The sequence below is a fragment of the Kitasatospora sp. NPDC093550 genome, from assembly GCF_044764985.1.
Classification (GTDB): Bacteria; Actinomycetota; Actinomycetes; order Streptomycetales; family Streptomycetaceae; genus Kitasatospora.
In genome coordinates this window covers 1-57671 of record NZ_JBIWJF010000002.1, presented here as the reverse complement: position 1 = coordinate 57671, position 57671 = coordinate 1, and the positions used below count along the sequence as shown (strand labels likewise).

Below are 57671 nucleotides of genomic sequence, written 5' to 3'. Positions count from 1 at the left end.
CATGTCCAGTTCGGCGAAGGAACCGACGGCCGGGAGTGCCGGAGTGGTGCTCACCGGCATCGCGAACTCGCCCCGCGGGGAGGCGCCCGGTCGCGCGCCCCGGCCGGCGGAGCGCCGGTTTCCGGCGGGCCGGTCACCGTGGAAGGACCCGCCGCCCGAGCGGGCGGCGGAGGCGGAGCGGGAATCGGCGCTCTGGTACGGGGAGCGACTGGAGCGGGGCATGCGGAGAACCTTCCTCGGGGCGGCGCGTCACGAGGAAGGCCCCGTGGCGCGGGGCGCCGACGGGGACCGCAAGGGAACGGGCCGGCGTCTCACGTGGGGATGGCCGCCGGCGGGTGAGCCGGGGCCCGAACGACCGGGGATACGCCGTGCGTCATGCCGAAGGGCCCGCACCGGGCGTCGTGCGCGGTGCGGGCCCCTCACTGCCAGGCGAGTGCCGGGCAGAGGAACTACAGCGGGCGAATGTTCTCGGCCTGCGGGCCCTTCTGGCCCTGCGTGACGTCGAACTCGACCTTCTGGCCCTCGAGCAGCTCACGGAAGCCGTTGGCCTGGATGTTCGAGAAGTGGGCGAAGACGTCGGGGCCGCCACCCTCCTGCTCGATGAAACCGAAGCCCTTCTCCGAGTTGAACCACTTCACAGTGCCATTAGCCATTAAAAAATCTCCTTCAAGGGACTGTTCGAAACACGCACGGCGCGGGCTTCGAGTCACCGCATGGAGCGCCCACCGGCGATTGGCCGGGGAACAAAAAATGCGCCTGCAATACATCAGCAGGCGCACACAAAGTTCATGGGAACCACTACTGCAACTACGTCGACTGTAGCAGGCGACGGCCCGCCGTGGCGGGATGTTTCCCTCCCGGTTTCGCGGGGCCGCCCCGCTGAGCAGCCGCATCCGAGCCGGGATGGTCGCGAACGGCCTTGAGCAGCAGGCGGGTTGGACCTGCGGCCACACCTCCGCGACAGCATCGATTCCCCGCGGAATTTCCGCGGCGCGCGGCGCGGAGCGCGCGCCGTCGGCGGAATTTCGCGCCGTCCGGCCGGAAATTCTCCGCACCGAGAATTCCCGCAGCCCGGCTCCGGGCTCCGCCGACCCGAGGTGCCGCCCGCCGGGAGCCCGGAGAGAGTGGATGTGGGGCCCTAGCCAGCCTGGAGGACACGTGCGCGCCGACAGACCGGACGGGATGCCGCCGCTGCGCCTGCCGCGGCGCACCCGGCTGCTGCTGGTCTGCGCCTTCCTGCTGCTGGTCGCCGCCGTGGTGGCCGATCTGGTGACCGGGCCCGGCACGACGCTGTCGCCCGTCCTGGCGGTGGCGCCGGTGCTGGCCGGGGCGACCACCCGCAGCGCCCGGGTGCCGCTGGCGGCCGGCGGTCTGGCCGTGGTGGCCGTCGGCCTGCTGGAGACCACCAACACCGAGCTGTCGACCTCGGTGCACCTCACCGCGCTGATCACCGTGCTCGCCGCGACCCTGGCCAGCGCCGCCAACGTGGTGCTGGTGGCGGCCCGGGAGCGGGAGCTCTTCGAGGTCCGCACGGTGGCCGAGGCGGCGCAGCGCGCCCTGCTACGGCCGCCGCCGGAGCGGCTCGGTCCGCTGCGGATCGCCGTGCGCTACGTCGCCGCGGCCGCCGAGGCGCGGATCGGCGGGGACCTCTACGCCGTGGAGCAGACCGGGTACGGCGTGCGGATCCTGCTGGGAGACGTGCAGGGGCACGGCCTGCCGGCCGTCGAGACGGCGGCGGACGTGCTGGGGGTGTTCCGTGCGGCGGCCCGTACGGAGGCCGACCTCGGTCGGCTGGCCGAACGGCTGGACGACGCCCTGGCCGCCCGCCCGGGCGAGGGGCGCTTCGCCACGGCGCTACTGCTGTCCGTACCGCCCGGGCGGGAGCCGGTCACGCTGGTGAACTGCGGCCACCCGCCCCCACTGCTGCGCCGGGCCGACCGGGTCACCGCACTGACGCCGCCGGCGCCCGCCCCTCCGCTCGGGCTGCTGGGGCTGACCGGTGGCGGCTACCCGACGGGCCGGTTCGATCCCCGCCCCGGGGACCTGCTGCTCCTGCACACCGACGGGGTGACCGAGGCCCGCGGCACCGGGGGCGTCTTCTACCCCCTGGAGGAGCGGCTGCCGGGACTGCCGGCGGGGAGCCCCGCCGACCTGCTGGACGCCCTGCTGGCGGACGTGGGGGCGTGGGTCGGCGCCGCCGGCCTGACGGACGACGCGGCGCTGCTCGCGATCCGCTGGGAGTGGTGACCGGTGCGCTGACGACCCACCTGGAGTGCGGGGACGCCCCGGCACCGGGCGCGCGCAGGACGAGGGACCCCGGCCGCCGCCGCGGCCGGGGTCCCTCGAGGCGTCGGGCGTCGACTCTCGGACGCGACCGGGGCGGGTCAGCGCTGCAGGGTGAGCACGCCCGGCCGGTACGGCAGTTGGATGTAGGACGTGCCGTCCGAGTTGGGGTTCCTGCCCTGGTAGAGGAGCTGCAGGTTGCAGGGGTCGACGGTCATGGTCTGGTCGGGGTTGTTGCGGACCAGGTCGCCGTGGCTGATGTCGTTGGTCCAGGTGGCACCGCTGTTGGCCTTGCCCGCGAAGGGGTTGCTCGCGGTGGCGGCCTGCGGGGTCCAGGAGCCGTTCAGGCTGCCGGCGGTGAACGAGCGGAAGTAGCGGTGCTCGTTCGCGTCCCGGGCCTCGACGATCATCAGGTACTGGTTCTGGCCCTGGACCTTGTAGACCTGGGGCGCCTCGAACAGGTTCTGCACCGTGTCGCTCATGACCGTGGTGTACGAGGAGCCGAAGCTGCTGGGGAAGTTCCCGATCGGCATGCTCGCCCGGTAGATGCTGCCGTTGTCACCGGCGAAGAACAGGTACATGTTCTGGTCGTCGGCGATCAGGGTCGGGTCGATCGGGCCGCCGGTGGGGAGGCTGCCGGTGAACAGCGCCTGCGGCGCGGACCAGCCGTTGGGGTTGGTGGGGTCGCTGGACGTGCGGTAGGTGAAGGGCCAGGCGGTCCCCCACCCCAGGGAGGCCAGCACCCAGGTGTTCTTGGGCGCGAAGTAGAACAGCTGGGGCGCCACCGCCGACGACGACATGACGGTCTGGGTGGCCGAGGCCATGTCCGACCAGTTCGTGAAGGGGGCGAATCCCATCGACTTCCACGACGCTCCGTCGGAGTACGTCGCGTAGACCAGGTGCTTGCCGTTGTAGACCACGTCGGTGAAGTCCTTCAGCGCGGCTCCGCCGTTCACCGGCTCCGCCAGCGGACCGGTCGAGGTCCACCGGTACGTCGACGGAAGAGCACACGTGGTGCCCGTCCCGGTCAGGCCGGACCACTTCTGGTTACCGGCACCGCTGCAGTTCCAGAGCTGCACCGCCGTCCCGTTGGCCGTACCGCCGCCGCTGACGTCCAGGCACAGGCCGGACTCCACCCCGACGACCGAGCCGTCGGTGTTCACCCGCCACTGCTGGTTCGCCCCTCCGGTGCAGGTCCAGATCTCCACCCGGGTGCCGGCCGTGGTGGCGTGGCCCGGAACGTCCAGACACTTGTTGCCGTACACGGTCAGCTGGTTGCTGTCCGTCAGCGTCCACTGCTGGTTGGACCCGCCCGTGCAGTCCCAGATCTGCAGGAACGTGCCGTCGTTCTGGCCGGCGTTCGGCACATCGAGGCACCGGCCGGAACCCACACCCCGCAAGGCGCCGCTGCTCGCCGCCTGAGCCGGGGCCGCGACGAGCGCCGACGCCAACGCCACCACCGCCGCGAGCACGGCGGCGAGCACGACGGGCAAGGGCCTGCGGTGGGAACCTTGTCTGTGCATGGGGATCTCCTGTCTGAGGCGTGCAGCTGTCACACGGCTCGTTGTCGTTGACCTGTGGGGTCGTTTACATGGGGGCAACCTGACGGCGCGCGCCAGGAGTTACGATCGGCTGACGACGAGGCCCCGCCTTTGCCGTCGGACTTCAGCGGCCCCGCACCGGCGCTTCTCCCGGCAGGGGCGAGGGTGACGACGGAGGGGTGCACCCCCGACTCGGCCGTAGGCCAAGGGCGTTGCCGTCGACCGGGTCAGTGAAGGTCGAGTACGGCCGGGCAAAAATGTTAACGCTAACAATTCAGGTCGACGTGCGCCCTCCTGTCGGGAGGCAGGGGAAGATCGTGGATGTGAGCGGAGTCAATACCCGCCGCCCCGAGCACGTCAAGATGGCTGCAACGACTTTCGTGATGACGGCGGCGCACTCGTGCGCCCCGCTCGCTTCCACCACCCCGACCGATCGTGATCGAACCCGATCAGTCCACGTTCACGGGCTTCCACAGCCGGCTGCCGGCGTCCGTGTCCACCCGCCACCCGACTGCGGGGCTCCCGCCCGTCGGCCGCCGCCGGGCGCCGACGCGAGGCCAGGCATGGGACCGCTTCCCCCCACCATGACCGGTACTCCGTAGCACTTCTGACGGCCGGTCGGTAGATTCCTCCGGGTGCGTCCGGGGGGCCATGCCGTGGTCCCGGGCCCACGACCGCGACGTGAACCACCTCGCCGAAGGAGTGCACGTGACCCACCCGAACGCAGCGCCGCAGCCCTACGACGACGGCATGCTCGACGTCGGCGACGGCCACCGGGTGTACTGGCAGGTCCGCGGCACTCCCGGGGGGAAGCCCGCAGTCGTCGTCCACGGCGGCCCGGGCGGCGGCTTCGCCCGGGGCGGGTACCGGCGGTTCGACCCGGCGGGCTACCGGCTGGTGCTCTTCGACCAGCGCGGCTGCGGCAACAGCACCCCGCACGCCGGGGACCCGACCACCGACCTGCGGCACAACACCACCCACCACCTGATCGCCGACATGGAGCGGCTGCGCGAGCACCTGGGCATCGAGCGCTGGCTGCTCTACGGCTACTCCTGGGGCTCGGTGCTCAGCCTGGCCTACGCCCAGCAGCACCCGGAGCGGGTGTCCGAGATCATCCTGGCGGCCGTCTTCGGCGGCCGCCGCCGCGACATCGACTGGCTGTACCGCCAGGCCGGGCGCTTCTACCCGGAGGAGTGGGAGCGGTTCGTCGCCGGGGTGCCGGGCGCCTCCCGCGACGGCGACATCCTGGATCTCCTCGGCGGCTACGCCCGGTTGATGGAGCACCCGGACCCGGAGGTCCGGGACAGGGCCTCGCTGGACTGGTCGGCCTGGGAGGACGCCCTGCTGTCCCACGAGACGCAGGGCAGGTCCGGGGTGTTCACCGGCCTCCCCGCACGCGAGCGGATGGGCCTCACCCGCCTCTGCGCGCACTACTTCTCCCACGGGCTGTTCCTCGAGGACGGCGCGCTCCTCCGCGGGGCCGGCCGGCTGGCCGGGATCCCCGGGATGCTGGTGCACGGCCGCATGGACCTGAACGCGCCGCTCGAAGCCGTCCGGGAGCTGGCCAGGGCCTGGCCGGAGGCCGAGGTGAAAGTCGCCGAGGACGCCGGGCACCTCGACAGCGAGACCAAGGTCCAGCACATCCATGACGCGATCGCCCGCTTCGCGCCCCCCTCACCGGCCCCCGACCGCGCGCCCTCCCACGCCGGCTGAGGGCGACACCGCCGACCGACACCGCCGACGCGGACGAGCCCGGCCGCGGCCCGCGGTACTCCCTCCAGGGCCGTCCCCGACGCCGCCTCCACCTCGGCCTCCCGAAGCCCGACGGCTGGCGCGGGAACCCGGATGCCCATGGACGCGCGCCGGGCGGGACGGCACGGGGTTGGCCGTGCCCATCCGGGTAGACGCGCCGAGGCGCCCAGCGGGCCGGCCGGCGCGGCCGGTGCCGAGCGGGCGCGGAAGGAGCGTCGGAATCATGCACGAGGAGACCGGTCACGTCACCGGCACCAAGGACAAGGACTACAACCTGCTCTGGTACGTCGAGGCGTGCCTGGGAAACGCGCTGCGGCTGGAGACCTACGTGGAGGACGCCGAACGGGAGGGCGACGGCGAGGTGGCGGAGCTGTTCCGCAAGGCGCAGGCCGACAGCCGCAAGGGCGCCGAGATGGGCAAGCGGCTGCTCGCCTCTCGCCTGTCCGCCAACGGCACGGGCACCGGCGGCGACGCAGGTGCGGGCACTCCCGTCCGCGCCGCCGGGGACGCCCTGACGGGCACCGGCGAGGGCGCCGCCACCGTCCCCGGCGCGGGGGCCGCCGCCGGCGGTCCGTCGTGGGCCGATGACCGGGGCGCGCTGCGGCAGGATCCGATGGCCCCGTAGGAGGCGTCACCTGGCCGTCCCGGCCGCCGAGAACCTCGACGGCTAGGCGACGGGGGGATCGAGTGCCGACGCGGAGCTCTCCGAGGAGGGCTCGGACCGCAGGGCCGCGGCCGCGGAGGCGGGCGCGGCCGGCATGATGTCGGCGCGGCCGTGAAGCCGGGTGATGAGGACGGCCGGTTCGCCGCAGCGCCGACCGTCCGGGTCGGTGGCCACCAGCCTCGGCGCCCGACCGTCCAGCCCCTCGAGCACCGAAAGGACGCGCGCTTCGTACGCCGCGGCGCCGTCACCACGGGGGAAGCGCCGCAACACGAGTTCCCGGGACGGCTCCTCGGTCCGCACCAGGTGCGTAGCGGCATGGGCGCCACCGGCAAGCCGCCGTACGACCTGCGCGGATGCGGCGGAGCCGACGGCCTCGCCCACCCAGGCGCGAGCGTGCGGCGAAGGGGAGCTGTCGATCACCGCCGCAGGCTGCCCGGCCACCGCTCGCGCGGCCACCGAATTTCCCGGGAGTTCCTTCCAGGGGTGCGGTCACATCCGCAGTTCGCAGTCCGCCGGACCGGTCAGTGGCCGAGCGCGTTGGCGAGCTCCTTCTTGTTCATCTTCGAACGGCCGTGGATGTTGCGCTGCTTGGCCTCGTTGTACAGCTGCTCCTTGGTCGGACCTTCGGAGCCGGAGCGGGAGCGTTGGCCGCCACGGCGGGAGGAGGACATGTCCTGGATGGAGGAGCGGCTGGCGGTCTTCGACTCGCCGTGCCGGGCCCGTTCCTTGTTCACGGTGCGCGCGGCGATCTCCTTGGCCCGCTTCTCGCTCTCCCCGCGGTCCAGGGCACTGTCCTTGATGTGCTCGTTCTGGCGTTCACGCTTCTTGCTCGAACCGGCAGGCATGGCATTTCCTCCTCGGTGGGCGGGGACGCTTCGGCGCCTACCCGGAACGTCGGCGGTCACTCGCCCGGGTAAGGGCGAGCGCGAAGTCGGAACGGTACGACGCCGGCACGGCCTGCGGTCGCGCCTGCCGCCGTCCCACCGCGCCGGCGACGATGATGCGGGGAGCTGCGCGTCATCGACGACACCGCCCTCACCACCTCCTGACACCCCGGCACCCACCAGGAGCCGCGGCGCCCCCGCGCCGCGGCTCCTCCCGCGCCCACGGCTTCGGCAGCCGTCGCTCGGCAGCCGTGGCCGGGTTGCGGGGCGTGCGCCCGGGCAGCATCCGGGGCGGTGGCGCCGGACATTGCTGAAGGAACGCTGAAGACCTGAAGGCACCTTCAGCTGCCCGGCCCGGCGGCCTGCGACCCTGGGGGTATGCGAGAACCGGCGGACAACGAACAGAGGCCGGCCCTGACGCCGGCGAGCGCACGGGGCCGGGCACTGCGCCGTCGCATCCGTGCCGCACTGACCCGCCTCGCCCGGCACCCGCGCATCGCCCCCCTGCTCAAGCGCCTCGCGCCGCGTTCCGTCCGCGCCCGCACCACCCTCGCCGCCAGTGCCAGCGTCGCCGTCGTCCTGCTCGTCGCGTCCGCCGCGGTCGTCCTGCTGCTACGGGCGAACCTGGAACGCACCGTCGAGACGGGCGCCCGTGAGCAGGCCCAGGCCATCGCCCGGCTCGCCACCGACGGCCGTCTCACGACGCCCGTGCCACTCGACCACGGCACCGACTTCATCCAGGTCACCGACGCGACCGGCAGGGTCGTCGCCGCCAGCCAGAACCTCACCGGACACCCGGCCCTCGCCCCCGCGGGGAGCAAGCACGGCCACACCAGCTACGACCTCCGTGCGCTCGGCGACGAGCACCACCAACGCGTCACCACCCTGACCGCCGAGACCCCCAACGGCCCCGTGACCATCCACGTCGGCGCCTCCCTCCGCACGGCCGACACCGCCGAGGACCTCACCACCGCCGCACTGGCCGCCCTCAGCGCCGTGTTGTTGGTCACCGTCGCCACCCTCACCTGGCGCGCGACGGGCCGCGCCCTGCGCCCGGTGGAGGCGATCCGCGCCGAGGTCGCCGCCATCGGGGACCGCGACCTCGACCGGCGCGTGCCGGAGCCCCGCAGCGACGACGAGATCGCCCGCCTGGCGGGCACGATGAACGCCATGCTCGACCGTCTGGAGACCGCCGGCGCCCGCCAACGCCGCTTCATCGCCGACGCCTCCCACGAACTGCGCAGCCCCCTCACCGGCCTGCGGGCCCAGCTCGAGATCGCCCTCACCCATCCGGACCCGCAGGTGCGCACCGGCCTCGTCGCCGGTGCCCTGGAGGACACCGAACGCCTCCAGTCCCTCGCCACCGACCTGCTGCTCCTCGCCCGCCTCGACGCCGCCGGCAGCGACCGCCCGCACGAGAGGGTCGACCTCGCCGAACTCGTCCGGGCCACCGTGGACGGCCGCGGTCCGCAGCCGCACCCCGTCGTCGTGCACACGGCCGACGAGGTCACCGTCACCGGCAACCCCCTGTGGCTCGGACGGCTGCTGACCAACCTCCTCGACAACGCCCAACGCCACGCGCGCCACCGCGTCACCGTCCGGCTCTCCAGGGATGCCGCCACCGGCCACGCGGTCCTCGACGTGGCCAACGACGGCACCCCGGTCGATCCCGCCGACCGGGAGCGGATCTTCGAACGGTTCACCCGCCTCGACGAGGCCCGCAGCCGCGACGACGGCGGCACGGGCCTGGGCCTGCCCATCGCCCGCGACATCGCCACCGTCCACGGCGGCACCCTCACCGTCCGGGACACCCCGGACGGCACCACGTTCCGCACCCGCCTGCCCGACACCCGCGGGTGAGCTCCGCCCCTTCGGAGCGCCCGGCCGAACGGCGTCGTGCGCTCCGCGTCCGTCGCGGCGGCGTGAGCCCGCTCGCCCGCGACCCGTGGCCCGCCCGGACCGGACGGCCCCGGACCGGCGGAGCCGGATCAGGCCGTACGGCGTCGGATCCAGCGGAAGCAGCAGCCCGAGGGCCGGTCCGGCTCAGCCGCCGTCGGCGGCCAGCCGGTAACCGGCGCCGCGCACGGTCTGCACCGCCGCCCGGCCGTACGGGGTGTCGATCTTGCGGCGGAGCGCGCTGACGTGGACCTCGACGGTGTTGGGGTCGCTGTCGAGGGCGCTGTCCCAGACCGCGTCGAGGATCTCCCGTTTGGAGACGGCCTCGCCGGCCCGGCGGGCGAGGTGGTCGAGGATGGCGAACTCGCGGGGCGTGAGCGCGATGGGGGTGCCGGCTCTGCTGCAGGTGCGGGCGGCGGAGTCGACGACGAGGTCGCCCAGCACGGTGCGTCGGGGGGCGCGGCTGCCGATGCGGCGGGCGAGCGCCTTGAGGCGGGCGACGAGGACGACGAAGGAGAACGGCTTGGACAGGTAGTCGTCGGCTCCGGTGTCCAGCGCCTCGGCCTCGTCCCATTCGCCGTCCTTGGCGGTGAGCATCAGGATGCCGACGTCGCTGCCGGCCGCTCGCAGACGGGAGCACACCCGGTAGCCGTTGAGGCCGGGCAGCATGATGTCGAGGACGATCACGTCGTAGTCGTGGTCCATGGCCTTGGCCAGGCCGGTCAGCCCGTCGTGGGCCAGATCGACGGAGAAGCCTTCCGCGGCCAGCCCGAGCTGGACCGTCCGGGCCAGCCGTCGTTCGTCCTCCACGACCAGTACGCGCATGCCCACCAGGATGGCAGGTCCCGCGGACGGGAACCTGAAGGCGTCTTCAGCTCTTCAGCCGATCTTCAGCAACGCCCGGACATGCTGGCGGTATCGCCCGGGAACGGTCCCGGGCCCGTCGAGGACAGGGGTGGGTACCGTGAGCGAGCCCAGGGAAGCCGCGGGGCAGGCGGAGCCGCAGAAGGCCTCGGGGAGAACGCGTACGGGTCTGGGGCGTGCCGGGCGGTGGGTGCGCGGGCGGACCGGACGCTGGGTCGCGGTCGGTGCGGCGGTGGTCGTGCTCGGCGGTGGCGCGGCGGCGGTCGCGCTCCACCACGAGGGCGAGGGGCACGGCGACCGCAAGCTCGCGGGCGAGCAGGAGCGGCCCGACGGCCGGGACGGTCGGGATGGCCAGGATGGCCAGGATGGCCGGGACGGCCACGAGCACGGTGGACACCACCGGGGCGGCCACGCGGAGCAGCGCCCGGACGCGCACGGGGCACCGGCGCCGCTGCCGTCGACCGACGCGGCCGAGGCGGTGGCCAAGGCCTCGTCCGCCGTGCCCGGCGGGAAGGTGGAGTCGCTGGCCCCGGCCACCGAACGGAGCGGCGACCGCGCCTGGCAGGCGGTGGTCGTGGGCCCGGACGGCGTGCGGCACCTGGTGACGGTGGACGGCGCCAGCGCCGCGGTCACCGGCAACACGGTCCTGAACGGCTGACCGACCCACTCGTCTCGTCGGCGCGGCCGCGGCCGCGCATCACGGAAGGGAGCGCCGTCCTCGTGGGCGCCACAACCATCCCCCGGTCCACCCGCCGGAGCCAGGACCCGTCCACGGCGCCCGCCTGGAGCAAGGTCCCGCAGGTCACCGCGGTGTTCTGGGTGGTCAAGATCCTCACCACCGGGATGGGCGAGACCACGTCCGACTACCTGGCCCGGGTGCTGGGGCCGGTACCGGCGGTCGGCTCGGCGGCCCTGCTGCTGGCGGCCGCGCTGTTCGCCCAGGCCCGTACCCGCCGCTACGTCCCGGTCGTGTACTGGGCGGCGGTGGTCATGGTGAGCGTGTTCGGCACCATGGCGGCCGACGTCGCGCACGTCGCCCTGGGCGTGCCGTACGCCGCTTCCGCGGTGGCGTTCGCCGTCGCCCTCGCCCTGGTGTTCGTCCTGTGGCGGCGCACCGAGGGGACCCTCGCGGTGGAGACGGTCTCGGGCGGGCGCCGTGAGGTCTTCTACTGGTGCGCGGTGATGGCCACCTTCGCCCTCGGCACCGCCGTCGGTGACCTGGCCGCGGCGACCCTGGGCTGGGGCTACCTGCCCTCCGGGCTGCTGTTCGCCGCGCTGATCGCGCTGCCGGCGCTCGTCCACCGGCTGTCCGGCGTGTCACCGGTCCTCACGTTCTGGTGGGCGTACGTCCTCACCCGCCCGCTGGGCGCCTGCTTCGCCGACTGGGCCGGGGTCAGCCGCGAACGCGGCGGACTGGACCTCGGCACCGGGGCGGTCGCCCTCGCCCTCGCCGTCGTCATCGTCGTGGCCGTGGCGTGGCTGGGGACCACCGAGCGGCGCAGCCCCGGACACTGACCTGACCTGACCTGACCTGACGCGGCCGCGACCGCGACCGCGACCGCAACCGCAACCGCAACCGCAACCGCAACCGCAACCAGCCGACCGAACTCGTCCCCCGAGGAAGGGCGCAGACCATGTCGAACCTGTCGTCGAGCCTTCTGGCCGTCAACCCGCTGGACGCGGGATCACTCCTCGGTGCGTTCGGTGCCCTCGGGATCGCCGTGGTGCTGTTCGCCGAGACCGGCCTGCTGGTCGGCTTCTTCCTGCCGGGCGACTCCCTGCTGTTCACGGCGGGCCTGCTGTGCACCACCGGCGCCCACAGCGGCCCGCACCTGGACCTCGCCCAGGTCCTCGCCGCCTCGGCGGTCGGCGCCCTCGCCGGTGCCCAGGTCGGCTACCTGCTCGGCCGCCGAGGCGGCCGGGCCCTGCTCACCCGCTCCCGCAACAAGCGCCTCCACGAGGGGGCGGCGCGGGCCGAGGAGATCCTGCACCGCTACGGGCACGCCAAGGCCGTCGTCCTCGCGCGCTTCGTGCCCGTGGTGCGCACGGTCCTCAACCCGCTGGCGGGCGCGCTCGGCGTCAGCGCCCGCACCTTCACCCTCTGGCAGGTCATCGGCGGCCTGGTCTGGACGTTCGGGCTGGTCCTCGCCGGGTACGCGCTCGGCTCCTCCGTACCGAACGTCGACCACTACCTGCTGCCCATCGTCGCCGTCGTGGTCGTGGTGTCCCTGCTGCCGCTCGTCCTGGAGCTGCTGCGGTCGCGCCGGCAGGTGGGCACCCGGTGACGGCCGGCTCCCGGGTGCCCGCGTCCGACGGCCCCCGGCTGCTCGCCTTCGACGGCCGCCGGGTCGACGGGGGCCTCTACCTGAGCGTCGACCACTGGGCCCAGCACCTTCCCGCACCGGTGCGCGGGGCGGTCGCGGCCTTCTCGGCCTACGGTCTGGGCCTGCTGGCCGTCCTGATGCTCGCGGGCTGGTGGCGGGCCCGGCGCGGGGACAGCGCCGCCATGGCACGGGCGCTGGCCGCACCGCTGTGCGTGGTCGTGGCGTTCGCGGCCGACACCCTGCTCAAGGGGGTGCTGCGGGAACCGCGCCCCTGCCAGGTCCTGCCCGCCGCGCCGACGCTGGAGGCCTGCCCCGGCGCCGGGGACTGGGCGCTGCCGAGCAACCACACCGTCATCGTCTTCGCGGGCGCCGCCGTGCTGTGGCTGGTGGACCGGCGCATCGGCGCCATGGCCGCCGTCCTGGCCGTCGCCATGGGCGCCTCCCGGGTGGTGGTCGGGGTGCACTACCCGCACGACGTGCTGCTCGGCGCCGTGGTCGGCTCCGCGGTGGGCCTGGCCCTCGGCCTGCTCGCCGCGCGCGCCGGCACCGTGGTGGAGCGCCTCGGCCGGGGGCCGCTGCGGTGGTGGACCGCCGCATGAGCCCGCGCCGCCCGCACACCACGGCCGCGGTGACGGCCGGCCTGTTCGCCGTGCTCGCCGTGGTGCTGGCGATCCGTGGGTGGGCGCCGTTCGGGTTCGAGACGTGGACGATCGCCCGCAGTGCCGCCCATCGCCCGTCCTGGGCCCGGGAGACGGCCGTCGTGGTGTCCTGGTTCGGCACCGGCCCCGCCCCGTACGTCCTGGTGCTCGCGGCCGGTGCGGTGCTCGTCGGCGCGGTGCCCCGGCCGAGGGAGTGGCGGCGAGCCGCCGTGGTGGCGCTGGCGCCGCTCGTGTGGCTGGGCCTCGGGCAGCTTCTGCGCCAGGGCCTGATGCACGGCTTCGGCCGTCCTCGCCCGCCGGGTGTCCACCGGGCGGTCTCCGCGTCCGGCTTCTCCTTCCCTTCCGGGCACACGTTCACCTCCGCGGTGTGCGCCGGGCTCCTCGCGCTGGCGGTGGCCCGGGCGCGCCCGGGCCGGGCGCGGTGGGCGGTGGCGTGCGCGGCCGTGTTCGCGGCCGCGATCGGCGTCAGCCGCGTCTACCTGGGCGTCCACTGGCCCCTCGACGTGCTCGGCGGCTGGCTCCTCGCGGCGGCCTGGCTGGCCGGCGGCGCCCTCCTTCTCCACCGCACCCTGCGGTGGGCCGCCGTTCCGCGTCCCACGTCCGACGAGGGTCAGGCGCCCGGCAGTTCGGGAGCACCGGACCGTAAGGTCGGATGAACGCACACCTGAGCCGCCGGCCACGGACGGCGACCGGGGTGTGCCGCCGGGGTGAATCGGACAGGGAGAACGATGGTGAGGGACGGTCGGGACGCCAGGCGTCCGCACGGCGAGCTGGTCGCGGACGTGCTGGCGGTGCTGTGGGCGGCCGGGGAGCCGCTGACCGCCCAGCAGGTCAAGAAGGCGCTGGACCAGGGGCTGGCCCGCACCACCGTGACGACGATCCTCACCCGCCTGCACGAGAAGGGGACGCTGGTCCGCAGCCGCCCCGGGCGCTCCTTCGCCTACGCACCGGTGGAGGACGCCGCCGGGCTGGCGGCCGGACGCATGCGCCGGGAGCTGGAGAAGGAGCCCCGGCGCGACCTGGTCCTGAAGAGGTTCGTCTCCTCCCTCTCCGAGGACGACGAGGACGTCCTGCGTCGCCTGCTCCTCGACGCCCGGACCGCGACCGCCGCGGCCTCCACCGCGGCCTCGAACGCGGCGGACCCCGGCGGCGCCGAGCCCGAGGACGACGCATGAGCCCGATGCTCGTGCTCGTCGCCCTGGCCGCGCTGCTTCCCTGGGCCGCGGTGCCGGCCGCCCGCCGCCTGGCGCTGCTGCTGCCTCCGCGAGAGGCCTCGCTCACGCTGGCGGGCGCGGCCGTTCTCCTGGCGATCGGCACGATGGCGGCGGTCGCGAGCCTGTTCCACGTCCCGTTCCTGGCCGGCCTGGAGCACCTGCCGCTGTCCACCGTCGTCGCACACTGGCCGGCCGTCGTGCCGGTGTCCGGGGCCGCGGGGGTACTGCTGGCCGTCCAGACCGCGCGGCTGGCATCGCGGTGGCGAAGGCAGCGCGCCCTGCTGGCCCGCGCCTGGGAGCTGGCCGGCGCGGCGACGAACGACGGTGACCTGCTGGTGGTCGCGGGCCAGGAGCCGGAAGCCTTCGCCCTGCCCGGCCACCGCGGGCGCCCCGGCCGGGTCGTCGTCTCCGCCGGGATGCTCCGCGCGCTGAGCCCGGCGGAGCGTGAGGTCCTCCTCGCCCACGAGCGCGCCCACCTGAGCGGGCGCCACCACCTGCTGTCCGCCGCCCCCGACCTCGCCGCCGCCGTGCATCCCGCCCTGGCCCGGCTGGGCGCCGACCTCGACTTCCATCTGGAGCGGTGGGCCGACGAGCAGGCCGCCTCGGCCGTCGCCGACCGGCGCACCGCCGCGACCGCCATCGCCCGGGCGGCGCTGGCCGGATCACCGCGCGCACCCCGGGACGCCGGCCCACTGCGTTCCGTGGGCTCCGGCCCGGTGCCCCAGCGGGTCCGGGCGTTGCTGGCCGCCGAGCCCGCCCGTCCGACCGGCCGCAGGGCGGGCACCGCCGCCGCCCTGTTCGCCGCGGTCGCGGTCGCGGCCCTGCTCGGCACGGCCTCGGCCTACGGACTGCACGAGTACGTCGAATTCGCCGCCCGGACCCTCCGGGCCCACGACGCCGTCTGACGACATCGATGTAGACCAACTGTGCCGGCCCGGATATCGTGAGGCTCGGCTTACCCGTGCGGGCCGTACCGCAGCCGCCCGCCGGCGATCGTCGACCGTCTTCATCCCGGCCTCGGGCTCGGCCTGCCCGCAGGGGTGACGCCTCCGTGGCCCTGGCCGGGGACCACGGTGACCACTGCGGACGATGGGACCTGGCGTGTACGACGGGAGGACGGGGTCGACGAGCCCCTTCGAGCAGACCGTCTACCTCCTGGCCGAGGCCGGCAGGACGGTCGAGCGCTCCCTGGCAGCGCGCCTGGCACACCGGGGGCTGACCTCGACCCACCACGCGCTGTTGTCGACGCTGGCCCGGCACGGACCGCACGGCCGCCACGACCTCGTCGCCCGTGTGACGGCCCCCGCACCCGAGGTGGATCGGGCACTCGACGATCTCCTGTCGGCACGTCTGCTGCAGTCGATGGTCGTCCATGTCGGCGGCCGGCAGGAGGTCCTGACGATCACCCCCTCGGGCCAGGCCGCTCTGGACGTCCTGCACACCGACGCGTCGTCCGTGCAGGAGGACCTGCTGGCGCCCCTGACGAAGGGGCAGCGCGTCGAGCTCAACTCCCTGCTACGGCGGGTGTGCGCGGCAGCCGCCCGCGGCGCGGAACAGCACGCGCGGCCGGGCCCCGGATGGGTGCTCACCGACGGACAGCGGCGGAGATGGGTCCTGCGGGAGAGCGCACCCGAGGCGACCGCCCGCCCGGGGAAGGCCGCGGACGCCGGCGGACGCGGTACGGCGAGGGCCCGCTCCCACCCGTCCACCCCGTGCTGACCGGCCGACGCGAACCACGCCGTGCGACGCCACACGGCAACACCCCCGGAGGTAGCGGCTCGTGACCCACTACAGCGTCGATCCCGACCGTCACGCGCTGATCGCCTCCTGGGGAACCGGCGACGGCCACCTCGCCACCCACATCGGCCTCCTCCCCGCCGATGCACCCGCGTCCACGCTCAAGGGGCTCTCCCGAGCCCTCACCCAGCTCTCGGAGGCGGCCTGGCGCGCCTACACCCACCCCGCCGGCGCCGCCGACTCCCCGGCGCCCGGCCCAGCGGGCCGACCGCGCGGACAGGACCGCGATCACTTCGGCGGGGTGGCCGAGGCCATCGCCAGGCCCGGCCCGGCCGGCGGCCGCGTGGCACTCGTCTCCCGCAGCCACTTGCTCGAATCGGCTCACCGCGTCGGCCGCACTCTGGGCGACCTCGCCGATCCCGTCCTCACCGAGGCCGTCCTGGCCGAAGCCGCCACCGAGCTCGGCGCGGTGGAGAGCGCCGAACTCGGCGACCTGAGCGGTCGCGCCCAGCAAGCCGTCCTGCTCAGCCGGGAGGACGCCTCCCCCGTCCAGGTCGCCGCCGCCGACCGCCTGCTGGAGCAGGACCCCTTCGGCCCGGCCGAACTGTTCTCCACCGTGGACCCGACCGCGGCCGCCGTCGCCGCGGCCCACTGGCTCGCCGCCGCGGCCGAGGTCACCGCCCAGGCGTCCGGCCACGACCCCGTGCAGGTGGTGCAGGAGGCCGACCGCATCGAGCCCCTCCCCCACGAGACCCCGACGATCGTCCTCCGTCTGATCCAGGCCGGGGTCCTCCCGCACGACGCCGTCACCGACCTCGTGCGACACGCCATGCGGATCGCCGAGGGTCTGCTCCCCATCCCGATCACCCTGCGCGACCAGGCCGACGCGGACGCGCCGGAGGAACCGGACGAGACCGTCGCCGAGTACGAGGTCGAGGACGCCCCCGGCCTCGGCGAACTCGCCCTACGACTCACTCCGCTGGACCCCCGGCGTCCCGCGCGGGACCTCCTCGAAGTCCTCGTCGCCGGCATCCGCGCGTGCTGGCTGCTCCACAGCGAGTACGGCGGCCTCGGCATCGACGCGGAGGACCGGGACGACGAGCAGGACGCACCGCGGCGGCGAAGCCGCGAACGCTTCGCCCGGCTCGTCCGCGCAACCGCCGCCCACCACCGCAACCGGCTGGTCTAGGCCCTCTCTTTCGTCCGGGACCGACCGCCGGCCCGCGGGGGCGACGCACCCGGGCCCGCGGGCACGGCGCCGCGACCGGTCGGGAGAACTCTCCGACGCGCGGCAACCTTTCACGGCCGGGCGGCCACCAACGGACGGAGCGCGGCGCCGCGTGCCGGGTGGCCCTGCCCTGGTCGGGCCACGGGCAGCGGTGCGGTGCCCACGCGCACCTTCCCCACCTCCCCGAACCTGGGGCATCCGTCGACCGAAGAGGAAGCATCGCCGCATGAGCAAGCATCGTCACAGCCGCCGCCGGTTCCTGGTCCGGGCCGGAGCGGCGAGCATCGCCCTGGGCGGGGCGGCGGCCGGCGCCGGTCCGTCCGGCGCGCAGGCCGCCACCACGGCGAACGGCACGTTCGGCTACACCGACGACGGTCGCGAGTACACCGTGCACACCGGCGCCGACCTGGTCTTCCGGGTCAGCAGGAGCACCGGGGACCTGACCTCCCTGGTCTACCGGGGCGTCGAGTACCAGGGCTACAACGGGCAGAACTCCCAGGTCGAATCCGGACTCGGCCCGTCCACGGTGAGCATCGCCCGGCACGACCGGACCATCCTGATCAGCGTCGTCCACGGCACCCTGCGCCACTACTACGCCGCACGCCAGGGCGAGAACAACGTCTACCTGTGGACCGACAAGGCGGACGACTCGGTCACCGTCACCCGCTACATCGTGCGCGTCCGCCCCGGCCTGTTCCCCAATGACGACCCCGACTCCTGGGACGCCACCCAGGACGTCCTCATCGAGGCCCAGGACGTGCGCCGCCGACCCGACGGCACCACCCGGTCCAAGCACTACTCCAACCAACGGGTCGTCGACTACCGGTACGTGGGCTGGAGCAAGCCCGGCGTCGGCCTGTGGATGGTGCGCAGCAACCACGAGAAGGCGTCCGGCGGACCGTTCTACCGCTCCCTGATGCGCCACTCCTACGACAACGGGGCGGGCCTGTACGAGATCCTCTACTACGGCGAGAACCAGACCGAGTCGATGCGCTTCGGCCTCCAGGGCCCCTACGTGCTCGCCTTCACCGACGGCGGCGCCCCCTCATCGCAGCTGTGGCCCGAACGCCTCGACACCTCCTGGGTGGACGGGCTCGGCCTGGACGGCTGGGTCGGCGACGGCGACCGCGGAGCCGTGGCCGGGGTGGGCATCTCGGGCCGCGACCCGGCCCTCGCCTACACCGTCGGGTTCGCCAACGGCGACGCGCAGTACTGGGCGACCGCCGACCCGGGCACGGGTGCGTACGCCGCCCGCCGGATGCTGCCCGGCGACTACACCTGGACGGTGTACCAGGGCGAACTCGCCGTCCGCAGCGGAACCGTGACCGTCCGGCCCGGCGCGACGACCGCCCTGCACACCATCGTCCTCACCCCCGCCGACGACCCGGGCCGGGCGCCGGCGATCTGGCGCATCGGCCGCTGGGACGGCACCCCGGCCGGCTTCCGCAATGCCGACCTGGTCACCCACGCCCACCCCTCGGACGTGCGCGCCCGGCCGTGGACCGGTGACTTCACCGTGGGCCGGTCCACGGACGCCGACTTCCCCGCCTACCAGTGGCGGGACGTCAACGACGGCCGGAAGATCACCTTCGACCTGACGGCGGAGCAGGCCGCCCACCCGCGAACCCTCAACATCGGCATCACCACCGCCTTCCTCAACGGCCGCCCCCGGATCCGGCTCAACGACTGGACCTCACCCGTCCCCCAGCCCAACCCCGAACCCAGCACCCGCTCACTCACGGTCGGCTCCTACCGCGGCAACAACCACACCTATGCCTTCGCCGTCCCCGCCTCCGCCCTCCGCCCCGGCACCAACACGCTCACCATCACCGTCGCCTCCGGCAGCAGCGGCTCGCAGTTCCTCAGCCCCGGCTTCGCCTACGACTGCGTCGAACTGCTCGCCTGAGCCCCGACACCCGGGGGACCCGCCCCACCCAGGGGCGGCTCCCCCGGCCGCCTCCGCACGCGCCCTCGGAAAGCGCCCCGACCGCCCGGCCCGATCGGTGCGGCCGGCCGCCCCGGGGAGTCCTCCTGCGGCCACTGAGGCCGAGCGGTGGAGCGGCCGTTGTGCGTCAGACGGCGGTCGAGAGTGCCACCTGGCGCCACTGGTCGAGTTCGCGTCGGACCAGGTCCAGCTTCGCCTCGACGCGCTCGACGGCGTCCGCGCCCAACTGCAGGCGCAGCGGCGGTTCGGGGATCTCGGTGACGTCCACGATGGCCCTGGCGGCCTTCACCGGGTCGCCCGGCTGGCGGCCGTCGTAGCGGGCCAGCGCCTCGCGCACCGGCCGGACACCCTCGGCGTAGTCGTCGATGGTGGCCGGCTCGGTGCGGAGGCTGGAGCCGTTCAGGAAGTCCGTGCGGTGGCCGCCCGGCTCGACGATCGTCACGCGGACCCCGAGCGGGGCCAGTTCGCCGTGGAGGGCTTCGGAGACGCCTTCGAGGGCGAACTTCGACGCGCCGTACAGGCCCACCCCCGGTGCGGTGGCGAAGCCGGCGACGGAGCTGATGTTCAGCACGTGTCCGGACCGCTGGGCGCGCAGGGTCGGCAGGGTCGCCCGCAGCGTGTGGAGCACGCCGAACACGTTGACGTCGAACAGCGCGCGGACCGCCTCGTCCGAGGTCTCCTCGATGGTGCCGAGCAGGCCGTACCCGGCGTTGTTGGCCACGACGTCGATCCGGCCGAACCGGTCCAGGCCGGCCGCCACGGCGGCCTCGAGCCGGCCGGGGTCGGTGACGTCGGCGGCCACGGCCAGCAGGCCGTCCGGCTGCTGCGGGTACGCCTTGAGCACGGCCTGCGCGTCCCGCGCGGTGGCGATCACGCGGTGCCCCCGCTGCAGCGCCTCGCGGGTGATCTCCGCGCCGAGCCCGCGCGATGCCCCGGTGATGAACCAAACGCCCATGTTTCGCTCCTGCTTCAATGGTTCCGACGGGCGGACGACTCGACGCTAGGTCCTAGAGTCCTGTCTAGATCAACAGCGGGGTGAGGGGGATCGCCGGTGGACCTGAGCATCGGTGAAGTGGCGCAGCGCAGCGGGCTGAGCGTGCACGCGCTGCGTTTCTACGAGCGGGAGGGCCTGTTCGCCAACCCGGTGCGACGCCTGGCCAACGGCCGCCGGGTCTACCACGAGGAGGACCTGGAGTGGCTGGCGATCTGCACGAAGCTGCGCTCCTCGGGCATGCCCGTGGCGACGATCCGGCAGTACATCGAGCTGGCCCGGGCGGGGACGGGCAACGAGCACGAGCGGCTTGAGCTGCTGCGGCGGCACGAGGCCCAGGTCGAGGCGCGGATCCGGGAGTTGCAAGGAGCCCTGGACGTGATGCGGGAAAAGGTGCGGATCTACGAGGACCATCTCGCGCGGGGCGAGGCCGGCCGGCTCTGGAACCCGTCCCACCGGGATGCCGAGCGGGCTCCCGATCAGGCGCCAGGAACTGACGCGGTGGCGGCGTCGTAGTCCGCGCGGGGCGGCGGTGAGGTCGGCCGGGGGCGCCGCGCAGCCCCCGGACGTGGCACTCCGCCGAGCCGGTTCACGAGGCGACGCGCTGCCGCCGTCCGCTCGCAGCCTTCGCGACCGCCTTCTGGAGCTCGTCGCGGTTCATGGTCGAGCGGTGCGGGATGTCCAACTGCGTGGCCTTCTCGTAGAGCTGGGCCTTGGTGAGGTCGTTCAGGTCCTCACCGCCGGCGGTGACCCGCTTCTTCGCAGCCGGTTTCCCGCTCCCGGCGCGGGCACGCGAGGTGCTCTTCTTCCCGCCCGTGGCCTTCGGGGTGCTCGCGGTCTTCGGGGCCGCGCCGCCTTTCCGTGCTTTTCGGGCCCGGGGGCGCTCGCCGCCGCGCGCGCTCTCCAAGCTCTGCTTCAGCACCTCCATGAGGTCGATCACGTTGGTGGTCTCCGGCGGCGCGCCCTTGGAGACGGCGACCTCCCGGCCCTCGGCCTTGGCCTCGACCAGCTCGCGGACCTGTTCCTCGAAGGTGTCGTGGTAGTCCTCGGGCTTCCAGTCCACGGTCAGCGCGTCGATCAGCTGCTCGGCCGTCCGCAGTTCGGCTCCGCTGAACTTCGCTTCGCGCGCCGGGAGTTCCGTGATCTCCGCATGCGGGTCGCGGACCTCGTCGGCCCAGTGCATGGTGTGCAGTTCGAGGAGGCCGTCGACGGCGCTCACCGCGGTCAGGTATTCCTTGCCCCGCATGCTGAACAGGGCCAGCCCGGCGCGGTTGGACGTGGCGAGCGCCTGGGTCAGCAGCTGGTAGACCTTGGCGTGCTCGGGTGCCGAAGGTGCGAGGTAGTAGGTCTTGTCGAAGTAGACCGGCTCCACGTCGGCCAGGTCGACGAAGGCGCTGATCTCGATCGTGCGGCTCCGTCCGGGGGAGATCTCCTCCAGCTCCTTCGGCTCGACCACCACGTACTGGCCCTCCGACACCTCGTACCCCTTGACGATCTCGTCGAACGGCACCTCCCTGCCCGTCCGCTCGTTGACCCGCTTGTTGCGCACCCGGTCCCCGGTGCCGCGTTCGAGCTGGTGGAAGCGGACGGTGTGGGAGTCGGTCGCCGAGAACAGCGAGACCGGCAGACTCACCAACCCGAACGTGATCACGCCCTTCCACAGCGGTCTGGCCATCATCGGCCTCCCTTCTCCTCGACGCCCGTCAGTCGAGCCCGCTCCCGGTCCAGCCGCCCGCGGGCGTGCTCGACCCGGCCGGCCGCCTCCGCGGCCCGGTCGGCGGCCGTCACCCGCTCGGCCTCCCGTTCGGCCAGCGCGGCGCGCGCGGACCGGTGTTCCTCCTCGGCGCGCCGAAGCGCCGCTCGGGCCCGCTCGACCCGGCCCGCCGACTCGTCGCGGGCGGCGGCCAGGTGTGCGACCTCGTGCTCCAGGCGCTCGACGTCCTGGAGGGCCGCCCGGTGCTCCCGCTCCGCCGTCCGAAGACCGGTCTCGGCCTCCGTGACGCGCCGACGGACCTCTCGCCGAGCGGCTGCCCGCTCCGCCCGGTCCTCACGCACGACGGACAGCACCGGTCTGACCGTCCGCGCCGACGACCGGGGTTCCTCCGGGCCCGCCGGTTCCCCGACCTCGGCTGCCGAGAACGCGGCCGGCAGGGCGCTCGGCTCCGCCAGGGCCGTGGACAACCGCCCGGCAGCGAACTCGGCCGCCGCGTCCGCGTCGGCCAGTGCCGCCCGAAGACTCCGCTCCACCTCCCGCAGCTGCGCCTCGCCGACCGCCGCACCCGCGGCGGAGGCAGCATCGCGAGCCTGCCCGGTGAGGGCGGTCACGAGGTGGTGGCGCTGCCCGGAAAGCTCACGCAGCGCGGCCCCGGAGAGTTCGCCCTGGGCCCGTCGCAACGCCTCACCGAGCTCCAGCAGGGCTTCGACCTGCTCCGGGTGGTCGCGGACGAGCCGGTTGATCGCGAACGCCGCCGCCGTCGGCCGGCGCAGGGCCTTGATCCGGGCGGCGAGCTGCCGATCCCCCTCGTTCCTCGCCTCGGCGACGGCCCGGTCACGAGCGGCGGTGAACCCGGCGGGCGGGACCGCGTACAGACCCGCGGCCACCTCGTCCAAGCCGTCCACGTCACCTCCCGACCCGGCCACGGCGGTCACCGACCGCGCAGGGCCCGATCGCACGCGGGGCCGCGCCGATCGGTCGGCGGAGGCGGGCACCACGGCTCCCCCGGCGGTAGTGCGCGTACTCCATCGGAGTGCTCCCCGGCCCGCAGGGCGTGTACGGCTGATGGTCCTCCGGCACAGCGGGAGGGTTCCTCCGCCGGCTCCGGCTCGAAGCGCACGACGATCGAAACCATGCGTCGAGACTGGGCCACCGTCGACGCTGCCACATCCGGGGTGGGCCGTCCGAGGCCGCCGGGCTCTCGCAGGACGGCCGTCGGGTCCTGCTCGCCGCGGCATTCGTCGGGATGGCATCCCCCGCCTGCACGCAGGCTCGGTAGGCCGTAGCGTCCGTGCCATGAACGGCGACAACGCTGCCGTCCGGGCCGTGGGGATCCGATCCCTCCAGGAGGTCTTCGACGCGCTGACGCAGACGGACTGCCTCCCCGCCCCCTCCAGCCACCACCGGCCCGGCGTGACGAACGCCTACCGATGGACGCTCGGCACCCGGATCGCCGGCCCCGTCACCCGCGCGGCCGTCGTGGGCAACGCCGTCGCCTGCCGGACCCGACGGCTGGCCGAGTGCCAGGCCTCCGCCGTCGAGATCCGACACGGAGCGCCGGCGCAGACCCGTCCCGACGACGCGCTCGGCGCCCACCAAGCCACGGCCTGGATGAGCGGCCACCACGACGAACACCCGTAGGAACCGGACCCATGCCTCCGACGATCAGCCACTCCCCCCTCGACATCCAGGGCCCGCCGGCGAATCCGCCTTCGGCGAACGCCGGCGGCAGGTACCTGCTCTGGTTGCGCGACGACACGGGACGCAACCGCACGGTCCCCGTGGCCGTGACCGGCCGCGTCGGCCCCGCCGGCCACCCCGTGTACGCCGACCAGGAAGGCACGGTGCACGTCGAGATCACCGACGACGGCCGCCACCGCGCCCTCACCTGCGGCCCCGCCCCGATCATCGCCGCCCTGCCCCTGGGCTGATGGCCGGTGACCCGGGTGGTGACCGTTCCGTGGGGGGGTGGTGAGGGCGGCCGTGTCGCCGTCGGCGAGGCCGTTCCGGTCGCCGTCGGCGCGTGCGCACCGGGCCCGCGGCTTCGTCACCGGCCTCGGCACGTCCTGACGCCACCGAACCGCGGAAGGTGACGTCGAAGAACCGGGGCCGGCCCGTTCGCGGCCGGTCCGGCACCGGCGCCCGAGCGCACCCACGTGACACGGGTCATGCCGAAGCCGACGGGTGGGCGCCTACACTGGGCGGCCACGAGCGGGGCAGCGCGGCCCCGTACCCGAGGCTCGCACCACCGCACCACCGGACACTGGCGAGCACCACCTGCCGAGGGACCCATCGCCGTGCCCGACCTGACACCGGTCATAGCCGCCTGCACCCGCTGGCTCCTGAACGCCTACCCGCCACCGGGCGGCGCGTTCAGTCGCACCCTGGCCGAGACACAGGCCCGGCAGGCCACCGCCCTCGCCGCCGCCCTGCGCTACCCCACCGCGATGGACGTCCAGCTCCTGGACCTGCTCGGCCCCGGCGGAGCCGACCGCCTCGACCGGCTCACCGGCAGCGGCCCGGCCCCGGACGGCTCGGCCTGGCGCAGCTGGGTCGACGAGACCGTCGTCAGCTGGGCCGCCTGCCTGCTCGCCGATCCCGTCCTGGCCGCCCACGCCCACCGGGCGCTGGCCACGACCGAGCACCACAGCGGGACCGGCGCCCTGCGCCGTCTCACCCACCCCGGTCCCCACGACACCCAGGCCGCCGTCCTGCTGCGCCACCCCGACCTCCTCGAACCCGTCGCCGCCCTGCACCGGATCCGGCTCCTGGAGCGGTTGAACGCGGAGGGCGTCCAGGCCGCGTGACGGAGAAGGTGGCGCACTTCGGCGAGCAGTCCCCCCTCGGCCGCCCCGCCCAGCCCGCCGAGATGGCCCCCGCCTACGTCCTCCTCGCCTCATCCCAGGCGTCGTGCATCACCGGCGAGATCCTCAACGCCACCGGCGGCACCCCGCTGCCGTAGCGGACCTCCGACACGGCGAGCCGCCGATCCGCCGGTACTTCGGGGCTGGCCCCGGCCCGGGGTGCGACGTCCTCCGGCCCCGCCGACCCGGCTCCGCGCGCACGACGTCCGCCACCGGACCCGCGGCTGCCCCGGTCGCACCGTCCCCGCACACCGCGCGGCCGATCCCGCGCGACCGGCGCGTCCCGCGAAGAATCGTGCGAGCCGATCCGCCGGAAGCGACGACACCGTTTCCGGCCGTGTCCGTGGGACATACGCCGGGACGAGAACTCCGCTCCTGGGAGCGCGGCTTCATGACACACGACTGCTCCACACACGGTGATGCCCGGTCCGTGGCCGATGCGGGCCGCGTCATCCGGTTCGGCGTCGAGGAGGAGTTCCTGCTGGTGGATCCGGTCACGCGGCGCACCTCCCCCCGGGCGCACCTCGTGGTGCCCCACGCCTCCCGGACCTTGGGCGACCGGGCACAGTACGAGTTCCTGACCACCCAGGTCGAGATGTGCACCAGACCCGTCACGAGCGCCCTCGCACTCCACGCGGAGCTGGTCGCCGGACGCCTCGCGATGGTGGCGGCGGCCGAGAACGCCGGGTGCCGCCTGGCGGCCACCGGCACCGCCGTCCTGCCCAGCTGCCACCCCCTCCCGGTGACGTCCGACGACCGCTACCGGCGCGTCGCCGCGCACGTGGGACGCGCCGCCGACCAATGCGGCGGCGAGATCTGCGGCTGCCACGTCCACCTCGGCGACCTCGACCGCGCCGAGGCGCTGGCCGTCAGCGCGCGGCTGAGCCCCTGGCTGCCCGTCCTTCAGGCACTCTGCGTCAACTCACCGTTCTGCGAAGGGCGGGACCACGGGGCTGCGAGCACCCGCGCCGGCCGCTACCTGGCCTGGCCGACCTGCGGGCCGGCCCCCGTCCTCGACGCGGACGGCTACGAGCGGACGGTGACCCGGCTCCTCGCCCAGCGCGTGATCCTCGACCGGAAGATGCTCTACTGGTACGCCCGGCCGTCCGAGCACCTGCCCACCCTGGAGGTGCGGATCGCCGACACGAACGCGGACGTGCACGCCCCGCTGCTGCTCGCCGTCCTGCTGCGCGCTTTCGCCCGCACGTTCCTGTCCGAGCACCCCACCTGCGTTCCGACGCCGCGGGTGTCCGGCGCGGTCCTGCGCGAAGCCCACCGGCAGGCCGCACTGAGCGGGCTCGCCGGCGTCGGAACACACCCCGCCACCGGATGCCGGCTGCCGATGTCCCGGCTCGTCGCCGACCTGGTCGAGCTGGCCTCTCCCGCCCTGGCCCGGTCGGGTGACCTCGACCTCGCGCAGCTGCTCCTGCGGGAGCGGCTGACCCACGGCACCGGAGCGGATCGACAGCGGGCCGTCTTCGCCCGCCGCCATTCCCTGACCGACGTCGTCGACGACCTCGCCCACCTCACCGCCGCCCCCGGCACCGCTGCGGCTCCCGTCACCGTCACCCGCACCGGTTTCGCCCGCCTGGGCAGTACGGCGGACGCAACCTGAGTGGGGCTGGAGGGGACGTTCATCGCGCAGTGAGTCGCGCCGTCCTCGTCGCCGGTGATCGGACAGCCGCCGACCCGGCCGTCGTAGGCCTACCGGCCTTCGGAGTTGAGGATCGAGGAGCACACGTGGAGCCGCCCGATGACCGTCTTCATCACGGAAGGGTTGTCGCCGAGCCAGACGGGCACAAGGTTCCGGCCCTGCCGTTCAGAGCCGGACGGTGAACCAGGTGGTCTTGCCGTTGCCGCTGGGGCGGACCCCCCAGCCGTCGGCCAGGGCGTCGACGATGATGAGCCCCCGGCCGGACTCCTCCTCGCTGGTGGCGAGGCGGGGGTGGGGCAGCTGGGAGCTGCGGTCGCCGATCTCGACGGTGAGTTCGGTGCCGGTGCGACGCAGCTGCAGGTCGATCGGCCCCCGGCCGTGCTGGACGGAGTTGGTGAGGATCTCGGACAGCAACAGGCAGGCGTCGTCGGTTCGCTCGGCGCAGCCCCAAGCGGTGAGCGTCTTGGTGAGGAAGGCGCGGGCCTCGCCGACGGAGGAGGGAACGGTGGGCAGGTTGGTGGTGGCGGTGGCCAGCGGGGCGGCGGGCAGCCGGAGCAGGAGCAGGGTGACGTCGTCGTTGTGGCCGTCGGTGTCGGGCAGCACGGCGGAGAGGACGTGGTCGGCGACGGCTTCCAGTCCGCCGTCACCGGTGAAGGCGCGGCCGACGGTCGCGACCAGCTCGGTGATCTGGGCCTCGAGGTCGCCGCCGGGGGTCTCGACCAGGCCGTCGGTGTAGAGAAGCAGGGTGGCGCCGGGCGGTACGGCCAGACAGGCCTGCTGGTGGGGGATGCCGCCGACGCCCAGCGGGGCGCTCACCGGGGCCGGTAGCGCCCGGACGGTCTCGCCGGGGGCGGCCAGGAGGACGGGCAGATGGCCGGCCGAGCAGATCGTGACCTCGCCGGTGTCCGGGGCGATGACGAGGTAGCAGCAGGTGACCAGCTGGTCGGGCAGCTCCAGGTCGGTGACGGCCGCGTCCAGGGCCTGCATGAGCTGGCGGGGTTCCATGCCGGTCTTGGCCAGCGCGTGGGCGGCGGAGCGCAGCTGCCCCATGACGGCGGCCGCCTCCAGCCCGCGGCCCATGACGTCGCCGATCAGGACGCCGACGCGGCCTGCGCCCAGGGGGACGAGGTCGAACCAGTCGCCGCCGACCCCGGCGCCCTGGGTGGCGGGCAGGTAGCGGCTGGCGGTGGCCAGGCCCGGGATGGCGGGTGGGGTGCCCATCAGGCTGCGCTGCAGGGTGAGGGCGATGTGCCGTTGCTGTTCGTACAGGGCGGTGAGCTCCGCCTCCGCTCGTTTTCGGTCGCTGATGTCGCGGACGATGGCGCAGGCGCCGGTCACCGTGCCGTCGGACGTCCGGGTGGGCCACAAGGTCACGTCCACGTCGATCAGCCGACCGCTGCGGGTGACCCGCAGCGTCTCGAAGTGCTCGACCTTCTCCCCGTCTCCCAGTCGCTTCAGCAGCGTGGTGATCTCCTCCTGGTACTCGGGCAGGGCCAGCATGGCCACGTGGCGGCCGAGCGCCTCGGCGGCCGTGTAGCCGTACAGCGAGTGCGCGGCGGCGTTCCAGTAGGTGATGCGGCCGTCGAGGGTCTTGGCGAGGATGGCGTCCTGGGAGGACTCGACCAGGGCGGCGAGCTCGTTGATGCGGGCTTCGGCGGCCTTGCGGTCGCTGACGTCGCGCACGGCGGCGGAGAAGAGCAGCCCGTCCGCGGTCTCCAGCGGGCTGAGACTGATCTCGACCGGGAACTCCGTGCCGTCCTTGCGCAACCCGTGCAGCTCCAGCCCCGCCCCCATCGGACGCACCTGACGGTTCGCCGCGTACGCGTCGCGATGCCGGTGATGCTGACCCCGGAACCGCGTCGGCACCAGCAACTCCACCGGACGCCCCAGCAGTTCCTCACGCGGGTAGCCGAACAGCGCCTCCGTCTGCGCGTTGACCAGCGTGATGACCCCCGCATCGTCCGCGATCACCATCGCGTCCGGCGCCGCCTCCAACAACGCCCGGAAGCGGGCTTCGGCGGCCTTGCGGTCGCTGACGTCGCGCACGGCGGCGGAGAAGAGCAGCCCGTCCGCGGTCTCCAGCGGGCTGAGACTGATCTCGACCGGGAACTCCGTGCCGTCCTTGCGCAACCCGTGCAGCTCCAGCCCCGCCCCCATCGGACGCACCTGACGGTTCGCCGCGTACGCGTCGCGATGCCGGTGATGCTGACCCCGGAACCGCGTCGGCACCAGCAACTCCACCGGACGCCCCAGCAGTTCCTCACGCGGGTAGCCGAACAGCGCCTCCGTCTGCGCGTTGACCAGCGTGATGACCCCCGCATCGTCCGCGATCACCATCGCGTCCGGCGCCGCCTCCAACAACGCCCGGAAGTGTTCCTCCACCGCCCCGACACCCACCGTGACACCCGGGCAACCCGGCCCCTGGCCGGCAGCCGTGCCCTTGTCCGGTCTCCGGCCCACCTCGTCGCCCACGCCCGCTCCCTCGCCTTGCTGTACCGGTGGTGCTGCTCCACCCCAGCGCATCAGGACTCCGGACGCCTCTCTATGTCCGCAACTGGCCGTTGACGCTTGGATATTCCCGAAGAAGGTCAAAAATGACCATATGCGGCGACCTTGGGTCCACTCTCCCGGCGACAGGGACCGGACGGCCTGCTGGAGCCCCCGAATGGACATGTCCCTCGCGAAGCCCCGGCCCACGGACTCCGGCATGACGCATCGACGGCCACTGGGCGACGATCCGACGAAGCACTCCTCGCCGACCCGCGGACGTGCTGTCCAGAAGAGCCGCGGGAACCCGTTGCCCGGGTGATCAGCCACTCCACGGTGGCGCTCCGCCAAGCCGATCAGGCTCGACGTGATCCGGTTCTGCTCGACCGAGATCACCACGGCGTCCGCCTCCGGCACGGTGAGCGGTGACGGCGATTCGGTGGTCAAGGCACGGCGCGGGCGATGAGGAGGGCGACGTCGTCCTGGGTGTCGGGGCGGCGAAGAGCGGTGAGGAGGAGGTCGCAGGTGTCCTCCAGGGGGCGGCGGGGGCCGGCGAGCAGGTCGGTGAGGGTCTGCAGGCGCTGGTCGATGTCCTGGTCGCGGACTTCGACGAGGCCGTCGGTGTAGAGGACCAGCTCGTCGCCGGTGCGCAGGGTGAGGTCGCGGGTGGGAAAGGGCAGGCCGCCGACGCCGAGGGGCGGGCCCGGGTCGAGGCGGACGGGGCGGGGGGTGTGGCCGGGGCGCACGAGGACGGGGGGCGGGTGGCCGGCGCAGGCGAGGCGGCAGTGGCCGGTGGCGGGGTCGTAGCGGGCGATCAGGCAGGTGGCCATGGCGTCGCCGAGGTCTCGGGTGGTGGCGTCGAGGTGGGTGAGGAGGTCGGCGGGGTCCGCGGTGAGGCGGGCGAGGGCGCGGGTGGTGGTGCGCAGCTGTCCCATGGTGGCGGCCGCGTTGATGCCCGATCCCATGACGTCGCCGACGACCAGGAGGGTGCGGTCGTCGGCGACGGGGATGGTGTCGAACCAGTCGCCGCCGGTCTCGTCGGCGGCGCCGGCGGGCTGGTAGCGGTGGGCGATGGTCAGGCCGGGCGGGTCGGGGGCGTGCTGGGGTGGCAGGAGGTGGCGTTGGAGGGCGAGGGTGGCCTGGCGCTGGTGCTGGTACCAGCGGGCGTTGTCGATGGCGACGGCGGCGCGGGCGGCGAGTTCACTGGCGAGCAGGACGTCGTCCTGGTCGAAGGGGGCGGGGGTGCGGGTGCGTTTGAGGTCGAGGGCGCCGAGGACCTGGCCGCGGGCGATGAGGGGGACGGCCAGGTACGAGTGGACGCCGGCTTCGGCGAGGAGGCGTGCGGCGTCGTCGTCGCGGGCGATCCGGGCCAGGTCCGCGGGGGTCACCCGGGGGACGAGGACGGGGCGGCCTCCGACGGCGGCCTGGGTGACCAGGCGCTGGGGGTGGTACCGGGTGACCTGGCCGATCGGGTCGGCGGCTTCGGTGGCCGGAGTGGGGTGCACGGCCCTGATGGCCATCGCGCGGAACCGGGCGGGCCCGTCGTCCGCGCGGGTGGTGGTGCCGGGCAGGGCGGCGTCCAGGAGGTCGACGGCGGCGATGTCGGCGACTTCCGGCACGGTCACCTCGGCGAGCTCCCGGGCGGTGGTGGGCAGGTCGAGGGTGGTGCCGACGCGGATCGAGGCGTCGGCGATCAGTGACAGGCGGCGCCGTGCCCGGGCGGCGACGAGGGACTGCTCGTAGGACTCGGTGACGTCGATGACGGAGACCGCCAGCCCCATCACCCGGCGGGCCTGGTCCTCCAGGCGGTAGAACGACGAGGTCCAGGCGTGGGTGCGGTCGTCGTGCGGCATGTGGCCGACGGTGAACTCCTCCAGCACCGGCCGGCCGGTGGCCAGCACCTGGCGCATCCGGTGCTCGATCGCCGCGACGTCCAAGTGGGGCAGCACCTCGTGCGGGGTGCGGCCGAGGTGGTCGGCGGCCGGCACGCCGTTGATCCGCTCCAGGGCGGGGTTGACCAGGACGTAGTGCAGGTCCTCGTCCAGGACGGCGAGGCCGACGGGCGCCTGGTCGACGATCCGTGCGGCCAGGGCCAGGTCGCGCTCCACGCGGCGGACGGTCTCGCGCGGGGAGGCGATGCCCAGGGCGTACCAGGTGCCGGAGGCGGCTTGCAGGCGGGTGTTGCGGAACTCGACCAGCATGGTCCGTCCGTCCTTGTGCCGGACGGGGAACGCACCGGCCCAGGTGCCCTCGCCGGCCATCACCCGGGCGAAATCCTCCTGGACCTGGGCGCGCCGTCCGTCCTCCACCAGCAGCTGCGCGGCCTCGCGGCCGAGGGCCTCCTCGCAGGTGTAGCCGAAAAGGGCCTCGGCGGGCGGGCTCCACAGGGTGACCCGGCCGTGGTCGTCGAGGACGACGGCCGCCACCCCGAGGACGTCCAGCAGCCCGCCTGCCGCCATCGCGGCGTCCGCAGGGCCGAGTCGGCGTGCCATCGCCACCACCTCCTTCGCCCCTCGGTCGGCTTCGGGGCGCTCTGCCGGTCCCTCCATCGTCCGCCGGACGCCCTCGGGCGCCGGCAGACTCATCGGCTCCGTCACCGGGCGGACGGGCGGGACGGGGGCTCGCCCGTCGAGCCCGGGCGCCGTCGGAGCCCTGGTGCCGTCGGAGCCCGGGTGCCGACGGCCGCACCGAGGCCCCGCGCCGCCCGGAACACGGCGTACCGAGCCCCGCACCCTGCGCCTGTCCGGGCCCCCGCACGCGAAACACCGATGTGACACCTGCGGGCCTCGGTCAGGCATCGGGACAGCGCCTTGGCGCGGCACGACCTTCTCGAACACGGTCGCCTGCAGTGCCGAACGACACCCGGGAATCCGAGGGCGAGGCGGAGCCTGCAGACCCCCGTGGACCGCTCGCACCACGTCACTGGCCAAGCGGCGGTCGAAGCGGCCGGCCACCGAGGGGCGGCGGCCCCCGAGGACGCTCGGTCGGTCAGAACTGGCGGCGCCGTACGACGGGCCGGACGGGCGGGGCCTTGCTCGGTGCCGCGCAGCGCGAAGGCCGCAGTGCGGGTGTGCTCCGGCCGGCTGACGACCTGGCGCAGCGTGGCGGGGTCGGCGTGGTGGGTGAGGTCGCGGACGGCTTGGTGGTCGTCGTCGGTGAGCGGAGGACCTGTTGTTCGTGGGCGTAGGCGGTGAGCGCGGCCGGCCAGGCCGTCGCGGAAGCCTTCCACGTGCGCGCCGCCGGTGGTCGGCCGGCCGTTGGCGCAGCTGGCGACCCGTTCCTCGCGGGAGTCGGCAGCGCAGAGCCACCTCGACGGTTCCCTCCGTTTCGGCAGCCGGGCCGGGCGAGGAGGCTTGGGCGAGGTGGAGCGCGGAATCCGGGATGGCGGCGGGCGCGCGGACGTGGAGCAGCTCGATGATGGCCCCGGCGTGGGCTGGGCGGGCTGTGGCGGGATGGAGAGGGGCTGACGGATGCCGGACGAGGGCGGTGATCGGTAGAGGATGCGGGGCGAGGGGGTGTGCCGTCCGTCCGACGCACGCCGCCGCTCACCTGACTGCTGCATGGGGGGTGCCGCCCCGATCGTCCGCTGATTGGATCGCACAAGAACGGGGGCCGCAGATGAAGGAGCGACAAGTGAGTTCAGCAGGGAAGGCCCTGGCAGTGACAGGTGCGGCCATGGCCACGTGTTTGGTTCCGATCGGCAGCGCGTCGGCAGTCGATGCCGGTCACCCGGCCGCTCGCGCCTACGTGAGCAGTTACAAGGGACCTCGCATCGACATCGACGGCGACACATGGGGCCAGGCGATCGCGACCTGCCCGGCCGGGATGGTGGCCACCGGCGGCGGCTACGAGGTCACCAGCAGGACGCTCCAGATCATCGTGAACGCGCCCAGCGGCAACGACGGCCAGCCCACACGAGCCTGGGTGATCATCGGCTACAACCCTCCGGGGAGCTTCATGACGCAGCTCACGCCCTGGGTCACCTGCACGACGACCTGACCCATGGGCTCGTGCCGTGATGCCGGTTTGCGGCTTCCGGCATCACGGCAGACGGACGGGGCACCGGGTTGGGCAGCCGGGAGGATGCCGCTTTGGTGGGTGACCAGCGCGGTCGCGGCGCTGACCACGTCGCGGGCGGCGGCCGGGGCCCCGCTGTCCGGGGCCCGCCCGTCCGGCCCGGCCGCCCGGCTCAGGCCCGTCACCAGCAGCCCGAGGCGCAGCACCAGGAGGAGCCGCTCGGCATCGGTGGCGGCCGGCAGGGCGGCGGCCACGACTTCGCTGCGGACCGGTCCGTAGGCGGTGCGCAGGGCCTCGATGTCGGCGCCACGCTGCAGAAGCACGTCAAGGCGGGTGTCGGCCTCCAGCCGGGGCTGGGCACAGCAGGGGCAGCCGGGACGGGCGCCGGGGCTGTAGGGCTGCGCTTGAGCCCGGCCGAGGCGGACCTCGGGGTGCACGGCGGGAACGTCGCGGTGGGCGAGGGCAGTTGGGGCTCGGACGTGATCGTCGTCGAGTTCCCCGACCGGGAGCGGGTGCGCGCGTGGTACGACTCCCCCGTACCGGGAGATCCTCCCACTGCGCACCCGCCACATGGTCCCAGGCGCGATCTTCGCCGACGGGGTGCCCGCGGGTTACCGGGGCGCGGACTCGCCGGCGCACTGAGCGCCGGCGGGGCGCTCGCGGGTGACGAGGTCGGTGCGTCCGGCCGTGGCGTCCAGCCACACGACGCGGGTGCCGCGGTCGGCGACGGGCGAGTCCTGGGAGCCTCGGTCGCAGGAGACGCGCTCGGGGGCGCCGCCGGTGAGCGGGAGCTGCCACAGCTTGGCGGTCCGGGCGTTGGTCCAGTCGTCGTGGACCCGCCCGGTGCGCGAGACGTAGGTGACCGCGCGCTCGGAGACGGTGAGCTGGTACGGCTCGGGGGCGGTGGAGTCGGCCGGCAGGAGGTCGGTGACGCCCGAGCCGTCCAGGGCGCCGGAGCGGATCGTGGCGCGCCCGGTGGGCGGGGTCTGGACCCACAGCATGCGGCCGCCGGCCAGGTGGACGGCGTCGGTCAGGTTCGTCGGGTCGGCGGGCACGTACTGGGCGGTGACCTTGCCCTCGGCGAGCGCGTACGCGGTCGGCGCGTTGACGTAGTCCTGGCCGGACATCCAGCTCTCGGTCCAGGCGAGGACGCCGCCGTTCAGGTCGAGGCCGCCCACGCCGTGACCGGCGGGCAGCGGGATCACCGTCTCCGGGGAGCCGTCGCCGCGGACGACATGGATGCGGGTGGTGTCGGTGGTGAAGTCCCGGAGCGTGTAGACGATGTCGCCGCCGGCCGTGCGGATGTTCTGCGGCTCCTGCCGGGCGTCGTGGTAGATGCTGCGCACCGGGCCGGCTCCGGTCAGCGGCGCGCTCAGCAGCTCGTAGCCGAAGACGCCCTGGGCGTCCTTGCCGACGGCCTTCCACACCGCGTTCGTGCCGTCGCTGGCCGCCCAGCTGTGGTAGCGGCCGTCGTCGGGGCTCAGTCGCACCGGGGTGCCGCTGCCGGTGACGGTGCCGGTGTACAGGGCGGTGCTCCTGCGGGTGGCGTCGGTGTTGGCGAGCATCACCCAGTGACCGTCGGCGACCACCGGGGCGGCCATGTTGTTGGTGATGCCACTGAGCAGGACGCGGCTGTCCAGGCCGAGCTTGCGCTGCCAGCCGGCCTTGATGCCGTGGGCGTCGAACGCGGCGGCGACGGTGCGCAGCTGGGCGTGGGTCAGGCCACTTGCGCGGCCGGCGGCCAGGACGGCGTTGCGGCCGGCGACGAAGTCGTCGAGCGGGGTCATGTACTCGGTGAGCGCGCGGTAGACCACGCGGTCGGCGACCAGCGGGTCCAGCGTGCGCCGGATGTCCCACAGGGCTCCGCCGAAGATGGTGGAGTTGAGGTGCACGCCGCCGCTGTCGGTGCTCAGTGAGGCGCCGACGTAGTCGTCGACGGTGGTGTGGTGGTCGTCCAGGCGGCGGGTGGCGCAGGCCTGCGGGGTGCCGGTGCGGCACAGGCCCTCGCCCAGCAGCGCGGCCCGGGGGTCGTCCATCGCGATGCCGCGGGTGGTGACCTCGATGGCGTTGCCGAAGTAGTCGGCGAGCGCCTCGTCCATGGCGCCGGACTGGCCGAGGTAGGCGAAGTTGGCACTGTTGGTGATGACGCCGTGGGTCATCTCGTGGGCGGCGACGTCGAGGGCGGCGGCGAACGGGAAGTACCTGTCGTCGCCGCCGCCGTAGATCATCTTGCTGCCGTCCCAGTAGGCGTTGGGGAAGGCCCGCCCGCCGGCGGTGACTCCGGTGACGGAGACGATCGGGCTGTTCTTGCCGTCCAGGCCCGGACGGCCCAGGCGGTCGCGGTAGAAGTCGTAGACGACACCGGCGTTGACGTGCGCGTCGGTGGCGCCGTCGGTGCCGGTGGCGGCGGGGAAGTCGGGGGTCGGGGAGCTCGCGGGGTGGGCGTCGGCGGGGATGCGGCCGAAGTCGCCGACGTCGCGGCCGGCCGCGTCGTAGGTGGTGATCGCGGCGGGACGGGTGAGGTCGGTGAGCTGGTAACTGCCGTCCGCCTGGCGGGCGATGTTGACGCGCACGCTCTTGCCGTGGACGTCGGGGGCGGTGCCGGTGGCGGGGGTGGCGGTGGCCGGGGCCGGGTCGGGGGCGGGCGCGGAGGGCGCGACGGCCTCGGGGCGGGCGGCGGCCGCGGAGGGGGTGCGGGCATCGTGGGCGAGGACGACGACGCCTGCGGTGGCATCCACGTAGACGTCACGGGTGAGCGGGGTGCCGTCGGCGCCGGCACCGCGCACGGTGTAGTGGCGGGTCAGCTTCCCGGCGCCGTCGGGCAGGATCACCAGGCCGGCGTCATCGGCGGTGGCCTTGGCGCGGGCGGCGTCGGGCAGCGCGCCGAGCGCGGCGGTGCGCAGCAGCTCGTCCGTGACGGTGGGCTCGGTGGGGGCGGCGAGGCCGGTGAAGAACTTGCCGCCGACCGCCTCGACGTGCTGGGCCGCGCCGTCGCCGGCGAGGTGGACGAGGTACTGGGCGCCGAGCACGGGGACGCCACCCTCGTTCTGCTGGAACCTGACGGTGCGCCGTCCGTCGGGGCCGCTCTCGGTGCCGGCTTCGGCGAGCTGGGCGGGGTCGACCCGGTAGCGGTCGCGGTGGGCGGCCAGGTGGGCGCGGGCGGCAGCGGCCGGGTCGCCGGGGGCGGGATCGCTCAGGCCGGTGACCAGCTGCGGGGCGGCGGTGTCCTGCCCGGCGACCACGCCGGGGACGGGGTCGCCGGCGGTCTGCGCGGGCGCGGTGTCGGCGGCGGCGGTCGGGGCGGCCAGGGCGGCCAGGCTCAGGGCGGCGGCTATGCCGGCGCCGAGGGCCTTGGGCGTGCGGGCGTGACGGTGCACTGCGCTCCTCTCACGGAACGGGAACACGGGAATCGGCGGTGGCGCCCGGCCCGTCGCCGGTCGGCTGACGGTGCGCCAGGGCCACGTCACGAAACATAGGCCATCTCTCGGCATATGTCGAACAACTACCTATCGGGAACTCCGGGAGCCCCGGCCCTCAGCCGGCCCTCAGCCCGTGGAGGAGGAACGGGGAGGCGACCGGATCGGACGACCCGCGCACCAGGGCTGTGCCGCCGGGCCGCCTGGTGCACGCCGTCGACGGTGGGCAGACCACTGCCCATGTCACGCCTCCAGCAGAGCGCTCTCTCCCGACGGAAAGCGTGAGCGGCGGGGGCGGGCGTCAAACCGTTTGCAAGGATCCGCCAAGAGCGCCGGGAAAGGCTGGTCGGGTTCCGCGCGGCCGCCCGGACGCGGCCCGCGACCCGGGCCGTCGAGCGGCCCGGCGGGTGCCCGGTCACCGGGCACCGACACATCCCACACTCTCGTACGGAGATCCCTATGCGGCAGCGTCCGAAACTCGTCCTGGTCGGCCAGTTCTCCGCTCTTCCCTGGGTGTTCGAAGGCGCGGAGCGCGCCGGTGTCGATCTGATCCTGGTGCCCCGGGGCGACGACGACCCCGAGCGGGCCCGCAAGGCCGCCGGGGTGGTCGAACTCCTGCCGCTGGACGTCGACGGGGATCCCGACGCGGCGGTGGCCGCGCTGGTGGAGCGGTTCGCCCGCCAGCCGTTCGACGGGATCATGGCGGGCAACGAGAAGGTCGTCCCCTTCGTCGCCCGGGCCGCGCGGGTGCTCGGGCTGACCGGCCTGACCGAGGAGGCCGCGGCGGTCGTCCGGGACAAGCGCCGCATGCGCCGGCTGCTCGCCACCGCCGGACTGGCCGTGCCCGGATTCGTCACCGTCGACCACCCGGACGACTGGGCGGACGCCGCGGGCCTGCGCTTCCCGGTCGTGGTCAAGCCGGCCGACGGCTACTCCAGCCTGGGCGTGATCCGGGTCGACTCCTCCGGGGAGCTGGAGCGGGCGGTGCGCACCACCTGGGCGCTGTGCGACACGCACCTGGGGTACGACGACGGGGCGGCCGACGGCACCGGGGTGCTGGTCGAGGAGTACCTGGACGGCCCCGAGATCTCCGCCGAGTCGCTGGTGCACGGCGGCCGGGTCCGGGTCTGTGCCGTCAGCTACAAGGGGGAGCTGAACGGTCCGTACTTCGAGGAGACCACGCTTCGGGCCCCCGCCCGGCTCCCGGCGGACGTCCTGGCGGCCGTCGAGCGGGAGGTGGTCGGTGCGCACCACGCCTTCGGCGTCACCGAGGGCACCACCCACACCGAGCTGCGTCTGGTCTCGGGCACCCGGCCGGTGCTGCTGGAGATGGGGGCGCGGATCGGCGGCGGCGGGTTCATGCACCACCTGGTGCACGTCAGCAGCGGGATCGACCTCGCGGCGGAGGCGGTCCGCATCCACCTCGGCCGGGAGCCCGAGTGCTGGAGCACCGAGCCGGTGGGCACCGGGCACGCGGCGGCGTACCTGGTGCCGGTGGGCGGCGGCGGCCGGATCGCCCGGGTGCACGGCCTGGACGAGGTGCGCGAGGAGCCGTGCGTGGACCACGTGGTGCGGACGGTCGGCCCCGGCGCGCTGCTGCGGCCGTACCCGGACTGGTCCGGGTACCCGGCGATCGTGCTGTCGCACCACGCGTCGGACGCGGCGGCGGTGGAGTTCCGCGACCACCTGGCGCGGACCCTCACGGTCGAGTACGACGGGCGGAGCTGAGGTGCCGCTCCGGTCGGCCGGGGCACCGGGGAGGCTGCCGGGGCCGTTCTGGTGGCTCTGGGGCGGAACGCTGGTCACCTCGGCGGGCGGCTTCGTGGTGCCGTTCATGGCGATCTACCTCACCACGGTGCGCGGCTACTCGGTCTTCTTCACCGGCCTGACCCTGACCACGTTCGGGGTGGGCAGCGGGATCGCCTCGCTGTTCGGCGGCATCCTGGCGGACCGGCTGGGGCGGCGGACGGTGCTGCTGGCGAGCGAGGTCCTCACCGTCGCGGGCATGCTGGGGCTGGGCCTGGCCCACGGCCGGTTGCCGGTCCTGCTGTTCACCCTCACGGTGGGGGTCGGCCTGAACGCCACCCGCCCGGCCCGCGCGGCGGCCGTCGCCGACCTGGTGGCCCCGGAGGACCTGCCGCGGGCGTACTCGCTGATCTACTGGGCCACCAACCTGGGCTTCTCGGTGGCCGCCGTGGCGGCCGGGCTCGCCGCCTCCCACGGATTCCTGCTGCTGTTCCTGGTCAACGCGCTGGCCAATCTGCTCGCCGGCGTCATGGTGTACCTGCGGGTGCCGGAGACGCGCCCGCCGCCGGAGGGCGCCGGGGTGACGGACGCGGCCGGTGCGCGGCGCCCGCCGCACCGCGCGCCGGGCTTCCCGGTCCTGCTGGGTTCGGTGCTGATGCTCGGCCTGATGTTCCAACAGCCTTTGGTGGCGCTGCCGTTGACGATGACGGGGGACGGTCTCTCGGCCGCTGACTACGGCGCGGCGATGATGATGAACGGTCTCGTCATCGCGGTGCTCCAGCTCCCGCTGACCCGGCTGGCCGGGCGGCTCCGACCGGAACACGCGCTGGCTGTGGCGACCCTGGTGACCGGTCTCGGCATGGGGCTGACGGCCGCCGTGCACGGCACCGTCGGGTACGGGGCGACCGTCGTGCTGTGGAGCCTCGGCGAGATCGTCGTCTGGCCGACGTGCATGGCGCTGGTGGCCGCGCTGTCGCCGCCCGACCGGCAGGGCGGCTACCAGGGCTGGTTCCTGTCGGTCTGGAGCGTGTCGGTGGCCCTGGCCCCGGTGCTCAGCGCGCGGGTGATCGAGTCGTCCGGCACCACGGCGGTGTGGGGCGCCTGCCTGTGCCTGGCCGTGGTCTGCGCGGGCTGCCACCTGCTGCTGGCCCGGCTGCGCGGGGAGCGCCGGGCCGAGGCCGTCCCCGGCGGGAGGGCGAGCGTCACGCACTCCTGACCCAGCGTCGGCCGCCGCCCCGACCGATGGCGGGGGTGCGCTCCCGACGGCCTGTCGGCTCCTCCCGTGGACGACCGCGCGGGGGGAGCCGACGCGCGCCCGCGCGCCATCACCGTCCGTGGTCGTCCGAAAGGGAACATCCCGGTCCGACGGCGGGTTTCACCGTCGCCCGATCCGGGGTAGCCTGCCAGCATTCATGATTCACATGACAGTAACATGACCAGTAAAGCACTGTGCCCTTGTATCGGACGCAGACGGATCGCGGCTGGTCACGCCAAGGGAGGCCCCGCCATCGCCACTCCACGCCGTCCGCGCAGCGCCCTGCCCAGACACCCGGCCTGATTGCGCCCGCGACCACACCCGTCGACGGTTCCCGCGCCCTCCCAGCTCCCCCCAGCACCGCCGAACCGGCAACCGTCGGTGACGGCAGGGAACGGCGGCCCCACGGAACCGGCGACTCCCCCGAGGCCCCGCCGCCGATCCTCCGGGACGGCCGGCCGGCCGCAACATCCCCGGCCATGTTCGGACATGACCCGAATCACGCCGTGCCCCGGCTCACCCCGGCGGTCACGGCGGATGCACCAGCTGTCTTGCCTGACGGGATGTGATGAGATGAGCCGAGTCGACAACGCCGCTTCCGATCTCGTGTTACGGAGCCCCGCACCGATCAGGGTGCTGGGACAGATGTCCGTGCTGGCCGGCCGACGGGCACTCGACCTGGGCCCTCCGCGTCAACGGGCCCTACTGGCCCTGCTGTTGATCAACGCGGGCCGGGTGGTGTCGGTCTCCGGGATCGTCAGCGCCATCTGGGGCTCCTCACCGCCGCAGGCCGTCGTCGGCACCCTCCAGTCGTACGTCTCCCGGCTGCGCAAGGCGATCGACGGCCACTCGCCCGTCCCCGCCAAGGACAGGCTGCTGGCCCTGCGGTACCAGGCCCCCGGCTACGTCCTGGAGGTCGACCGGGACTGCATCGACGCCAGCCGGTTCCAGTCCGCCGTCGAGGCCGGGCGCGAGCAGTTCGCCCGCGGAGACCTGGCCGCGGCCCGCGGCACCGTCGACGAGGCGCTCGGCCTCTGGCACGGCACCCCGTACGGGGAACTGGCCGCCTACGACTTCGCCCAACTGGAGTCCGCCCGGCTCGAACAGCTGCGCCTGGTGGGCCTGCAGACCTGGGCCGACGCCAGCCTCGGCCTGGCCCGGTACGACGAGGTGGTGCGCGAACTCGACGACGAGGTCCGGCGCAACCCGATGCTGGAACGGCTGGGCTGCCAGCTCATGCTGGCGCAGTACCACTGCGGCCAGCCCGCCGAGGCACTGCTGACCTTCGAACGGATCCGGGCCCACCTCGCCGAGGAACTGGGCGCCGACACCAGCAAGGAACTCCAGGAGCTGCACGGCGCGATCCTGCGTCAGGACCTCGTGCACGCGGGTGGGCGGACCCCCTCCCCGGCCGGCCCGCGCCCCCGCCTCACCCTGGTCGCCGACGTCGACGCGCTGCGGCCGCCCACCCCGGGCCCGGCGCTCCCGGGCCCCGCCCCGGCGCTCACCCCCACCCCCGTCGCCGTGCCCGAACCGCCGCGCCCCGCACCGGCGTCGGCCCCCTCCCCCACCCCGGCGGCCGTCGCCCCGGCCGCCCCGCCCGCCGGACGGCTGATCGGCCGCACCCGGGAACTGGCCACCCTGCGGGCACTCACCGCACCCGGCCGCCGCGGCCGCACCGTCCTGGTGATCGGCGAACAGGGCGTCGGCAAGACCCGGCTGCTCCAGGAGCTGGCCGGCGGACTGCCGGCCGCCGGACTGGACGCCGTCTGGGCGCACTGCGCCGCAGGCCCCGAACTCCCCGAGTACTGGCTGTGGACCCGGGTCGTCCGCAAGCTCCGACGCACCAGGGCCGCCGAACTGGCCACCCTGCCCGAACCCGTCCTGGACACCCTCGGCATGCTGCGCCCGGACCGCGCGCCGGGTGCCGCGGGCACCGAGGCGCCGCTCTCCCCCGCCCGGCACCTGGCCTTCCAGGACGCCGTCTGCCAGGCCCTGCTGACCGCCGCCCGCCGCCCGCTGGTGCTCTTCCTGGAGGACCTGCACCTCGCCGACACCGGCACCCTGGCCCTGCTCCAACTGCTCACCAAGGAGCTCGGCGACAGCGACCTGCTGGTGGTCGCGACCGTCCGGGAGCACCGGCTCGCCCAACGCCCCGAACTCGGCGGAGCGGTCGCCGACCTGCTCCAGGAGGTCGCCGCCGAGTACCTGCACCTCGACGTGCTCTCGCTCGCCGAGACCAGGGACCTGATCGACCGCACCGGGGACGAGCCGCCCACCTGGGACCTGGTGTCGGCCGCCCACCGCGCCACCGGCGGCAACCCCTACCTGCTCACCAAGCTGCGGCCGACCGCCACCGCCGTGACCGGACCCGCCGAACCGGCCGCCCCGCTCTCCTTCGACCTGCGGCTGGTGCTGGGCGCCCGCCTGGCCGAGTGCCCGGAGGGCGTCATCCGGGTGCTGCAGACCTGCGCCGTGATCGGCCCGGCCGTGGACCGCCGGCTGCTCACCGACGTCCTCACCGGACTGGGCGAGCCACCGGGCCTGGTCCACCACGCGCTGCACAGCGGGCTGCTGCGCCCCGATCCGGTCGACCCGCACGGCTTCCGGTTCGCGCAGGGGCTGGTACGGGACATGCTGCTCGCCGACCTCGACCCGGTCCACCGCGCCCGGCTGCACCACCGGGTGGCGGTCGCGCTGGCCGACGGCGCCGTCGGCAGGGCCCGCGTCGACTGCGCCGAGACCATCGGCTACCACTGTGGCCGGGCGGCGCAGGAACTCGACCTGCGCGAGGCGGTGCAGCCCCTGGTCGGCATGGGCGACCTCGCCGAGCGCCGGCGGCTGCACTCCGAGGCGCATGCCTGGCTGTCGCAGGCCATCGACGTCCTGCGCGGCCAGCCCCGGAACCGGTCCGTCGCGGCCGAGCTGGAACTCCAGAAGCGGGTCGTGTGGCTGCTGTCGATGACCCTCGGCTACGGGTCCCCGGCGGTCACCGACGCCTGCAGCCGGGTCGAGGTGCTGCAGAAGACCCTCGACAACACCCGGCCCACCGCGCTGTTGGCCTCCCGGGTCATCATGCACCTGGCCGGCGGCGACCTGCCCCGAGTGTCCGGGATCGTCGCGCTGCTGGACGAGTCGGCCGAGCACGGCGGCGGGACCGAGGCCCGGGCGGCCGCCTGCTACGGCAAGGGCGTGCTGTGGTTCACCGCCGACCGGCTGGAGGAGGCCGTCGCCGAACTGGAACGCGGGCTCCCGCTGGTCGACGCGCAGGGCGCGGAGGAGCGGGCGGACCGGTTCATGGGCCTGTCCCGCAGCGACCCCCGGATCAACTACCGCGCCCACCTGGCCGTCAGCCACGTCCTGCTCGGCGACACCGCCGCCGCCGAGCGCTACCGCGAGGAGCTGCTGCAGCTCTCCGAGTCGGACGGCTGCGACCGGCCGTGGGACCGCACCTTCGCCCTCTACGCCGACGCCCTGCTGGCCGTCCTCGACGGGGACGTGGAACGGGCCTGGCAGGCCTCCACCGCCGGGGTCGACCTCACCGTCCGCTGCCAGCTGGGCCACTGGCAGAACATGCTGTCCGTGCTGCTCGGCTGGGCCGAGGTGCGCCGCGGCCGACCCGGCGTCGGACTGCGGCGGATGCGCTGGGCTCTGGACTCCGCGGCCCGCTCCGGCACGGTCTTCCGGCGGGCGCTGCACCTGGGGCTGCTCGCCGAGGCGGAGCAGCACGCCGGGCTGCCGGACCTGGCCCGCGCGACGGCGCGGACCATGGCCGACGAGATCGAGCTGCGCGGCGAGCTCGTGCTGCGGCGGCCGCAGTGGCCGTTCGCGGACCTGCTCGCCGGGGCGGCGCGGTAGCCCGCGGCGGCGCGGTAGCCCGCGGCGGCGCGGTAGCCCGGGGCGGCGGCACGGCGGGCTGCCGTGCCGCCGCCCCGGGCCCGGCCCGCCGACGGGTCAGCGCACGTGGCCGTCGGGGCCGACCCGCGAGAGCACCGAGCGCAGGCCGTCGACGAGCAGGTCCGCGTCCTGGCGGGTGAACACCAGCGGCGGATTGATCACCAGCGCGTACGGGTTGGTCCGCAGGAGGATGCCGGCCCGCTCGCGCAGCGCGTCCGCCACCTCGGTGGTGCCCTGCGGCAGCGGCCGCCGGGCCTCCTTGTCCGAGGTCAGCTCGACGGCCAGCATCAGTCCGACCCCGCGGACCTCCGCCACCACGGGCAGGTCCAGCAACCGCGTCAGCCCGTCCTTCAGGTGTGCGCCGACGGCGGCCGCGTTGGCCGCCAGCCCCTCGCGCTCGATGATGTCCAGGTTGGCCAGGGCCACCGCGCACGCGGTCGGGTGCCCGGTGTAGGTGTAGCCCACCGGAAAGCCCTGCTCGCCGGTCACGGTGTCGGCGACCCCGTCGGAGACCAGCACCGCCCCGTGCGGGAGGTACCCCGAGGTGAGGCCCTTGGCGGTGACCAGGATGTCGGGCACCACCCCGACGTGCTCGGCGGCGAACCAGTGCCCGGTGCGGCCGTACCCGGTGACCACCTCGTCCAGGATCAGCAGGATGCCGTAGGAGCGCAGCAGTTCCGCGACCCGCGGCCAGTAGTCGGCCGGCGGGACGACCGCGCCGATGCCGCCCATCACCGGCTCGCCGATCATCGCGGCGATCCGCTCCGGCCCGATCCGCTCGATCGACTCCCGCAGTTCGGCCAGGCAGAACTCGGTGACGTCGGCGCCGGAGAACAGCTCCCGGCGGTAGGGGTGCGGCGGCGTCAGGAAGTGCACGTCCGGCATGCTGGGGCCGAACCCGGTGTGGTAGACCGGGAATCCGGACACGCCGCCGCTTCCGTAGCCGATGCCGTGGTAGCCCATCGTGCGGGCCAGGATCCAGGTGCGCTGCGGCTCGCCGCGCCGGTGGTGGTGGAGCCGGGCCATCCGCAGCGCGATCTCGTTGCCCTCCGCGCCGCCGCTGGTGAAGTACGTCCGGCGCAGCCCTCCCGGGGCCAACCCGGCGAGCCGGGTGGCGAGTTCCACCGCCCGGTCGTTGGTCACGGTGCCCCAGGTGTGGAAGTACTCCAGCCGGGTCATCTGCTCGGCGGCGGCCCGGGCGAGCTCGGCGCGGCCGTGGCCCACCTGGGTCACGCCGAGGACGGCGGAGGCGTCCAGGTACTCGCGGCCGGCCGCGTCGGTGACCCGGCAGCCCGAGCCGGAGACCAGGACGGTGCGGTCCGTCCGGTGCGCCGGCAGCGTGGGGTGGATGAGCGTCGCGCGGTCCGCGGCCGCGAGCCCCGTGCCGGTCGCACCGGGGGCGGTGGCAGTTGCTGGGTTCAAGGCGAGCTCCTAAGGATCGGGTGAGGCCCGCCACCACGCTGTCAGCGACCCCTTGGCGTCCGCTGGACGTCCCGCTCCGCGCCGCCGCCCGGCCGTTCCGGACCGGCGGAGGACGCGTCAAACGATTCGCAAGAGCCGCCTGCCATCGTCGACCGCACCCCCTCCGCTTCCAGCCGTGGCGTCGCCGCACGGCACGAAAGGACGACCCGTGAAGTCCATCCTCTTCTACCTGCCGACGGTCGGCAGCCACGACCAGGTGCTCAAGGGCATGTCCGGGGTGAACCGGCAGAACTACCGGAACATGCTCTGGCAGCTCACCGAGCAGGCCCGGGCGGCCGACGAACTCGGTTACTGGGGGCTCTCGTTCACCGAGCACCACTTCCACGTCGAGGGCTTCGAGGTGTCCAACAACCCGATCATGCTGGGCCTGTACCTGGCCATGCAGACGAAGGAGATCCGGGTCGGCCAGATGGCCAACGTGCTGCCCTTCCACAACCCCCTGCGGCTCGCCGAGGACCTGGCGATGCTCGACCACATGACCCGGGGCCGGACCTTCGTCGGGATCGCGCGCGGCTTCCAGAAGCGGTGGGCCGAGATCATGGGCCAGCCGTTCGGGGTCGGCGGGACGCTCTCCGACGCCGGCGCCAACGACCGGCGCAACCGGGCGCTGTTCGAGGAGCACTGGGAGATCCTCAAGAAGGCGTGGACCACCGAGACCTTCTCGCACAGCGGCGCCCAGTGGACGATCCCGCCCAAGGGCCTGGAGTTCCCCTACGAGGCCGTCCGCAGCTTCGGCCGCGGCCTCGACGAGAACGGCGTGGTGCAGGAGGTCGGCATCGCCCCGAAGCCCTACCAGCACCCGCACCCGCCGGTGTTCCAGCCGTTCAGCTTCAGCGAGGACACCTTCCGGTTCTGTGCCCGCGAGGGCGTGGTGCCGATCCTGATGAACACCGACGACCGGATCGTGAGCCGGCTGATGGACCTCTACCGGGAGGAGGCCGCGGCCGCCGGGCACGGCGAGCTGCGGCGCGGCGAGCGGATCGGGGTGATGAAGGACGTGCTGGTGGCCAGGGACGCCGACGAGGCCCACCACTGGGCGGCCCGCGGCGGCGGCTTCGTCTTCGAGAACTGGTTCGGCCCGATGGGGTTCACCGAGAGCCTGCGCAAGGTCGGCGAGACCGGCCCGATCGGCGCGGACTACCGGACCCTGGTCGAGCGCGGCCTCGAATGGGTCGGCACGCCCGACGACATCAACCGCAAGATCGAGAAGCTGGTGACCCGGCACGACCCCGAGTACCTGCTGCAGTGCCAGTACTCCGGCCTGGTCCCGCACGACGTGCAGATGCGCAGCCTGGAGCTCTGGGCGACGGAGATCGCGCCCAACTGGCTGTGAGACCGGCGGGGCGGCCCGGCACCCCGCCGCGGCACGGTCCCGTCCCGGCACGGCACGTCCGGGCACGTCCCGGCACGTCCCGCCACGTCCGAGCACGTCACGACCTGGCACGTCCTGGCACGTCCTGGCACGTCCTGGCACGTCCTGGCACGACACCGACCGACCGTCCGGCCCCCGCGGGCCGCTCATCACGGAGGAGAAGCCGGTGGACCACCGCGTCTTCGCACTGGACAGCCTCCCGCTGGCCGACGGGGGGACCCTGCCCTCGGCCGGGATCGCCTACTCCGTCCACGGGACGCTCGACGCCGACGGCCGCAACGCCGTCCTGTGCCCGTCCTACTTCGGCGGCGACCACACCGCGTACGACTGGCTGATCGGGGAGGGCAGGCCGCTGGACACCCGGCGGTACTGCGTCGTCACCGTCGGCCTGTTCGGCAACGGCGTCTCCAGCTCGCCGAGCAACCACCCGCTGGGGGCGGCCTTCCCCCGGATCAGCCCGCAGGACAACGTCGACGCCCAGTACCGGCTGCTCACCGAGGAGCTGGGGGTGACCGAACTGGCGCTGGTGACCGGCTGGTCGATGGGCGCGGCGCACGCCTACCAGTGGGCGGTGTCGTACCCGCGGATGGTCCGCCGGATCGCCCCGTTCTGCGGGTCCGCGGCGACCAGCGAGCACAACCGGGTGTTCCTGGCGGCGCTGGCCGCCGCGCTGCGCGCCGACGGGAGCGCGGACGGGAGCACGGACGGGAGCCCCGACGGAGGCGCCCACCGGGGCCGGCGGGCGGCGGGCCGGGTCTTCGCCGGGTGGGCGGCCTCGCACCCGTTCTGGGCCCGGGGCTGCTACCGCGAGCTGGGCTTCGCCTCCCGGGAGGAGTACCTCACCGGCTTCTGGGAGGAGTTCTTCGTCGCCGGGCCGTCCACCGAGGACCTGCTGACCATGATCGACACGTGGGCCCGGGCCGACGTCGGGGCGACGCCGGGCTTCGACGGCCGGACGGAGGCCGCCCTGGGCTCGGTCACCGCCGAGGCGGTGCTCCTGCCGAGCGCCCGTGATCTGTGCTTCGCGGTGGAGGACGAGGCGAGGGCGGCCGCCCTGATGCCCCGGGCCGCCCTGCGGGTGATCCCGGGCGTGTGGGGCCACCTGGCCGGTGCGGGGGCGACCGCCGCCGACCGGGCGTTCATCGGCGAGGCGATCACCACCCTGCTGGCGACGCGGCCCGCGGCCGTCTGAGGGCCGCCTCCCGTGCACGGCAGCGCCCCCGGGAGGCGGACCTCCCGGGGGCGCTGCCGTCGATGCCGGACCGCCGACGGCCCGGTCACGTCGCTCACGTCACCTGCCGTGATGTCACGGCAGGTGACGCCGCGCCGCGGGCCGGCCGGGGCGGATCAGGTCGAGTAGTCGGCGTTGAGCCGCACGTAGCCCTCGGTCAGGTCGCAGCCGTAGACGGTGAAGGCACCGGCGGCGATGCCGAGGTCGATCCCGATGACCACCTCGGGGCCCTGCATCTGCTTGGCGACGGCGGCGCGCAGCTCGCTCTCCCCCTCGGCGCCGCGCCCGCTCGGCGGGTAGACCTCGACGTCGCCGAAGCGGATGGTGACCTTCTCCTGGTCGACGTCCGTGTCGTCGGAGCACTTCCCGATCGCCATCGCGACCCGGCCCCAGTTCGGGTCGCCGCCGTGCACGGCGGTCTTCACCAGCGGGGAGTTGACCACGGCCTTGCCGATCCGCTTGGCCTGTGCGGTGTCCCGCGCGCCCGAGACCTGGACCTCGATGAGCTTGCCGGCGCCCTCGCCGTCGCTCGCGATGTCCTTGACCAGGGCGAGCGCCACGTCGTACAGCGCCTGTTCGAAGGCGGCCGGGTCGACGGCGCCGGCCAGGCCGTTGGCGAACAGCGCGGCGGTGTCGCTGGTGGAGGTGTCGGTGTCGATGCTGACCGCGTTGAACGTCCGGTCCATCACCCGGCGGAAGATCCGGTCCTGCTCCTCGGGGTCGAGCAGCGCGTCGGTCGCGAAGAAGGTCAGCAGGGTGGCCATGTCGGGCTCGATCATCCCGACGCCCTTGGCGATGCCGATCACCACGGCGTCGCCGACCCGGGCGCGGGCGGTCTTGGGCCGGGTGTCGGTGGTCATGATGGACCGCGCGGCGCGGTCGAAGCCGCCCTCGGGCAGCGGGCCGGCCATCGTCCCGATGTGGTCGAGGATCCCGGCCATCGGGTACTGGCGGCCGATCACACCGGTCGATGCGATCAGCAGTTCGTCCTCGGCGAGGCCGAGCGCCCGCGCCGTGGCGGCGCGGACCTCGCGGGCGTTCGCCTCGCCCTGGGCGCCGGTGGCGACGTTCGCGTTGCGGGCCAGCACGACGACGCCCCGGGCGCTGCGGTCCGCGGCGGCGGCCCGGCTGAGGGTGACGCTGGGGCCGGCGAAGCGGGAACGGGTGAAGACCGCGCTGACCACGGCCGGTCGGGTCGAGACCAGGACGGTGAAGTCGTCCCGCCCGTCGTCACCCAGTCCGACCGGCGCGGTGTGCACCGCGAACCCCCGTGGCTCGTCCGCTGCGATTTCGGTCATGGTCCATCGTCTCCCGAGAGGCCAGGTGCACCGGCGTGCCGACACGCCGGTGCGGTGTCCGGTCGATCCCATCATGTGCGGTCTGTCAGGTCGAGTCGGCGCGGTGCCGACCGGCGATGCCCGGCCAACTCGTCCGCGCCGGGCGGGCGTACGGCCGGAAGGCCCGCAGGCGGGCGTACGGCCGGAGAGCCCGCAGGCGGCCGACGGCGGTCGGTCCTGCGGGCCCTCCGGGCCGAACGGCGGGTCGGGGCGCGGCGGGTCAGCGGCGCGGGGTGAAGTCGACGACGTCACCGGCCCGTTCGCCGCCCGACAGGGCGCCGCCGCGGTCGGTGCGGATGTAGACCCGGTGCAGCCAGCGGTCCTTGCCGTCCCAGCGCGGGGTGAACGGCGTCCGGGCGTGGGTGGTCCGGAAGTTGTCGATGATCAGGACGTCCCCGGGGACGAGGTGCACGGCCTCGGTGACCTCGTCCAGCGCCTTGGAGAGCGCGGCGACGGCCTCGACGTCCCGGGGGTCCTCGGGCGCGAGCAGTTCGCGGTCGTAGCCGAGGAACGGGTCGGCCGGGTCCCCGTACAGCGGGCGGACGTTGGCGATCGCGCCCGGGTCCGCCTCGCCGCCGCGGAAGGCCACGTCCACGCAGCAGGGCACCGGCCGGTCGTACAGGTGGGCGCGGAACTCGGCGGGCACCAGCGGCAGCGCGTTGCGGATCGAGCCGACCAGGGTGGCGGCCTTGCGCTCGTGGTCGGCCCGGGAGCAGGCGAGCATCACGTAGTCGGGCTGCAGCACGTGGTACGCCATCTCGGTGTGGAACTCCAGCAGCGTCTCGGAGGTCTCCGAGGACAGGTGGTGGGCGCCGGGCGACGGGTACACGTCGTGGTAGACGGTGGCGGAGCGCAGCTCCCGGTAGCCGGTGTGCAGGCCGAGCCGGCGCCCGACGATGCCGAGCATGGCCTCCATGACCAGCAGGGGGCGGTCCGCCGGCGCGGGGGTGCTGCTCGGGGTGGCGGGCAGCGCGTCGTCGTCCTCCACCGGCAGGCCGCGCAGCAGGAGGTAGCCGTCGGTGCTGCCGCGGCTGTTGAAGTCGTCCAGTGCCGCGGCCAGGCCGGCGGGGAGGTCGGCGGCCGCGGCGTGCGCGGTGTCGAGGAAGGCGGGCAGGTCCGCGCGCGGGATCCGCGGCAGCCGGGCGGCGAGCGCCCACAGGGCGGCCGCGTGTTCGGAGCAGTCCAGGACGGTCACGGGGTGGTCCTCTCTCGGGTGTGGGCGCGGGCGTACTGGTACAGGAGTTCCGCGCCGATCTCGGTGGCCAGGACGGAGGTGATGCCGCCGTGGTCGTAGGGCGGGGAGACCTCCATGACGTCGAAGCCGACGGGTGAGAGGTCGCCGATCCCGCGCAGCAGCGCCAGCACCTCGCGGGAGGTCGGGCCGCCCGGGGCGGGGGTGCCGGTGCCGGGGGCGAAGGCGGGGTCGACCACGTCGACGTCGACGGAGACGTACAGCGGCGCGCCGCCGACGAGTTCGCGCACCAGGCGGGCGGTCGCGGCGGGGCCGCGTTCGCAGAAGTCGTCGGAGGTGACGATCCGCACGCCGTGGCCGCGGGCGTAGTCCAGCGAGTCGGGCTGCGGGTTGTGGCCCCGGATCCCGATCTGGACCATGCGCTGCGGGTCGACGAGCTTCTCCTCGATGGCGTGCCGGAACGGCGTGCCGTGGTGGTACTCGCCGCCGTAGAACGCCGGGTTGGTGTCCGAGTGCGCGTCCAGGTGCAGGACGGCGACCGGCCCGTGCTTGGCGGCGACGGCGCGCAGCGCGGCGAGCGTCAGCGAGTGGTCGCCGCCGAGCATCAGGAAGGCGCCGTTGTCGTCCAGCAGTTGGGTCAGCCGCTGCTGGGCGTGCTCCATGGCGATGTGCATGTTGAACGGGGTGAGGTCGATGTCCCCCGCGTCCACGCAGCTGATCAGGTCGAAGGTGCCGGGCCCGCGGTCGATGCCGACGCCGTGGATGAGACCGGACTCGTTGCGGATCGCGCGGGGCCCGAAGCGGGCACCGGGGCGGTAGCTGGTGCCGCCGTCGTACGGTGCGCCGATGACCACGACGTCCCGGCCGTGCGGGTCGGGGTCGTGCGGCAGGCGCATGAAGGTGGGGATCTGCGCGTACCGGGGGGAGACCTTGATGTCGATGCGCTCCACGCGGTTCTCGCTCCTCTCTGTCGTGCTGCTGCGGTCTGTCGTGCTGATGCGGTCGGCGCCGGGGCTGCCGCCGGTGCGTCCGGTGCCCCGGCCGGGCCTGCGGCGGGCGGGCGTCACGGGTGGGCCGGCAGTGCGTCGTGCTCCAGGGCGTCGGCGACCAGCTGCACCACGTCGGCGGTGGCCACCTCGTCGGGGTGCCGGCCGTCGACGACGACCCGGTCGAACAGGTGCTGGACGACGAGCTCCTTGGCCCGGTGCACCCGGTCCCCGGGCACCCCGGCGTCGGTCAGCAGCCGGCTGAACGAGCTGGTGGTGCCCGAGCCCTCGTGCACGCCGAGCTTGGGGCGGGTGACGGTCTCGAGCGGGAGCAGGTCCGTCATGGCCTCGCGCAGCACCCACTTGTCCCGGCCGTGGCGCCGCTTGAGCCCGGACTCCAGCGACACCAGCAGGTCCAGCACCTCGCGGTCCCAGAACGGGTGGGTCGACCAGTGCCCGGCGATCCCGGACAGCACCGGCGTCATCTCGTTCAGGCCGTCGAAGGTGGCCATGTCGTGGGCGAGGGCGGTGTCCAGGGCCGGGAGCCGGTTCTCCCGGTGCATGCCGCCGAGCGGGATGTCGGCGCCGTAGCCTGTGAGGATGCGCCGCGCGGGGCCCTCCAGACGCAGGTACAGGGCGGTCAGCGGCACCAGGTACTCGATGATGTCCGGGTCGAGTGACTCGGCGGCCCAGACCGCGTGCGGGAGCCGGCGCAGCAGGTCGTCGGTGTGGACGGTCAGCTCCCGGTGGGCGGAGCCGAGGTGTTCGGCGACCACCCTGGCCTGGGGGAACTCGTCGGCGAGGTCGGTGCCCATCGACACGGTGTCGACGGGCCCGGACCGGTGGTGGGCGGTCAGTGCGGCGACGCTGGAGGAGTCGATGCCGCCGGAGAGCACCACCAGCGGCGTGTCCGGGCCGGTGCGGGCGCGGACGGCGCGGTCCAGGGCGAGCCGAACGGCCCCGGTGGCCTCCTGTTCGGCCATGATCCGGCGGGCCGGCGTGGGCGCCCAGGTGCGGTGGTCGGTGCAGTCCGCGGTGGCCACCCCGAACTCCAGGACGGTCCCGGCGGGCACCTGGTGGGTGCCGGGCAGCCGGCGGACCCGGCGCGCGGCCGTGATCCGCCGGCCGACCGGTGCGGTCCGCAAGGCCTTCGCCTCGGTCGCCGCGAGGACGGTCCCGGGGACGGCGCTCACGTACAGCGGCACCGAGCCGGCGTGGTCGGTGGCCACCAGCACCCGGCCGCCGTCCGCGACCACGGCCGCGAACCGCCCGTTGAGCAGCCGGAACGCGTGCAGGTCGTAGGTGTCCACGAGGGCGAGCAGCAGGTCCGCGTCGGTGAGCGGCCCGGCCTGCGCGCCGAGCAGGGTGAGCAGCTCGTCCCGGTTGTAGAGCTCCCCGGCGAGCAGCACCGTGCGGCCCCGCCGGTGGGCGTGGGCGGCGTCGGGTGCGCCGGAGTGCAGCAGGACGGCGTCCAGGCCCGGTCCGCCGGGCCGGGCCCGGAGGACGGCGCGCGGGCCGGCGGAGGCGAACACCGCCCCGGGGGCGGCGGGGTCCGCTCCCCGGGGGGCGGTGAACGCCCCGGGAGACCGGCCGCCGTCGCTGCGGACGGCGGCCAGGAACCCGGTGGCGGCGGGCAGTGTCGACGCCATCGTCAGATGCTCAGCGCGCCGAAGCCGCCGGTCGTGAAGTCGTAGTTCACCGGCACCTCGATCAGGAACGGCCGGCCGAGCGCGGCACCCTTGCGCAGCGCGGCGAGCAGCTCCTCCCGGATGGTCGCCTTGACGGCCTCCACACCGTTGGCGCGGGCGAGGTCGACGAAGTCGACGCCGGTGAACTTGACCACCGGGTCGTGGGAGCGGTGGTGGCCGAGGTTCTGGTACAGCTCGATCAGGCCGTTGGTGTCGTTGTTGACGACGACGGTGACGATCGGCAGGTTGAGCCGGGCGACGGTCTCCAGGTCGGCGCTGTTGGAGTGGAAGCCGCCGTCGCCGGCGATCAGGAAGGTGGGCTGCCCGGGGCGGGCGAGCTGGGCACCCATCGCCGCCGGGATGCCGTAGCCGAAGCTGGAGCAGCCCGCCGAGGTGAGGAAGCCGAACGGCTGGTCCGCGCGGGCGAACAGCACACCGTAGTGCCGGAAGAAGCCGATGTCGGAGACGATCGTGCCCTCGCCCGGCTCGGCGGTCTCCGCCATCACGGTGTTCATCGAGTCGATCACCTGGTGGACGCGCATGCCGTCCTGGTAGCGCTCGGTGTCGGCGAGGAACTCCGCGATCCGCTCGCGCAGCGGGGTGATGTCGTGCGGGGTCTTCGCCGGGACGTCGGCTGTCCGCTCCTCGAGGTGCCGCACGAAGGCGAGCACGTCGGTGACGACGTCGACGTCCGGCCGGTAGACCCGCGGGATCGGGTTGACGGTGGGCGACACCCGCACGGTGGTCTTGGCGCCGCCGCGCTGCCACATCGACGGACGCAGGTCCTCCGCGTAGTCGTAGCCGAGGGTGAGGATGACGTCGGCCGGGCCGAACAGCGTCTCCAGCGCCGGGAACGACAGGATGCCGTCCATGTAGCCGGTGACCGCGCCGTAGTCGAGGGCATGGCCGTGCGGCAGCACTCCCTTGGCGATGTACGTGGTGATGACCGGGATGTTCAGCCGCTCGGCGAGCGCGCGGACGGCCGGCACGGCGCCGGAGCGGATCGCGGCGGCGCCGACCACCAGCACCGGGTGCTGCGCCGACGCGACCAGCTCCGCCGCCTGCTCGGCGGCGTCCTGCCAGCCGTCCTGCACCGCGCCGACCGGCTTGGCGGGAGTCCGGGCGGCGGGGTGGACCACCGTGGTGTCGATGTCGCTGCCGAGCAGGTCGACGGGCAGCGAGATGAAGCTCGGGCCGACCGGCTCGGTCATCGCGGCGGCGACCGCGGAGTCGACCAGGTCGGTGATGTCGTCGGGCCGTTGGAGCTCCACCGCGTACTTGGTCATCGGGCGCATCACCGCGACCGAGTCCAGGCACTGGTGGGTGTCGTTGGGGAAGATGTCGTGCGACTCGGACTGCGCCGCCAGCGCGATCACCGGGGAGCGGTCGAGGACCGAGGTGGCCACCCCGGTGGACAGGTTGGTCATGCCCGGCCCCAGGGTCGCCCAGCAGGCCTGCGGCCGGCCGGAGATCCGGGCCAGGACGTCGGCCGCCACCCCGGCCGTGAACTCGTGGCGGGTCAGCACGAAGTCGACGCCCTCGACCTCGTCGAAGAGGATCGAGGCGGCCTCGCGGCCGACCACGCCGAAGACCGTCTGCACCCCGTGGTCGCGCAGCCGCTGCAGCAGCGCGTGGGCGGTCGTCGGATTGGTGCTCGGGCTCTTGGACACACGGGACATGGCAGCTCCTCAGGCACGAAGGGGGTATCGGTGCGGGCGCCGGGAGGCCGGCGCCGGAAGGCGGCGCGCCGCCGGGACTCGGCCGGCCGGGACGCCGCGTCTCGACTCTGCGGCCGGGGGCTTGCAGGCGCATGGACGATCGCCTTGGCGCTGCGGCACCCGCTGCCCGCCGGGCCGGGCGGCTGGTGGTCAGCGAATCGTCAAGCGGCCTGCGGGGCCGTTGTTGTGACGCCCCGGCGACGGCGCTACCGTGCTCGGGTCGGGCCTGCCGCGCGCCGACGGGGCTCGCGCGCCCACGCCCCGATCGCCCCGACGGCCCGGGTTGCCCCTGGTCGCCCATGGTCGTCCCTGCCACCCGGGGCCTGCCCCTTCCCGTGCGTCTCCCCTTCACCGGAGGTCAGCCATGCCGTCATCCGTGCCCGCGCCCGGTTCCGCCGTCCCGCCACCGGGTTCGGCCCTACCGCCGCCCGGTTCCGCCGTCCCGCCGCCCGCGGGCCCGTCACCGGCCGGTCTGCCGGCGCGCGACCTGCGCGGTCTGCGGGTGTCCGCGCTGGGGCTGGGCTGCCTGCCCACCACCGCGTTCTACGGGCGGCCCGACGAGAAGGAGGCCGTCGCCACGATCCGGGCCGCCCTCGATGCCGGTGTCACCCTGCTCGACACCGCCGACGTCCAAGGGCTGGGCGCCGGCGAGGAGTTGCTCGGCCGAGCGCTCGCGGGCCGCCGCGACGAGGTGGTGCTGGCGACCAAGTTCGGCATGGTGCGCTCCCCGGACGGCGCCTTCCGGGGCCTGCGGGGGGACCGGGCCTACGTCCGCGCCGCGTGCGAGCGCTCGCTGCGGCGGCTGGGCGCCGACCACATCGACCTCTACTACCAGCACTGGATCGACCCGGCCGTGCCGGTGGAGGAGACCGCCGGCGCGGTGGCCGAGCTGGTGGCGGAGGGCAAGGTCCGGCACTTCGGCCTCTCCGAGCCGTCGGCGGCGACCCTCCGGCGGGCCGACGCGGTGTTCCCGGTGACGGCGGTGCAGAGCGAGTGGAGCCTGTGGACCCGCGACCTCGAAGCCGAAGTGCTGCCCGTCTGCCGCGACCTGGGCATCGGCGTGGTCGCCTACGCCCCGCTCGGCCGCGGCTTCCTGACCGGCGCGATCCGCACCACCGCCGACCTGGCCGACGAGGATTTCCGCCGCTCCCAGCCGCGGTTCAGCCCGGAGGGCCTGGCCGGCAACCGGCCGCTGCTGCACCGGCTGCAGCCGGTCGCCGACCGGCTCGGGCTCACCCTCGCCCAGCTGGCCCTGGCCTGGGTGCAGCACCGCGGCCGGGACGTGGTCGCCATCCCGGGCACCGGACGGCGCACCCACCTCGCGGAGAACCTGGCGGTCGCCGCGGTCGAGCTCACCGAGCAGGACCTCGCCGAAGTGGCCGAGGCGGCGGCCGTACCGGTCCACGGGGCGCGCTACGCACCGAGCCTGCTGGCCATGACGGGGAACTGAGCCGCGCCGGGCCCGGTGGAACGGCACTTGAAAAGCGCTGGACGGCCGGGCGCCAAGGATGGTCCAAGCAGGCGCTGCCACGGTGGGACCAGGCCGGCGGCGGCCCGCTCGACGGCCGTCACGGGCCGGGCCCGTCCCCCCGGCGGGCGTCAACCCCCTCGACGGGCACCAGTCCCGCGGGCCCGGACTCTCGGAGGACCCTCCATGCCCACGGCAGCCACGGACATGACGGACGAGCAGCGCAAGGCGCTCGTCACCGCCTACCTCAAGGCCTTCGACAACGGCGGCACCGGCCACGACGGCACCCCGGTGCTCGACTTCTTCGCCGAGGACGCCGACTTCTTCTTCCCCAAGTGGGGCCTGGCGCACGGCAAGCCGGAGATCGCGAAGATGTTCGGCGACCTCGGCGGCTCCATCACTTCGGTCCGCCACCACACCTGGGCCTTCACCTGGGTCCTCTCCGGAACGGACCTCCTCGCGGTGGAGGGCACCACGCACGGCGAGCACCGGGACGGCCCCTGGCGGGTCGGGCAGCCCGAGTGGGGCGCCGGCCGGTTCTGCGGCGTCTTCGAGGTCCGCGACCACCTGATCCACCGCGCCTTCGTCTACCTGGACCCCGACTACGCCGGCGGGGACACGGCCCGCTACCCCTGGCTCTGAGCCCGGACGCGCCCGCCTCCCCGTACCGCACCGCCGCCTGCAGCGCCGCCTGCACCGCGTCAACGGCACCGCCGCGTACACCGTCCCCCGGTGCCCCGTCCCCCGGTGCACCGCACCCGCCCGCCCACCGCACCGCACCGCCCGAGGAGCATCATGGACGTCCTGGCCGCCCTGGAACGCAAGCACAGCCTGAACCTGTTCCCGATCGAGAACCGGCTGTCGCCACGAGCCGCCGCGGCGCTGGCCAGCGACGCGGTCAACCGGTACCCGTACTCCGAGACCGACGTGGCCGTCTACGGCGACGTCGGCGACCTGAACGCGGTGTACGACCACTGCGTCTCCCTCACCAAGGAGTTCTACGGCGCCCGGCACGCCTACGTGCAGTTCCTGTCCGGCCTGCACACCATGCACACCGTGCTCACCGCGGTCACACCCCCCGGCGGCCGGGTCATGGTGATCGCCCCGGAGGACGGCGGCCACTACGCCACCGTGACGATCTGCCGGGGCTTCGGCTACCGGGTCGAGTACGTGCCGTTCGACCGGCAGACCCTGGAGATCGACTACACCGCGCTGGCCGAGCGGACGGCCGAACACCCCGCCGACGTCATCTACCTGGACGCGTCCACCGTGCTGCGGATGCCGGACGCCCGGGCGCTGCGCGCCGCCGCCCCCGGCGCGGTGCTCTGCCTGGACGCCTCGCACCTGCTGGGCCTGCTGCCCGCCGCGCCCGGGACCCTCGTGCTGGACGGCGGGTTCGACAGCATCTCCGGCAGCACCCACAAGACCCTGCCCGGCCCGCAGAAGGGCCTGCTGGTCACCAACAGCGACGCCATCGCCGAACAGGTGGGCGCCAGGATCCCGTTCACCGCGTCGAGCTCCCACTCGGCGAGCGTCGGCAGCCTGGCGATCACCCTGGAGGAGCTGCTGCCGCACCGGGGGGACTACGCACGCCAGGTGATCGCCAACGCGCGCGAACTGGCCCGACAGCTGGCGGCCCGCGGCTTCGACGTGGCAGGCGAGGCGTTCGGCTTCACCGACACCCACCAGGTCTGGGTGCACCACCCCGAGGGCAACACCCCGCACGAGTGGGGCCGGCTGCTCACCGCGACCGACATCCGCACCACCACGGTGGTGCTGCCCAGCACCGCCCGCTCCGGACTTCGGCTCGGCACCCAGGAGTTGACCCGCTGGGGCATGAAGGAGGACGACATGACCACGGTGGCCGAGCTGCTCGCCCGGCTGCTGCTGCGCGGCGAGCAGTCCCGGTCGGTGACCGCCGACGTCCGGGACCTGGCCCGGTCCTTCCCCGGGGTCGCCTTCGCGGGCCGGCCCGCACCGCTGGCCGTGGCCTGACGCACCGCACCGGCCGCAGGCACGGGCGGGGTGAGGCGGGGCCGCGGGGGGGGGGCCGGGGGCCCCGCCCCCCCGGGGCCCCGGGGGGGGGGGGCCCAGCTGCCCAGTGCGCTTACACCCCGAGCGGGGCACCCGGCAGCGCCCCCCCGGTACCGGCGGTGGGCAGCCCC

46 protein-coding genes and 3 pseudogenes (1 of these 49 running past the window's edge) are annotated in these 57671 nt (G+C 74.2%); 30 read left to right on the top strand and 19 right to left on the bottom strand.

Annotated elements, in window-relative coordinates:
- Positions 1-222 carry the 5' portion of a DEAD/DEAH box helicase gene (locus ACIRD3_RS03455; protein WP_402210944.1) on the bottom strand. 1314 nt of this gene lie to the left of the window's left edge, so the window shows 222 of its 1536 coding nt (coding positions 1-222); its start codon is at positions 220-222; its stop codon lies off the left edge, out of view.
- A 227-nt stretch (positions 223-449) separates the two neighbouring features.
- Positions 450-653 (bottom strand): cold-shock protein, encoded by a 204-nt coding sequence (locus ACIRD3_RS03450; RefSeq protein ID WP_097236452.1) that lies wholly within the window; start codon positions 651-653, stop codon positions 450-452.
- Between the two features lie 505 nt (positions 654-1158).
- On the opposite strand from ACIRD3_RS03450, the gene ACIRD3_RS03445 reads away from it, so the two are divergent.
- Positions 1159-2247: a PP2C family protein-serine/threonine phosphatase gene (locus ACIRD3_RS03445; RefSeq protein ID WP_402210941.1), complete on the top strand. Its 1089-nt coding sequence runs from the start codon at positions 1159-1161 to the stop codon at positions 2245-2247.
- 137 nt (positions 2248-2384) lie between these two features.
- On the opposite strand, the gene ACIRD3_RS03440 is transcribed toward ACIRD3_RS03445, so the two are convergent.
- Positions 2385-3806 (bottom strand): non-reducing end alpha-L-arabinofuranosidase family hydrolase, encoded by a 1422-nt coding sequence (locus ACIRD3_RS03440; protein WP_402210938.1) that lies wholly within the window; start codon positions 3804-3806, stop codon positions 2385-2387.
- A 726-nt stretch (positions 3807-4532) separates the two neighbouring features.
- Between ACIRD3_RS03440 and pip the strand changes: the two genes are divergently transcribed.
- Positions 4533-5537, top strand: a complete 1005-nt coding sequence (pip, locus tag ACIRD3_RS03435; protein WP_402210935.1) for a prolyl aminopeptidase — start codon at positions 4533-4535, stop codon at positions 5535-5537.
- Positions 5538-5799: 262 nt separating this feature from the next.
- Positions 5800-6021: pseudogene (locus tag ACIRD3_RS03430) on the top strand (hypothetical protein); the annotation flags it as partial.
- Between the two features lie 222 nt (positions 6022-6243).
- Here ACIRD3_RS03430 and ACIRD3_RS03425 read toward each other — a convergent pair.
- A complete protein-coding gene (locus tag ACIRD3_RS03425; RefSeq protein WP_402210932.1) occupies positions 6244-6660 on the bottom strand; it encodes a phosphotransferase family protein in 417 nt (138 codons plus the stop codon).
- A gap of 101 nt (positions 6661-6761) precedes the next feature.
- Positions 6762-7085 (bottom strand): plasmid stabilization protein, encoded by a 324-nt coding sequence (locus ACIRD3_RS03420; protein WP_402210930.1) that lies wholly within the window; start codon positions 7083-7085, stop codon positions 6762-6764.
- Between the two features lie 417 nt (positions 7086-7502).
- On the opposite strand from ACIRD3_RS03420, the gene ACIRD3_RS03415 reads away from it, so the two are divergent.
- The gene (locus ACIRD3_RS03415; protein ID WP_402210927.1) at positions 7503-8984 is read left to right on the top strand and encodes an ATP-binding protein; all 1482 of its coding nucleotides are present in this window, start codon (positions 7503-7505) and stop codon (positions 8982-8984) included.
- A 183-nt stretch (positions 8985-9167) separates the two neighbouring features.
- Here ACIRD3_RS03415 and ACIRD3_RS03410 read toward each other — a convergent pair whose 3' ends face one another.
- Positions 9168-9845 carry a response regulator transcription factor gene (locus ACIRD3_RS03410; protein WP_402210924.1) on the bottom strand — a complete coding sequence of 226 codons (678 nt, stop codon included), beginning with the start codon at positions 9843-9845 and terminating at the stop codon, positions 9168-9170.
- A gap of 139 nt (positions 9846-9984) precedes the next feature.
- Here ACIRD3_RS03410 and ACIRD3_RS03405 point away from each other — a divergent pair, with 139 nt between their 5' ends.
- The 10 genes from ACIRD3_RS03405 (at position 9985) to ACIRD3_RS03360 (ending at position 18952) form a co-directional block, all read left to right on the top strand.
- Positions 9985-10542, top strand: a complete 558-nt coding sequence (locus tag ACIRD3_RS03405; protein ID WP_402210922.1) for a hypothetical protein — start codon at positions 9985-9987, stop codon at positions 10540-10542.
- Positions 10543-10604: 62 nt separating this feature from the next.
- Complete coding sequence (locus tag ACIRD3_RS03400) at positions 10605-11399, top strand: hypothetical protein (RefSeq protein WP_402210920.1); 795 nt, start codon at positions 10605-10607, stop codon at positions 11397-11399.
- A gap of 119 nt (positions 11400-11518) precedes the next feature.
- The gene (locus ACIRD3_RS03395; RefSeq protein ID WP_402210918.1) at positions 11519-12169 is read left to right on the top strand and encodes a DedA family protein; all 651 of its coding nucleotides are present in this window, start codon (positions 11519-11521) and stop codon (positions 12167-12169) included.
- On the top strand, positions 12166-12807 hold the full coding sequence (locus tag ACIRD3_RS03390; protein WP_402210915.1) for a phosphatase PAP2 family protein: 642 nt from the start codon (positions 12166-12168) through the stop codon (positions 12805-12807). Before ACIRD3_RS03395 ends, ACIRD3_RS03390 begins: the two co-directional genes overlap by 4 nt.
- Entirely contained in the window at positions 12804-13523 is a 720-nt protein-coding gene (locus ACIRD3_RS03385) for a phosphatase PAP2 family protein (protein WP_402210912.1), read from the top strand. Before ACIRD3_RS03390 ends, ACIRD3_RS03385 begins: the two co-directional genes overlap by 4 nt.
- 72 nt (positions 13524-13595) lie before the next feature.
- Complete coding sequence (locus ACIRD3_RS03380) at positions 13596-14042, top strand: BlaI/MecI/CopY family transcriptional regulator (RefSeq protein ID WP_402210909.1); 447 nt, start codon at positions 13596-13598, stop codon at positions 14040-14042.
- Positions 14039-14986, top strand: a complete 948-nt coding sequence (locus ACIRD3_RS03375; protein ID WP_402210907.1) for a M56 family metallopeptidase — start codon at positions 14039-14041, stop codon at positions 14984-14986. The genes ACIRD3_RS03380 and ACIRD3_RS03375 overlap by 4 nt, the downstream gene beginning before the upstream one ends.
- Before the next feature lie 184 nt (positions 14987-15170).
- The gene (locus ACIRD3_RS03370; RefSeq protein ID WP_402210904.1) at positions 15171-15800 is read left to right on the top strand and encodes a MarR family winged helix-turn-helix transcriptional regulator; all 630 of its coding nucleotides are present in this window, start codon (positions 15171-15173) and stop codon (positions 15798-15800) included.
- A gap of 61 nt (positions 15801-15861) precedes the next feature.
- Positions 15862-17007 carry a hypothetical protein gene (locus ACIRD3_RS03365; RefSeq protein ID WP_402210901.1) on the top strand — a complete coding sequence of 382 codons (1146 nt, stop codon included), beginning with the start codon at positions 15862-15864 and terminating at the stop codon, positions 17005-17007.
- 265 nt (positions 17008-17272) lie between these two features.
- Complete coding sequence (locus ACIRD3_RS03360; RefSeq protein ID WP_402210898.1) at positions 17273-18952, top strand: rhamnogalacturonan lyase B N-terminal domain-containing protein; 1680 nt, start codon at positions 17273-17275, stop codon at positions 18950-18952.
- Positions 18953-19118: 166 nt separating this feature from the next.
- On the opposite strand, the gene ACIRD3_RS03355 is transcribed toward ACIRD3_RS03360, so the two are convergent.
- A complete protein-coding gene (locus ACIRD3_RS03355) occupies positions 19119-19946 on the bottom strand; it encodes an oxidoreductase (RefSeq protein WP_402210895.1) in 828 nt (275 codons plus the stop codon).
- 96 nt (positions 19947-20042) lie between these two features.
- Between ACIRD3_RS03355 and ACIRD3_RS03350 the strand changes: the two genes are divergently transcribed.
- On the top strand, positions 20043-20498 hold the full coding sequence (locus ACIRD3_RS03350; RefSeq protein ID WP_402210892.1) for a MerR family transcriptional regulator: 456 nt from the start codon (positions 20043-20045) through the stop codon (positions 20496-20498).
- Between the two features lie 73 nt (positions 20499-20571).
- On the opposite strand, the gene ACIRD3_RS03345 is transcribed toward ACIRD3_RS03350, so the two are convergent.
- Both ACIRD3_RS03345 and ACIRD3_RS03340 read right to left on the bottom strand, forming a co-directional pair.
- Complete coding sequence (locus tag ACIRD3_RS03345; RefSeq protein ID WP_402210890.1) at positions 20572-21660, bottom strand: Ku protein; 1089 nt, start codon at positions 21658-21660, stop codon at positions 20572-20574.
- Positions 21657-22601, bottom strand: coding sequence for a hypothetical protein (locus ACIRD3_RS03340; RefSeq protein ID WP_402210887.1), 945 nt, complete (start codon positions 22599-22601; stop codon positions 21657-21659). Before ACIRD3_RS03340 ends, ACIRD3_RS03345 begins: the two co-directional genes overlap by 4 nt.
- Before the next feature lie 391 nt (positions 22602-22992).
- On the opposite strand from ACIRD3_RS03340, the gene ACIRD3_RS03335 reads away from it, so the two are divergent.
- From ACIRD3_RS03335 to ACIRD3_RS03315, 5 genes and pseudogenes are all read left to right on the top strand, one after another.
- A complete protein-coding gene (locus ACIRD3_RS03335; protein WP_402210884.1) occupies positions 22993-23337 on the top strand; it encodes a hypothetical protein in 345 nt (114 codons plus the stop codon).
- An 11-nt stretch (positions 23338-23348) separates the two neighbouring features.
- Positions 23349-23627 (top strand): DUF6296 family protein, encoded by a 279-nt coding sequence (locus tag ACIRD3_RS03330; RefSeq protein ID WP_402210881.1) that lies wholly within the window; start codon positions 23349-23351, stop codon positions 23625-23627.
- 366 nt (positions 23628-23993) lie between these two features.
- Positions 23994-24503, top strand: coding sequence for a hypothetical protein (locus tag ACIRD3_RS03325; protein WP_402210879.1), 510 nt, complete (start codon positions 23994-23996; stop codon positions 24501-24503).
- A gap of 11 nt (positions 24504-24514) precedes the next feature.
- A pseudogene (locus ACIRD3_RS03320) lies at positions 24515-24658 on the top strand (SDR family oxidoreductase); the annotation flags it as partial.
- Between the two features lie 332 nt (positions 24659-24990).
- On the top strand, positions 24991-26175 hold the full coding sequence (locus ACIRD3_RS03315; RefSeq protein ID WP_402210876.1) for a YbdK family carboxylate-amine ligase: 1185 nt from the start codon (positions 24991-24993) through the stop codon (positions 26173-26175).
- A 204-nt stretch (positions 26176-26379) separates the two neighbouring features.
- Here ACIRD3_RS03315 and ACIRD3_RS03310 read toward each other — a convergent pair whose 3' ends face one another.
- Positions 26380-28596: a PAS domain S-box protein gene (locus tag ACIRD3_RS03310; protein WP_402210873.1), complete on the bottom strand. Its 2217-nt coding sequence runs from the start codon at positions 28594-28596 to the stop codon at positions 26380-26382.
- Between the two features lie 548 nt (positions 28597-29144).
- The gene (locus ACIRD3_RS03305; protein WP_402210870.1) at positions 29145-31193 is read right to left on the bottom strand and encodes a SpoIIE family protein phosphatase; all 2049 of its coding nucleotides are present in this window, start codon (positions 31191-31193) and stop codon (positions 29145-29147) included.
- A gap of 1141 nt (positions 31194-32334) precedes the next feature.
- Here ACIRD3_RS03305 and ACIRD3_RS03300 point away from each other — a divergent pair.
- Positions 32335-32700, top strand: a complete 366-nt coding sequence (locus tag ACIRD3_RS03300) for a hypothetical protein (RefSeq protein ID WP_402210867.1) — start codon at positions 32335-32337, stop codon at positions 32698-32700.
- Here ACIRD3_RS03300 and ACIRD3_RS03295 read toward each other — a convergent pair.
- Positions 32637-33041 (bottom strand): hypothetical protein, encoded by a 405-nt coding sequence (locus ACIRD3_RS03295; protein ID WP_402210864.1) that lies wholly within the window; start codon positions 33039-33041, stop codon positions 32637-32639. The two genes, ACIRD3_RS03300 and ACIRD3_RS03295, sit on opposite strands and share 64 nt — an antisense overlap.
- Positions 33042-33122: 81 nt before the next feature.
- Here ACIRD3_RS03295 and ACIRD3_RS03290 point away from each other — a divergent pair.
- Positions 33123-33242: pseudogene (locus tag ACIRD3_RS03290) on the top strand (DUF1330 domain-containing protein); the annotation flags it as partial.
- A gap of 87 nt (positions 33243-33329) precedes the next feature.
- Here ACIRD3_RS03290 and ACIRD3_RS03285 read toward each other — a convergent pair.
- Positions 33330-36095 (bottom strand): M4 family metallopeptidase, encoded by a 2766-nt coding sequence (locus ACIRD3_RS03285; protein WP_402210862.1) that lies wholly within the window; start codon positions 36093-36095, stop codon positions 33330-33332.
- A gap of 498 nt (positions 36096-36593) precedes the next feature.
- On the opposite strand from ACIRD3_RS03285, the gene ACIRD3_RS03280 reads away from it, so the two are divergent.
- The 3 genes from ACIRD3_RS03280 (at position 36594) to ACIRD3_RS03270 (ending at position 42993) form a co-directional block, all read left to right on the top strand.
- Complete coding sequence (locus tag ACIRD3_RS03280) at positions 36594-37862, top strand: ATP-grasp domain-containing protein (RefSeq protein ID WP_402210859.1); 1269 nt, start codon at positions 36594-36596, stop codon at positions 37860-37862.
- A gap of 1 nt (position 37863) precedes the next feature.
- Entirely contained in the window at positions 37864-39096 is a 1233-nt protein-coding gene (locus ACIRD3_RS03275) for an MDR family MFS transporter (protein ID WP_402210856.1), read from the top strand.
- A gap of 684 nt (positions 39097-39780) precedes the next feature.
- Positions 39781-42993 (top strand): BTAD domain-containing putative transcriptional regulator, encoded by a 3213-nt coding sequence (locus tag ACIRD3_RS03270; protein ID WP_402210854.1) that lies wholly within the window; start codon positions 39781-39783, stop codon positions 42991-42993.
- 96 nt (positions 42994-43089) lie between these two features.
- Here the strand turns inward: ACIRD3_RS03270 and ACIRD3_RS03265 are convergent, their stop codons facing one another.
- Positions 43090-44454, bottom strand: a complete 1365-nt coding sequence (locus ACIRD3_RS03265; RefSeq protein WP_402210851.1) for an aspartate aminotransferase family protein — start codon at positions 44452-44454, stop codon at positions 43090-43092.
- A 208-nt stretch (positions 44455-44662) separates the two neighbouring features.
- Between ACIRD3_RS03265 and ACIRD3_RS03260 the strand changes: the two genes are divergently transcribed.
- Together ACIRD3_RS03260 and ACIRD3_RS03255 are read left to right on the top strand one after the other, a co-directional pair.
- Entirely contained in the window at positions 44663-45847 is a 1185-nt protein-coding gene (locus tag ACIRD3_RS03260; RefSeq protein WP_402210847.1) for an LLM class flavin-dependent oxidoreductase, read from the top strand.
- 205 nt (positions 45848-46052) lie between these two features.
- Positions 46053-47078, top strand: a complete 1026-nt coding sequence (locus ACIRD3_RS03255) for an alpha/beta fold hydrolase (protein ID WP_402210844.1) — start codon at positions 46053-46055, stop codon at positions 47076-47078.
- 155 nt (positions 47079-47233) lie between these two features.
- Here ACIRD3_RS03255 and argJ read toward each other — a convergent pair whose 3' ends face one another.
- The 5 genes from argJ to ACIRD3_RS03230 form a co-directional block, all read right to left on the bottom strand.
- Positions 47234-48415 (bottom strand): bifunctional glutamate N-acetyltransferase/amino-acid acetyltransferase ArgJ, encoded by a 1182-nt coding sequence (argJ, locus tag ACIRD3_RS03250; RefSeq protein WP_402210841.1) that lies wholly within the window; start codon positions 48413-48415, stop codon positions 47234-47236.
- A gap of 259 nt (positions 48416-48674) precedes the next feature.
- Entirely contained in the window at positions 48675-49649 is a 975-nt protein-coding gene (gene cs1 / locus ACIRD3_RS03245; protein WP_402210838.1) for a clavaminate synthase Cs1, read from the bottom strand.
- The gene (gene speB / locus ACIRD3_RS03240) at positions 49646-50596 is read right to left on the bottom strand and encodes an agmatinase (RefSeq protein WP_402210835.1); all 951 of its coding nucleotides are present in this window, start codon (positions 50594-50596) and stop codon (positions 49646-49648) included. The genes cs1 and speB overlap by 4 nt, the downstream gene beginning before the upstream one ends.
- Positions 50597-50709: 113 nt before the next feature.
- Entirely contained in the window at positions 50710-52281 is a 1572-nt protein-coding gene (locus tag ACIRD3_RS03235; RefSeq protein ID WP_402210832.1) for an asparagine synthase-related protein, read from the bottom strand.
- 2 nt (positions 52282-52283) lie between these two features.
- A complete protein-coding gene (locus ACIRD3_RS03230; protein WP_402210829.1) occupies positions 52284-53999 on the bottom strand; it encodes a thiamine pyrophosphate-binding protein in 1716 nt (571 codons plus the stop codon).
- Positions 54000-54402: 403 nt separating this feature from the next.
- Between ACIRD3_RS03230 and ACIRD3_RS03225 the strand changes: the two genes are divergently transcribed.
- The 3 genes from ACIRD3_RS03225 to ACIRD3_RS03215 all read left to right on the top strand — a co-directional run bounded on the left by ACIRD3_RS03225 (position 54403) and on the right by ACIRD3_RS03215 (position 57501).
- Positions 54403-55488, top strand: a complete 1086-nt coding sequence (locus ACIRD3_RS03225; protein ID WP_402210826.1) for an aldo/keto reductase — start codon at positions 54403-54405, stop codon at positions 55486-55488.
- 204 nt (positions 55489-55692) lie between these two features.
- Positions 55693-56148, top strand: coding sequence for a nuclear transport factor 2 family protein (locus ACIRD3_RS03220; protein WP_402210823.1), 456 nt, complete (start codon positions 55693-55695; stop codon positions 56146-56148).
- 90 nt (positions 56149-56238) lie between these two features.
- A complete protein-coding gene (locus ACIRD3_RS03215; protein WP_402210820.1) occupies positions 56239-57501 on the top strand; it encodes a serine hydroxymethyltransferase in 1263 nt (420 codons plus the stop codon).
- Positions 57502-57671: the final 170 nt, after the last annotated feature.

Bases quoted from the DNA above. Each gene is read 5' to 3' on its own strand.
- ACIRD3_RS03450 (WP_097236452.1), bottom strand. From the start codon at position 653: ATGGCTAATGGCACTGTGAAGTGGTTCAACTCGGAGAAGGGCTTCGGT.
- ACIRD3_RS03440 (WP_402210938.1), bottom strand. From the start codon at position 3,806: ATGCACAGACAAGGTTCCCACCGCAGGCCCTTGCCCGTCGTGCTCGCC.
- ACIRD3_RS03420 (WP_402210930.1), bottom strand. From the start codon at position 7,085: ATGCCTGCCGGTTCGAGCAAGAAGCGTGAACGCCAGAACGAGCACATC.
- ACIRD3_RS03415 (WP_402210927.1), top strand. From the start codon at position 7,503: ATGCGAGAACCGGCGGACAACGAACAGAGGCCGGCCCTGACGCCGGCG.
- ACIRD3_RS03410 (WP_402210924.1), bottom strand. From the start codon at position 9,845: ATGCGCGTACTGGTCGTGGAGGACGAACGACGGCTGGCCCGGACGGTC.
- ACIRD3_RS03395 (WP_402210918.1), top strand. From the start codon at position 11,519: ATGTCGAACCTGTCGTCGAGCCTTCTGGCCGTCAACCCGCTGGACGCG.
- ACIRD3_RS03385 (WP_402210912.1), top strand. From the start codon at position 12,804: ATGAGCCCGCGCCGCCCGCACACCACGGCCGCGGTGACGGCCGGCCTG.
- ACIRD3_RS03380 (WP_402210909.1), top strand. From the start codon at position 13,596: ATGGTGAGGGACGGTCGGGACGCCAGGCGTCCGCACGGCGAGCTGGTC.
- ACIRD3_RS03375 (WP_402210907.1), top strand. From the start codon at position 14,039: ATGAGCCCGATGCTCGTGCTCGTCGCCCTGGCCGCGCTGCTTCCCTGG.
- ACIRD3_RS03370 (WP_402210904.1), top strand. From the start codon at position 15,171: ATGGGACCTGGCGTGTACGACGGGAGGACGGGGTCGACGAGCCCCTTC.
- ACIRD3_RS03360 (WP_402210898.1), top strand. From the start codon at position 17,273: ATGAGCAAGCATCGTCACAGCCGCCGCCGGTTCCTGGTCCGGGCCGGA.
- ACIRD3_RS03355 (WP_402210895.1), bottom strand. From the start codon at position 19,946: ATGGGCGTTTGGTTCATCACCGGGGCATCGCGCGGGCTCGGCGCGGAG.
- ACIRD3_RS03345 (WP_402210890.1), bottom strand. From the start codon at position 21,660: ATGATGGCCAGACCGCTGTGGAAGGGCGTGATCACGTTCGGGTTGGTG.
- ACIRD3_RS03335 (WP_402210884.1), top strand. From the start codon at position 22,993: ATGAACGGCGACAACGCTGCCGTCCGGGCCGTGGGGATCCGATCCCTC.
- ACIRD3_RS03330 (WP_402210881.1), top strand. From the start codon at position 23,349: ATGCCTCCGACGATCAGCCACTCCCCCCTCGACATCCAGGGCCCGCCG.
- ACIRD3_RS03305 (WP_402210870.1), bottom strand. From the start codon at position 31,193: ATGGCACGCCGACTCGGCCCTGCGGACGCCGCGATGGCGGCAGGCGGG.
- ACIRD3_RS03280 (WP_402210859.1), top strand. From the start codon at position 36,594: ATGCGGCAGCGTCCGAAACTCGTCCTGGTCGGCCAGTTCTCCGCTCTT.
- ACIRD3_RS03270 (WP_402210854.1), top strand. From the start codon at position 39,781: ATGTCCGTGCTGGCCGGCCGACGGGCACTCGACCTGGGCCCTCCGCGT.
- argJ (WP_402210841.1), bottom strand. From the start codon at position 48,415: ATGACCGAAATCGCAGCGGACGAGCCACGGGGGTTCGCGGTGCACACC.
- ACIRD3_RS03235 (WP_402210832.1), bottom strand. From the start codon at position 52,281: ATGGCGTCGACACTGCCCGCCGCCACCGGGTTCCTGGCCGCCGTCCGC.
- ACIRD3_RS03230 (WP_402210829.1), bottom strand. From the start codon at position 53,999: ATGTCCCGTGTGTCCAAGAGCCCGAGCACCAATCCGACGACCGCCCAC.
- ACIRD3_RS03225 (WP_402210826.1), top strand. From the start codon at position 54,403: ATGCCGTCATCCGTGCCCGCGCCCGGTTCCGCCGTCCCGCCACCGGGT.
- ACIRD3_RS03220 (WP_402210823.1), top strand. From the start codon at position 55,693: ATGCCCACGGCAGCCACGGACATGACGGACGAGCAGCGCAAGGCGCTC.